Raw genomic sequence first — 57671 nt, forward strand, 5'->3', positions numbered from 1 at the left:
TCCGGGCGCAGCCCGGTACCCCTCCCAGCCGGTCCGGCGTTTGAGGACCGGGGTCCGGGCGGAGCCCGGGGAACGGTGGAAGGGCGGGTAGGGGAGCTTCGCCCCGCGCAGCGGCAAGGGGCGCGGTGGGGCTTCGGTCCGTGCAGGGTGTTGCGGCGGAGGTTGGGTCAGGCCGGCTGGTCGGCCGGGGGGTCGTGGGGGAACGGGTCGCTGCGGAGGCCGTGGGTGGTGACCGCCACCGTGAAGGCGGGGGGCGCCGATGGGGGGAGGGGGGCCGACAGGGACCCCTTGGGGGTGACGGTGGTGGGGAGGGGCGTGCCGTCCAGTTCGATCCGGGGATTGTCCCCGAAGCCGCCGCCCTCGACCGTCAGCAGGCCGTCCGTGACGGAGACGCCGGTGATCACCGGATTGCCCCGCACTGCCAACTTGTTCAGGAGATAGGCGCCGGCCGGCGCCCCCGTCAGCGCCCACATGTCGGAGGGCAGCTTCGGCAGCCCGCCGCCCACGTCCGACAGGAAGAACGTGATGACGTAGAGCATCGTGACCGCGCTCAGGGCCACGTACTGCAGGTCGACGAGGTCGGTCCGGCCGCCGTCGTTCGAGATCAGGTCGTGGAGCGGGCGCCGCTCCGTGCCCTTGGGTGCCGGTTTGGCCAGGGAGCCCCGCTCCACCCGCATGCCGACCACCGCCTTCGCCGCGATGAGGGCGGCGTACGGGCCCCCGAGCAGCGGGAGGTAGACGGTCGTCAGGGCGGAGAGGGGGCCTTCGGGGCCCTGGAACCAGTCGATGCCGCCGCCCGCGGTGAGTCCGTAGCCGAGGGTGGCCAGGAGCAGCCAGAGCAGGATCACGGTCCAGGCCAGGGCGAGCGTGGTCGAGGTGGAGAGGCGGCCGTCGCGGCCGGTGACGAAGCCGGGGTGGCGGATCAGGCGCAGGGTGACCGGGCCCGCCAGGGCGGCGAATAAGGCGAGTGCGAAGAGCGCGGACGTCATGTGTGGTCCCCCCGGAGTGCGGCGTCTCCGAAGAGGGTTACCGGTTCAGTCCGGGCATGACAAGTCGCCCTCGGCCCCCCTCAGCCCTCCCGCTGTTCCGGCAGGACCGGGAACCGCCGCGGCGCCACCAGCAGCAGCACCAGCGCCGACGCGGCCGCCGCCAGGGTCGCGCCGAGGAAGATGTGGTCCCCGGCGGCGGCCACCGCCCGGCGCAGGTACTCGGCGGCCTCGGGGGCGAGGAGGTCGGGGTGGGTCAGGGCCTTGGAGACCTCGTCCAGGTTCGAGGGGAGACCGGCCACCGGGGCCTGCGCCAGCCGGCCGGCGATGGTGGCGTTGGCCACGGCCCCCAGCAGCGCCGCTCCGACGCTCTGCCCGACGTTGCGGCAGAACAGCACCGAGGCCGTGGTGGTTCCGCGCTCCTCCCAGCCCACCGTGGACTGGACCCCGACGATCAGCGGGAGCTGGAAGAGGCCGAGGGCCCCGCCCAGCAGCAGCATGATCAGAACGGGCTGCCAGACCGGCGGGGGATAGGGGAGCAGGGTGAAGGCGCCGAGGACGGCGGCGGCCAGGGCGACCCCGGTGGCGGCGGTGTTGCGGAAGCCGATGCGCCGGTAGACGTGCTGGGCGAGGGCGGCGCTGATCGGCCAGCTCAGGGTCATCGCGGAGGTGACCAGGCCGGCGCCGGTCGGGCCGAGGCCCAGTACGGTCTGGGCGTACGTCGGCATGAACACCATCGGGGCGACCATCAGCAGGCCGAGCCCGGCCATGGCCAGGTTGACGGCGGCGATGGTGCGCCGGCGCCACACCCAGCCGGGCAGGATGGGCTGCTCGGCCCGGCGTTCGATCCAGACGACGAGCGCGCCCAGCGCGGCGCTCGCTCCCAGCAGGCCCAGCGAGGGCACCGACAGCCAGGGCCAGGCGACTCCGCCCTGCACCAGCGCGAAGAGCAGCAGCCCCCCGCAGACGAAGACGGCGACGGCTCCCTGCCAGTCGACCGGGCCGGTGCGGCCGGGGGGCCGGGTGGGCTCGACCAGGTGGCGGCTGATGATCAGCAGGGCGGCGGCGGCAAGCGGCAGGTTGAGCAGGAAGATCCAGCGCCAGTCGGTGTACGTGGCGATCAGCCCGCCGAGCGCGGGGCCGGCCAGTGCCGAGGTGGCCCAGACCGCGGACATCCGGGCCTGGATGCGCGGCCGTTCCTTGAGCGGGTAGAGATCGGCGGCCAGGGTCTGGACGGTGCCTTGCAGGGCGCCGCCGCCCAGGCCCTGGAGGATCCGGAAGGCGATGAGGGCGGCCATGTTCCAGGCGGCCGCGCACAGCAGCGAGCCGAGCAGGAAGAGGCTGATGCCGAGGAGCAGGACGGGCTTGCGGCCGTAGGTGTCGGAGAGCTTGCCGTAGAGGGGCAGGGTGACCGTTCCGGCCAGGACGTAGCCCGAGAAGATCCAGGAGAAGACGGCGAAGCCGCCGAGGTCGCCGACGATCTGCGGGACGGCGGTGGCGACGATGGCGGCGTCGAGGGCGACGAGGCTCATGGTCAGCATCAGGGCGGCGACGACGGCGGTACGGGGCCGCCCGGGCGGGGACTCCGCCCCCGGAGCCGGAGCCGGAGCCGGAGCCGGAGCCGGAGCCGGAGCCGGATCCGTCGCGGCGCCCGTCTTGGCACCTGTTTTGGCACCCGCCTCGTAGGAGGGACGGCTTCCGGGTGCGGCGGGGGCGCCCCCGGGTATGCCTCCGGCATTTTCGCCGGTGCTCGCGCCCGTGCTCTCCCCTGAGCCCATGGAAAACCCTTTCCCCCGTGCGTACCTGCGCGGACACCATCTCACTGCGGCATGACGGGGCGGTATCCCCTCAGGGCGCCTCGTCCCCATGGGCGAGATCCCCTAGGGGTTGGTCCTCACAAGGATCCAGGGGCGCTTCGTCCCAGGGGAGGAGGAGGAAAGGGCGCGGAGGTCCTTAACTGGTTTCTACAGGGCGGGAGTCCGGGGGGTAGGGCTAGCACCCCTATGGATACGGCGATTGGCACCAGCGCGCCGCGGAACCCCGCCCAGCAGACTTCGAATGAAGCGCGGCACAGCGCGCGAGTGACATCGAACCGACGACCGTACGCATCAGAAGAACGAGGGGAAACACCGTGACAACGGCTATGACCGAAACCAGGCACGGGGGTACTGGAGGGCATGAGGCCGTCGCGGCGCGGGCGCGGAAGGTCGTCAAGGCCTACGGCTCCGGCGAGACGCGGGTGGTTGCCCTCGACGCGGTGGACGTGGACATCCACCGCGGCCAGTTCACCGCGATCATGGGGCCCTCGGGCTCCGGCAAGTCCACGCTGATGCACTGCCTGGCCGGTCTGGACACGGTGACGAGCGGCCAGATCTTCCTGGACGACACCGAGATCACCGGGCTGAAGGACAAGAAGCTCACGCAGCTGCGCCGGGACCGGATCGGCTTCATCTTCCAGGCCTTCAACCTGCTGCCGACGCTCAACGCCCTGGAGAACATCACGCTCCCCATGGACATCGCCGGCCGCAAGGCCGACGCGGAGTGGCTGAACCGGGTCGTGGAGACCGTGGGCCTGGCGGGCCGCCTCAAGCACCGTCCGACCGAGCTCTCCGGCGGCCAGCAGCAGCGCGTGGCGGTCGCCCGCGCCCTGGCCTCCCGGCCCCAGATCATCTTCGGCGACGAGCCGACCGGAAACCTCGACTCCCGGGCCGGCGCGGAAGTCCTGGGCTTCCTGCGCCGTTCGGTGAACGAGCTGGGCCAGACCATCGTCATGGTCACCCACGACCCCGTCGCCGCCTCCTACGCGGACCGCGTCATCTTCCTCGCCGACGGCCGGATCGTGGACGAGATGCACCGGCCCACCGCCGACCAGGTCCTGGACCGCATGAAGGACTTCGACGCGCGTGGGCGGACGTCATGACCGTCATGAAGACCGCGCGGCGCAATTTCTTCGCGCACAAGGGGCGCATGGCGCTCTCCGCCGTGGCCGTCCTGCTGTCCGTCGCCTTCGTCTGCGGGACGCTGGTGTTCACGGACACCATGAACACGACCTTCGACAAGCTGTTCGCGGTCACCAACTCCAATGTCACGGTCACCCCGAAGGAGGCCGAGAACAGCGGGGAGACCCCCGACACCGGCAAGCCGCAGGCGCTGCCCGCCTCCGTCGTCGGGCAGGTGGGGAAGGCCGAGGGCGTGAAGTCCGTCGAGGGCGGCGTCTCCTCGATGGCGGTCACCGTCGTCAACTCCAAGAACGAGAACCTCGGCTCGACCACCGGAGCCCCGACCTTCGCGGGCAACTGGACCGAGAACGAACTGAAGTCGATGAAGATCATCGAGGGGCAGGCCCCGCGCGGCCCCACCGACGTGATGATCGACGGCGACACCGCGAAGAAGCACCACCTGAAGCTCGGTGACGACATCCGCACCATCGCCGTCACCGGCGACGTCCGCTCCAAGATCACCGGCATCGCCGCCTTCACCGTGACCAACCCGGGTGCGACCGTCGTCTACTTCGACACCGCCACCGCGCAGCAGAAGCTGCTCGGCGCCCCGGACGCCTTCACCCACCTGAACGTCACCGCCAAGGACGGGGTGAGCGACGCGCAGCTCAAGGCGAACGTCGCCGCCGCCCTCGGCGCCGACACCTACAAGTTGCAGACCGCGAAGGAAGCCGCGGACGCGAACAAGAAGAGCATGGACTTCCTCGGCATCATGAAGTGGGTGATGCTCGGCTTCGCCGCGATCGCCTTCCTCGTCGGGATCTTCCTGATCTTCAACACCTTCTCGATGCTGGTCGCCCAGCGCACCCGTGAGATCGGCCTGATGCGGGCCATCGGCGCCGACAGCGGCCAGGTGCTCAAGTCGGTGGTCATCGAGGCCCTGCTGCTCGGCGTGGTCGGCTCGATCCTCGGCGTCGCCGCCGGCGTCGGCCTGGCCGTCGGCCTGATGCAGCTCATGAGCCAGATGGGCATGAGCCTGTCCACCGAGGACCTGACCATCGCCTGGACCACGCCGGTCATCGGCATCGTCCTCGGTGTCGTCGTCACCGTCGTCTCCGCCTTCATACCGGCCCGCCGGGCCGGCAAGGTCTCCCCGATGGCGGCCCTGCGCGAGTCCGGCACCCCCGGTGACAAGAAGGCCGGCCGGATCCGCGCCGCCCTGGGCCTGGGCCTCACCGGCATCGGTGCCGCGGGCCTGTACCTCGCCGGGACCGCCGACACCGCCGGCACCGGAGCGCAGTGGCTGGGGCTGGGCGTCCTGTTCACCCTCATCGGCTTCATCGTGATCGGCCCGCTCCTCGCGGGCGTCGTGGTCCGGGCACTGTCCGCCCCGGTGCTGCGGCCCTTCGGCTCCATAGGCCGCCTCGCCGAGCGCAACGCGCTGCGCAACCCGCGCCGCACCGGCGCCACCGCCGCCGCGCTGATGATCGGCCTCGCGCTGGTCGCCTGCCTGTCGGTGGTCGGTTCCTCGATGGTGGCCTCGGCCACCGACGAGCTCGACAAGTCGGTCGGCGCGGACTTCATGGTGCAGTCCATGACGGGCCAGCCGGTCGTACCACAGGCCGAGGAGGCACTGCGGGCCACGCAGGGCCTGGACCACGTCACGGCCTACCGGGAGGTGGACGCCAAGATCACCACCCCCGACGGCACCACCGAGATCTACGGCCTCGGAGCCACGGACCCCACGTACGCGAAGGACATCCGCCGCAAGATGATCGCCGGCGAGCACGCGGCGGCGTACAAGCCGGGCTCGATGTCGGTGGGCTCCGAATTCGCCACCAAGCACCAGGTGAAGCTCGGTGACGAGCTGACGGTCGCCTTCACCGGCGGCAAGACCACCAAGCTCAAGGTCGCGGCGATCACCAGCGACGAGGGCAACCTCGACAAGGGCATGAAGTACATCAGCACCGCCGTCGCCGAGGCGAACCTGCCCGCCGACAAGATGCCCAGGCCCTTCATGCTGCTGGCCACCGCGAAGGACGGCCAGGACGCCGCCGCGTACAAGGCGGTCAAGGCTGATCTGGCCGAGTACCCGCAGTACCAGGTGCTCAACCAGACCGACTACAAGCAGGCACTGAAGGACCAGGTCGGCCAGTTGCTGAACGTGGTCTACGCCCTCCTCGCCCTCGCGATCATCGTCGCGGTCCTGGGCGTGGTGAACACCCTGGCCCTCTCGGTGGTCGAGCGGACCCGCGAGATCGGCCTGATGCGCGCCATCGGCCTCTCCCGCCGCCAGCTGCGCCGCATGATCCGCCTGGAGTCGGTGGTCATCGCCCTCTTCGGCGCCCTGCTCGGCCTCGGCCTGGGCATGGGCTGGGGCGCCACCGCCCACCAGCTCCTCGCACTGGAGGGCATGAAGATCCTCGAGATCCCGTGGCCCACCATCCTCGGCGTGTTCGCCGGCTCCGCCCTGGTCGGCCTGCTGGCCGCCCTGGTCCCGGCCTTCCGGGCGGGCCGGATGAACGTCCTGAACGCGATCGCCAGCGAGTAGTCGCCGGTCGGTCGTTCGGGGGAGCCCCGGCCCCGCCTCACCCTTTCGGGTGGGGCGGGGCCGGGGTCGTTCACACGCTCATGACGGGCACGTCGTAGAGCGGGATGTGCTTGTCCCGGGTGACGAGGGTGAGGCCCTCGGCCTGGGCCTGGGCGATCAGTATCCGGTCGAAGGGGTCCTTGTGGTGGGCGGGCAGCCGCCCCGCCCGGACGCCGTGTTCCGCGGTGATCGGCAGGGGGAGGAACTGCGTATCCCGCGCGCGCACCGCCAGGTCTTCCGGACTGTTCAGCTTTCCCGTGGCCTGCTTCACGGAGATCTCCCACGGGGTCACGGCGCTCATGTAGACGTACCGCTCGTGGGCCAGGAGATCCCGTGTTTCGTCGGACAGCTCGCCCCCCAGCCACCACAGGACGACGTGCGTGTCGAGCAGAATGCTCATGCGTCGGCCCCGAAGGCCTCGGCGAACCCGTCGGGGAGGTCGTCGAAGTCGTCGGCGATCTCCACCAGGCCGCGCAGCGCGCCGTAGTCTGTCCGCCGGACCTTCCCCGCGAGCGGGATCACCTTGGCGACCGGCTCGCCGGCCTTGCTGATGATCACCTCTTCGCCGGTGGCGACGGTCTCCAGGATCTTGGAGAAGTTCGTCTTCGCCTCGTGGACGTTGTACTGCCGGGCCGCTTCCATCGCGCACTCCAGGGCATGGGGCAGGGGTGGACTAACTGTCGGGCTAAGCGTAATCAGGTCGGCCCAGTCCGCGCCAGTTCCATCACCCCCACGGGGGACCCGGATCCCACGCGCGGGTGTCGGAGCCGCGTCGTAGGGTGGGATCCCCCGGCCCGTTCGACGTGTCGGGCCCTTCGCGTTGCCGCCTCGCGGGGACGTGCCGCACCTCACCGGACGGAAAGCCGCCTTCATGAGCCTGCACGGACTGCTCGACGCCGTCACCCGGGATCCCGCACTCGCCGAGGCGGTCACCGCGGCCGGCGACGGCAACCGCATGCACGTGGACCTCGTCGGCCCGGCCGCCGCGCGGCCCTTCGCCATCGCCGCGCTGGCCACCCGCACCCAGCGGACCGTGCTCGCGGTCACCGCCACCGGACGGGAGGCGGAGGACCTGGCCGCCGCGCTGCGTTCCCTGCTGCCCCCCGACGAGGTGGCGGAGTACCCCTCCTGGGAGACGCTGCCGCACGAACGGCTGAGCCCGCGCAGCGACACCGTGGGCCGCCGGATCGCCGTACTGCGCCGCCTCGCGCACCCGAGCAAGGACGACCCCGCCACCGGCCCGGTCTCCGTGGTCGTCGCGCCGATCCGCTCCGTGCTCCAGCCGCAGGTCAAGGGGCTCGGGGACCTGGTCCCGGTGAGCCTGCGCCAGGGCGAGAGCGTGGACCTCGGCGCGGTGACGGGGGCACTCGCCGCAGCCGCGTACGCCCGCGTGGAACTCGTCGAGAAGCGCGGCGAGTTCGCGGTGCGCGGCGGCATCCTCGACGTGTTCCCGCCCACCGAGGAGCACCCGCTGCGCGTGGAGTTCTGGGGCGACGAGGTCGAGGAGATCCGCTACTTCAAGGTCGCCGACCAGCGCTCCCTGGAGATCGCCGAGCACGGCCTGTGGGCCCCGCCCTGCCGCGAACTGCTGCTGACCGACGAGGTGCGCGGGCGCGCCGCGGCCCTCGCCGAACTCCACCCCGAGCTGGGCGAACTGCTCCACAAGATCGCCGAAGGCATCGCCGTCGAGGGCATGGAGTCCCTGGCGCCGGTCCTGGTCGACGACATGGAGCTGCTGATCGACGTCCTGCCGGCCGGGTCGATGGCCGTCGTGTGCGATCCGGAGCGGGTGCGGACGCGGGCCTCGGACCTGGTGGCGACCTCGCAGGAGTTCCTGATGGCCTCCTGGGCCGCCACCGCCGGCGGTGGCGAGGCCCCCATCGACGTGGGCGCGGCCTCGCTCCGCGGGATCGCCGACGTACGGGAGCACGCGCGCGAGCTCGGCATGATGTGGTGGTCGGTGTCCCCGTTCGCCGCCGACGAGACGTTGACGTATGCCGCTGACGCGGCGGGGGCGATCGGCCGCGACACCCTCTCCCTCGGCATGCACGCCCCCGAGGCCTACCGCGGCGACACCGCCCGCGCGCTCGCCGACACCAAGGCCTGGCTCGCCGACGGCTGGCGCACCGTCTTCCTGACCGAGGGCCACGGCCCGGCCGCCCGTACCGTCGAAGTGCTCGGCGGTGAGGGCATCGCGGCCCGCCTGGAGGCGGACGTCACCGAGCTGGAGCCCTCGCTGGTCCACGTCTCGTGCGGCTCCCTCGACAACGGCTTCGTCGACCCGGTCCTCAAACTCGCCGTCCTCACCGAGACCGACCTGACCGGTCAGCGCACCGCCAGCAAGGACCTCGGCCGGATGCCGACCCGGCGCCGCAAGACGATCGACCCCCTCACCCTGGAGGTCGGCGACTACATCGTCCACGAGCAGCACGGCGTCGGCCGCTACATCGAGATGGTGCAGCGCACCGTGCAGGGCGCCACCCGCGAGTACCTGCTCGTCGAGTACGCGCCGGCCAAGCGCGGCCAGCCCGGCGACCGCCTCTACATCCCCACCGACCAGCTGGAGCAGGTCACCAAGTACGTCGGCGGCGAGGCCCCGACCCTGCACCGGCTCGGCGGCGCCGACTGGACCAAGACCAAGGCGCGCGCGAAGAAGGCGGTCAAGGAGATCGCCGCCGACCTCATCAAGCTCTACAGCGCCCGCATGGCGGCCCCCGGCCACACCTTCGGCCCCGACACCCCCTGGCAGCGCGAGCTGGAGGACGCCTTCCCGTACGCGGAGACCCCCGACCAGCTCACCACCATCGCCGAGGTCAAGGAGGACATGGAGAAGTCGGTTCCCATGGACCGCCTGATCTGCGGGGACGTCGGCTACGGAAAGACCGAGATCGCGGTCCGCGCCGCCTTCAAGGCGGTCCAGGACGGCAAGCAGGTCGCCGTCCTCGTCCCGACCACGCTGCTGGTGCAGCAGCACTTCGGCACCTTCTCCGAGCGGTACGCGCAGTTCCCGGTCAAGGTGAAGGCGCTGTCCCGCTTCCAGAGCGACACCGAGTCCAAGGTGACGCTGGAGGGCCTGCGCGAGGGCTCCGTCGACATCGTCATCGGCACGCACCGGCTGTTCTCGCAGGAGACCAAGTTCAAGGACCTGGGCCTGGTCATCGTCGACGAGGAGCAGCGGTTCGGCGTCGAGCACAAGGAGCAGCTGAAGAAGCTGCGCGCCAACGTGGACGTGCTGACGATGTCCGCGACCCCCATCCCGCGCACCCTGGAGATGGCGGTCACCGGCATCCGCGAGATGTCCACGATCACCACCCCGCCCGAGGAGCGCCACCCGGTCCTGACCTTCGTCGGCCCCTACGAGGAGAAGCAGATCGGCGCCGCGATCCGCCGCGAGCTGCTCCGCGAGGGCCAGTGCTTCTACATCCACAACCGGGTCGAATCCATCGACCGGGCGGCCGCCAAACTGCGCGAGATCGTGCCCGAGGCGCGCATCGCGACGGCGCACGGCCAGATGTCCGAACAGGCCCTGGAACAGGTCGTGGTGGACTTCTGGGAGAAGAAGTTCGACGTCCTCGTCTCCACGACGATCGTCGAGTCCGGCATCGACATCTCCAACGCCAACACCCTCATCGTGGAGCGCGGCGACAACTTCGGCCTCTCCCAGCTGCACCAGTTGCGCGGCCGCGTGGGCCGTGGCCGCGAGCGCGGATACGCGTACTTCCTCTACCCGCCGGAGAAGCCGCTGACCGAGACCGCGCACGAGCGGCTCGCGACGATCGCCCAGCACACCGAGATGGGCGCCGGCATGTACGTGGCGATGAAGGACCTGGAGATCCGCGGCGCGGGCAACCTGCTCGGCGGCGAGCAGTCTGGCCACATCGCGGGCGTCGGCTTCGACCTCTACATCCGGATGGTCGGCGAGGCCGTGGCCGACTACCGGTCGGCCGTCGACGGAGCGGTCGAGGAGGAGCCGCCGCTGGAGGTCAAGATCGAGCTGCCGGTCGACGCGCACGTCCCGCACGACTACGCGCCGGGCGAGCGGCTGCGCCTCCAGGCGTACCGGTCCATCGCGGCGGCCAACTCCGAGGAGGACGTCAAGGCGGTCCGCGAGGAGCTCACCGACCGCTACGGCAAACTGCCGGAGCCGGTGGAGAACCTGCTGCTGGTGGCCGGACTGCGGATGCTCGCCCGCGCCTGCGGGGTCGGCGACATCACCCTCCAGGGCCCCAACATCCGCTTCGGGCCCGTGGAGTTGCGCGAATCGCAAGAGCTGCGGCTGAAGCGGCTCTACCCGGGTTCGGTGATCAAGCCGGCCGCCTCGCAGGTGCTGGTGCCGCGGCCGAAGACCGCCCGGGTGGGCGGGAAGCCGCTGGTCGGACGGGAACTGCTGGGCTGGACCGGGGAGTTCCTCGCCACGATCCTCGGTTCGTAGGCGCGGCGCCCCCGGGCGCGGCGCCCGTAGGTATGGCGCCCGTAGGTATGGCGCCCGTAGGTATGGCGCCCGTAGGTACGGCGCCCGTAGGTACGGCGACGGCCGCGGCGGGGACCTTCCGGTCCCGGTTCGCGGCCGATCGCGTTCCCGCGGAGGCTACTTGTTCGGGTCGTCGTCGATGCCGAGCTTCTCTTCCATCTGCTGCTGGGCCTTGTCGATCTGGTCGGCGTACTTGTTGCCGGTCTTCTCGTTGGCCTCTTGTTCGAGGTTGTCGGAGATGTCCTTGCCCTTGTCCTTGAACCTGTCGAAAATCCCCATGCTCGGGCTCCTTCCGTGATCCCGTTTGCGACGCTACGCCCGTTTGGGGTGGTTCGCCTTCCGGGGGGTCGGAACGTCCCGTAAAGGCAGGAACCCTTTCCTGCCGCCGTGCTTCTCCCGTGTCTTCTCGGCGGTGAAGCCGAGGTCTTCGATGGTTCCCCCTGGGTCGGGTCCTGGGCCGCCGCCGTTCGGGCCGGGCCCTGGACCACCCCCTGCATCAGGTCATGGGCCGCCCTTTGGGCCGGGCCCGGACCACTTCCCGCCTCAGGCCTTTGGTCAGCTCTTCTTCCAGTCCTGGCAGTCGACCGTCGTGAAGAAGCCGTCCCCGGCGGCGATCGTCACGACGGCCTGGCCCTCGGGGTTCTCGTTGGCGATGACCGTGTCGAGGCTGCCGGTCGCGTCCTTGGTGCGCTCCCAGTAGCAGCCGCTGCCGTCCTCGGTGGAGCCCGCGGACTTGTAGGTGCCCGGCGCGATGTCGACGCCGACCTTGAGCATGCCGCCCTTGCCGGAGATCTCGGCCTTCGGCGTGCCCTTGGCCTTCGGGTCCACGAGCTCCCAGCCCTTGCAGCCCTCGGTCTTGAAGATCTTGTCGGTGGCGCCGATGGCCACGTACGAGAGGCCCACGACGTTGGCGTTGTCGAAGATCGACTCCGGCTCGCCCTTGGAGTCCTTGGCGCGCTCCCAGTAGCAGTTGTCGTCGGCCTTGTTGCCCGCCGAGCGGTAGAGGCCGGGCTGGACGTCGGAGCCGACCTGGAAGGTGCCGCTGCCCTTGATGGCCGACTTCGCCTTGCCCGCGTCGGGGGCCGGGGCGCTGCTCTTCGCCGCCGGCTTCGAGGCGGCCGCGTCGGCGCCCTTGTCGGCGGGGGTGTCGGCGCCGCCGCATGCGGTGAGCGTCACGAGGGCGACGGCCGCGCCGCATCCCGCCAGGACCTTGGTGCGGGCGGCGCGGGCGATCCAACTGGTGCGCGTGGTCTGGGACATGTGTGTGGCTCCTGCCTGATCTGACGGCCTGTTCGGTGGGATCATCACAACAGAGCCTGTGAACCGAGTCAACGAGTTTCTGGGAGATTGTTAAATTCACACTGTGAAGGAGTCTCTCCGCTCTGCGGCTGTATGCTCGCGCACATGCCGGAGCAGAAGCCCCCCACCGAGGCCCCAGCCGCCCCCCGCGTCACCGCCCCCGAAGCCCCCGCCGAAGCCCCCGCCGAAGCGACCCCCGAAGCCGCCCCCGAAGTCACCGCCGCCGACATCGCCCGCCTCGCGGGAGTCGGCCGCGCCGCCGTGAGCAACTGGCGCCGCAGGCACACCGACTTCCCCCGCCCCGTCGGCGGCACCGAGACCAGCCCCTCCTTCGCGCTGGCCGAGGTCACCGACTGGCTCCGGGCCCAGGGCAAGCTGGCCGAGGTGCCGCTGCGCGAGCGCGTCTGGCAGTACGTCGCCGCCCACCCCGGCGGCTCCGTGGCCGCGCTCGTCAAGGCCGGGAGCGCGCTGCTCCTCGTACGCGACCGGCCCAGGGAGTGGCTGGAGGCCGCGGCCGTCTCCGACGAGCGGATGGCCACCCTGCTGGCGCCCGCCCTGGACCGGGTGCTCGCCCTGCGGTTCGGGCCCGTGCACCCGCTCGGAGCCACCGCCCCCCTGGCGCCCGCCTCCGTGCCCCTCCTGCGGGCCGCCGCCGAACTCGCCGCCGAACTCGGCACCAAGGGCGCCTTCGAGTTCCTGCTCGGCCGCCACCTCGAAGCCAACCCCCGCCAGTACACGCTCACTCCGGACGGCCTCGCCACCCTCATGGCCGCCCTCGCCGGGCCGTCGCCCAAGACCGTCCTGGACCCCGCCTGCGGCACCGGCACCCTGCTGCGGGCCGTCCCCGGGGCCATCACCCGCTACGCGCAGGACAGCTCGCCCGAACTCGCCTCCCTCGCCGCCCTGCGCCTCGCCCTCCAGTCGGACGCCCCGGTCCGCGCGGCCGCCGCCGACAGCCTGCGCGCCGACGCCTTCGCGCGCCCCGCCGCCGAACCGGTCGACGCCGTTCTCTGCCACCCGCCGTTCAACGAACGCAACTGGGGCCACGAGGAGCTGGCCTACGACCCGCGCTGGGAGTACGGGCTGCCCGCCCGCGCGGAATCCGAACTCGCCTGGGTCCAGCACGCCCTGGCCCACCTGCGCGAGGGCGGCACCGCCGTCCTGCTCATGCCGCCCGCCGCCGCCGCCCGCCGCTCCGGCCGCCGCATCCGCGCCGACCTGCTGCGCCGGGGCGCGCTGCGAGCCGTCGTGGCCCTCCCGGCCGGCGCCGCGCCGCCGTACGGGATCCCGCTGCACCTGTGGGTGCTGCGCAGGCCCGCCCCGCACGCCGCGGCCCCCTCCGGGCTGCTCCTCGTGGACACGGCCGCGCTCGCCGACGGTCCCGGACCGGGTCCGGGGCGGGCCGGGTGGGCCGCCGTGCACGGTGCGGTGGAGGAGGCCTGGACGGCGTACGAGCGCGGCGGCCCGGCCCCGGACGTCCCGGACCTCCCGGGCGTGCGCCGCGTGGTGCCCGTCGTGGAGCTGCTCGACGACGACGTGGACCTGACCCCGGCCCGCCACCTGCCGCCGCCCGCCGCGGGCGGCGGCGTGGCCGAGCTGACCGCCGTACGGGACCGGTTGGACTCGACGCTGACCCGCGCGGCCCGGCTCACCCCGCCGGCCCCGCCCGCCGCCTCCCCGGACGGTCCCGCCGCCGCGCCGGCCAGGCTGCCGCTGACCACCGTCGGCGAACTCGCCCGCGCCGGAGCCCTGCTCCTGTACACGGGCACCGGCGGCGGGGCGGGCCGGGCCCCCGTCCTGACCGAGTACGACGTGAGCGCCGGCACCGGCCCCTCCGGCACGCCGGCCGACGCCGCGGAGCAGCCGCTGCTGACCGCGCCCGGTGATGTGGTCGTCCCCCTCACCGGTGGCGCCGGCGTGGCCCGCGTGGTCGACGCGGCCACCGCCGGGGCCGCGCTCGGCCGGGGCCTACAGCTGCTGCGGCCCGACCCGGCCGCGCTGGACCCCTGGTTCCTGGCCGGCTTCCTGCGCGCCACCGCCAACAACCGGCGCGCCAGCAGCCACGCCTCCACCACGACCCGGCTCGACGTGCGCCGCCTCGAACTGCCCCGGCTGCCGCGGACCGAGCAGGAGGTCTACGGGGCGCGGTTCCGGGCGCTGGCCGAGTTCGAGGACGCCCTGAGGCTGGCCGCCCGGCTCGGGGAGCAGCTCGTACAAGGGCTGTACGACGGGCTGTCGGACGGCACGGTCCGGCCGGAATGACCCACCCGGCCGGGGCGACCGACCGCCCGGGGCTGCGACCGTACAACGGTTGAGCGCATCCCCTCACTCCCGGCCGGGAACGCTGTATACGCTCTGACCCGGAATCCCCCGCAGTTCTTCGTCCTTCCGCCCTTTCTCCGCACGGCCCGTCAGGAGCAGCGATGCACGGCCCAGGCACTCCGCCGCCCCACGGTCACCAGCCCAGCACCGGGGGCGTGGTGGCCCTGCGCGTGCTGTTCGCGCTGCTGCCCATCCTGAGCTGCGGGTTCCTCGCCTGGGGGACGATGCTGCGGCTCGCGCTGGTCACCCGCAAGTCCCGGGACTGGTGGCTGCTCGGGGTCTCCTGCGCGGTCGAGGTCGGGTCGCTGGCGCTGATCGGCGCGGACCCGACCGCCGACGCCAGCGGCTGGCAGGGCAACGCGGGGGCCTTCGGCACGCTGCTGAACGGCCTCGTGGTGTGCATCTACTACCTCGTGGCCGAGATCAGGCACTTCGAGGCGCTCAAGTCCGGCCCCGCCGCGGCCGGCTGGTACCCGCCGCCCGCCTCCTCCTACGTACCGCCCCAGCAGCAGGCCGGGCCCGCCTACGGCTACCCGCCGGCGGCCCAGCCCGCCCCGCAGCGGCACCAGCAGCAGCACCAGTCGCAGCACCAGCAGCCGCAGCACCAGTCGCAGCACCAGCAGCCCCACCAGACCGCCCCGCAGCAGACCCCCGAGTCCGCACCCTCCCCGACCCCGCCCCCGCGCATCGGGCAGGTCCGCGCCGAACTCGACGAGCTCAGCGAGCTCCTGCGCCGTCAGCAGCCGCCCCGCGACGAGGACCCCCGCCCGTGACGGACCGGCTCATCGGCGACCGCTACCAGCTCGCCACCATCCTGGGCCAGGGCGGCATGGGCCAGGTCTGGACGGCCTACGACCGGCGCCTGGACCGCCGCGTCGCGGTCAAACTGCTGCGCCCCGACAAGGTGGCCGGCCCCGGCTCCGTGGCCGAGGAGCTGCGCCGCCGCTTCGTGCGCGAATGCCGGGTCACGGCCCAGGTCGACCACCCCGGACTGGTCACCGTCCACGACGCGGGCAGCGACGGCGACGAGCTGTACCTCGTCATGGGGTACGTGGAGGGCGCCGACCTCGCCGACCACCTCGCCGAGCACGACCCCTACCCGTGGCCCTGGGCGGTCTCGGTGATCGCGCAGCTGTGCTCGGTGCTGTCGGCCGTGCACGCGGTGCCGATCGTCCACCGGGACCTGAAGCCGCGCAACGTCATGGTCCGACCCGACGGGACCGTGCTGGTCCTGGACCTCGGTGTCGCCTCCGTGATGGACACCGACACCACCCGCCTCACCAGCACCGGCTCGCCCATCGGCAGCCCCGCGTACATGGCCCCCGAGCAGGCCATGGGCGGAGCCGTGGGCCCGCACACCGACCTCTACGCGCTCGGCGTGGTCCTGTACGAGCTGCTCTCCGGCAACGTCCCCTTCGCCGGCTCCACGGCGCTCGGGGTGCTCCACCGGCACCTGTACGAACCCCCGCTGCCGGTCCGCCAGTTGCGCCCCGAGGTACCGCAGCAGCTGGAAGCCCTGCTGCTGAAGCTGCTGGCCAAGGACCCGCAGGACCGGCCCGCCTCCGCGCAGGCGGTGTACGCGGCCCTCGCGCCGCTGCTGCCCCACCACGGCTCGGGCGCCCCGACAGGCCCCCTCGACCCGACCCGCCCCTTCCTGCGCCCGCAGGCCCCCTGGCCCGACCGCGCCACCGTGATCCCGCCCCGGCCCGCCACCCCGCCCCCGCCGCCGAGGCCGGACGTCCCGGCGGCCGTGGAGGAGGCCAAGAAGCTCCTCGACCAGGGCAGGCTCACCCAGGCCGTGGACATCCTCGGCGGCATCCTCCCGGCGGCGGCCGAGCAGCACGGCGCACACTCGCCCGTGGTCCGCTCCCTGCGCAAGCAGTACGCGGCCACCCTGATGGACGACGGCCAGTACCGCCGCGCCCTGCCCGAACTGCGGCGGCTCGCGGAGGAGTTCCCGGCCGGCGACCCGCAGGCCCTGCGCTTCCGCTACGACGCGGCCCAGTGCCTGGAGCAGCTCGGCGAACCGGCGGCCGCCCTCGCCGAGTACCGCGCGCTGCTGCCGCTCTTCGAGAACCACTACGCGAACCCGGACCCGGGCCTCCCGCTGGAGGTCCGCCGCCGGATAGCGCACCTGCTGCTCTCCCTCGGCGACCGCCCGGCGGCCCACGACACCCTGGCCCGCCTCCTCTTCGACGCGGAACGCCTGCACGGCCCGAACCACCCCTTCACCGAGGAGGTCCGCCGCACCCTGCACTGGCTGGGTCAGGTCCGCTGACCTACCGGCCGGGTCGGCTGACCTACCGACCGGGTCGGCTGACCACCGGACGGGTCCGCTGATCGACCGGACGGGTCCGCTGACCGACCGGCCGGGTCGGCTGACGTACTGGCCGGGTCCGCCGCCGCAGGCCCAGCAGGACCGCCAGGACCAGCAGGGCCCCGGCCGCCACGGCCGCGCCCGGGACGAGGCCCGGCGGGCGGAAGGTACAGGTGAGGCTGGTGGTGCGGCCGTCCAGCGGGATCGCGACCAGGCCCAGCCGGGCCGAGGCCGGGCGCCCGTCGCAGCTCCAGCCCGCGATCGCGGGGACGGAGAGCACCGCCGTGCCCGTGCTGCCCGGCGGGAGCACCGCGTGGACGCCCGAGGAGCCGACCCGTACGGACACCGCCGCCGTGGCCCGCAGCCGGGCGACCGCCGCGGTCAGCAGGGAGCGGTCCAGGCAGGACAGCTGCCGGTGCGCCGGCGCCGCCCCCTCGAAGAGCAGCACCGAGGCCCGGCCGTGCGAGGGCCCCAGGGGCTGCAGGGCCGCCCTGTTGCGCGGCGGGTTGGCGTTCAGCCGGAAGGCCGGCCCGTCCGCGAGGCGGGCCGTCCCGTTGTACTCCGGGGCCCACAGGAAGGCCTCGGTCCCCGCCCGGCAGACCCCGGGGGAGAGCGGATCCTCGTACACCCGCGCACCCAGCAGGAGCTCCTGGTTGGCGAAGGGCGAGGCCCCGTACGCCGGTTCCGGTCCCTCCGGGCGGACCGTGACCAGCGGCGGCACCTCCGCCCGCGCGACCGTGCCGTCGGGCCGCAGCCGGGCGCCGACGGAGAACACGGCGTCCGTCACCGGGTTGTCGAGGCTCTGCACGTTGCGGCCGCGCGAGGTCCAGCCCGCCCCGAGGGCCACCATGGTCCGCGTGAACAGGTCCGGGGTGTGGCTGCTGTAGTACGCGCCGCCCTCCCCGCCCAGCAGCATCGGGTCGTTGCCGGTCAGCGCCGGCCGCCCGGCGTCCGTGCGGTACGCGGGCCAGCCCTCGGCGCCCTTCAGGGCATCGGCCCGCGCGGTGTGCGCCGCGCCCCACACCGGGTAGTCGTCCAGGCCCGCCAGCTTGCCCCGCTGCCCGTGGGCGGTGGTCGCCGCCGCCTGGGCCAGCAGCACCAGCGCCAGCACGGCCGCCGCCGGCAGGACCAGGCGCCGGTGGCGCAGCGCCCACCAGGCGGCCCCCGCCAGGACCAGGCCGCCGCCGAAGAGGGCGAGGCCCCAGGGGGTCGCCAGCCCGCTCCCGCTCGCCCCGAGCAGGACGCCCCCCAGCACCCCGGCGCCGCCCGCCAGCGCCCACGGCCCGGGCGGGCCGGCCGACAGCCCCGCCCAGGCGGCCATCGCCACGATCCCGGCCAGCACGAAGGTCTGCCGGTACGGGCTGCCGTTGGGCGTCGCGAAGAGGTGCCAGGCCAGGTGCGTCGGCATCCACTGGAAGGACAGCAGCACCAGCAGGACGAGCCCCGTCCACACCAGCCGCTCCCGCCCGGCCACGGCCCGGTGGAAGGGCAGGGCCGCCGCGAGCAGCAGGGCCCCGGTGCCGATGAACAGGGCGGGGGAGGAGAAGGAGTAGGTGGCGGGCAGCAGCCGGGCCAGCAGGTCCTCGGCCGGCACCGGGACGAAGGGCTTGAACCACCCCGGGTAGGCCTGCTTCGAGCTGAGGAAGAGGGGCACGAGCACCGGAGCCGACAGGGCGACGCCCAGCACGGTGGTCAGCGCCGCCCGCGCGAGGACCCGTAGCCGGTCCTTCACGCCCTCCCGGGTGAGGAGCAGCCGGACCAGAAGCACCAGGACCGCGCCCAGCGTCGCCATGTAGGCGGTGTAGAAGTTCGCCGTCCAGCAGAGCGCCACCACCACGACGGCCGCCACGGGCCGGCGCGCGCGCAGCGCCCACTCACCCGTCAGACACAGGAGCGGAAAGGCGATCAGCCCGTCCATCCACATCGGGTTGTACGAGGCCTCGATCACCGACCAGCCGCACAGCGCGTACGAGGCCCCGAGCAGCCCCGCCGCCCACGCCGGCCCGCGCCGCTGGGTGCGCAGCAGCCAGGCCATCGCCGCCGCCGCGGCCGCCGCCTTGAGCACGGTGACCACGTACACCGCGAGGTCGATGTCCTGGCGCGGGAACAGCCCCACCAGCACCGCGAACGGGCTGGTCAGATAGGTCCCGAAATCGGGCAGGAAGCTGCTCCCGTACCCGGACTGCCAGTTCAGCAGCAGTCCGCCCGCGGCGCGCCCGTGCAGCAGGTCCCACAGGTGCGCGTGGAACGGCACGAACTGATTGCCGAGGTCGTTGATGCTGCGATGGCGCGGCCCGTACGGGAAGACGCGCGCCACGGCGTCCCCGGCGACCACGGCCACCACCGTGACCAGGGCGGCGAGCGCCGAACCGAACAGGGACGGGCGGCGCGGGGAGCGGTGCGGTGTCGACATGGTGGGCCGACCGTGGCACTCCCGGTGGGCCGAAGGGTGGCCATTGAGGGACGCGAACCCCAACACCCCCGGAATCGTTGGTCGAACCAGTGGCTCTGATCACCCCGACTGCATAACATCGATCACCGCACGGCCCTTGTGCACCGAAGCACAATCTCCCGGCCCTGGAGGCTCCTTTGCACCGTCGCACAGCGCTCTCCGTTTCCGCCGCCCTGCTCCTGGCGGCCCCTCTGCTGTCCGCGTGCTCGGGCGAAGCCCGCCCCGGCACCGCGGCCGTGATCGGCGGCGAACGGATCACCACCTCCGCGCTCCAGGCCCAGGTGAACGACGTCCGCACCGCACAGAACAGCTCCGAACACGCGGCCGAGCTCATCGCGGCCGTCCCGCAGCTCGACCGGGTCAAGCTCAGCACGATGCTGCAGAGCCGGATCCTCGACCGGATGGCGAAGGACGCCGGGATCGCCGTCACCCCCAAGGAGCTCCAGGACGCCCGCAAGGCGTACGACGAGGGCAACCGCGGGGCCGCGGCCTTCGAGGAGGCGATCCTGCAGAAGGCCGCCGTCGCCCCCGACCAGATCGAGCGCTGGGTCCGCGACCAGGTGCTCTTCGAGAAGCTGAACGCCAAGTACGGCGAGGGCAAGCTCGCCGAGCCCGCCGCGAAGGCCGCGGCGGAGCTCGGCATCGAGGTCAACCCGCGCTACGGCGTCTGGGACGCCCAGCGCGTCACCCTCGGCGAGCACTCGACCCCGTGGATCACCCAGGTCACCCGTCCCGAGCAGCCCCCGGCCGGCGCCTAGGCCCTCGCCCGGGGGAGGTAGGTTCGGAGGGTGACTGACGACGTGTCCTCCGAGCCCACCGGCCGCATCGTGCTGCTGACCACCAGCCACCGGGTGGCCCCCGGCATGCTGTCCTGGCCCGCCTGGCAGACCCTGCACGCCGCGGACCGGGTGCTGTGCGCCGACCCGGGCCACGTCCAGCTCCCCTACCTGCGCGAAGCCGGCGTCGACGTCGCCCTGGAGGCACCCGACGCCCAGGCGCTGATCGAGGAGTGCGCCGGCGGGCACACCGTCGTCGTCCTGCTCAGCGGCGAGGGCGACCGGCGGCTCACCGACGGGCTGGCCCGCTTCGCCGGCTCGGGCCGGGTCGCCGTCCCGGACCTGGAGCTGCTGCCGGGCTCGTACGACCTGCCCGGCGCACGCCTGCTCGACCTCGTCCAGGTCATGGACCGGGTCCGGCGCGAATGCCCCTGGACCTCGGAGCAGACCCACCGGGGACTGGCGAAGTACGCCATCGAGGAGGCCTACGAGCTGGTCGAGGCCATCGAGGCCGGGGACCGCGAGGAACTGCGCGAGGAGCTCGGGGACGTCCTGCTCCAGGTGGTCTTCCACGCACGCATCGCTGAGGAGGGCGGTCCGGACGAAGAGGACGAGCCGTTCTCCATCGACGACGTGGCCGGGTCCCTCGTCGAGAAGCTGATCCACCGGCACCCGCACGTCTTCGGCGACGCGACGGCGCGGACCCCGCAGGACGTCAACGCGCACTGGCAGCGCACCAAGCAGGAGGAGAAGCAGCGGGACTCGGTGACCGACGGGATCCCGCTCGGCCAGCCCGGTCTCGCGCTCGCGGCCAAACTGGCGGGCCGCGCCCGTGCGGGGGCGGTGCCCGTGGAACTGCCCCGCGGCGAGGGCGTCGGGTACGAACTGCTGGAACTGGCGGCGCGCGCCGAGGCGGCGGGGACCGACCCCGAGACCGCGCTGCGCGCGGCGGCCCGGACCTACCGGGACGCGATCCGTACGGCCGAGGGCGTCGGCGAGTAGCCCTCAGCGGCGGGAGCCACCCCGCGACGGTGTCAGTACTCCCGGGGAGCGCGGCCGGACGGGTTGTGCCAGTGCGGGTCGGGGCGGTTCAGGAACCACTCGCCGAAGCCCATCGGGCGGCTTCCGTCCTCCTGGCTCCTGCCACTGGCGGGCACGGAGTCGTGGAAGATCCGGTCGGGGCGCGCGCCGAGCCCCTCCAGGAGGTACGAGGTCTCCCGGATGAACTGCGGCGGACCGCTCAGGTAGACGTCCTGGTCGGGCCAGAGCCCGCGGTTGCTGAGCGCGGTCGCCAGCCGGTCGGTGGCCTGGTTGCGGTGCCGGCCGGGGGCGGGGGTGATGTAGGTGACGCTCAGCCAGCCCAGGGAGTCGGCGTACGCGTCGATGAGCGGGCGGTCGTAGAGGTGCGGGGCGTCCCGTGCGACCACGAAGAGCCGCACGTCCTGATCGGGAGGGTGTTCCGCCAGGTCCTCCAGCATCGCGCGGACCGGGGCCCAGCCGGTGCCGGCGGCTATGAAGCTGACCGGGCGGTCCTCGCGGCGGAAGGTCATCTGCCCGCCGGCCGCGCCGAGCCGCAGCAGGTCCCCGGGCCGGGTCTCACGGATCAGGGCGGTGCTGAGGCGGCCGCCCTCGATCCGGCTGACGTGCAGGTCGAGCGTGCCGTCGGCGCGGGGCGCGTTGCCCAGGGAGTACGTGCGCCAGGTCGTCGGCACCCGGTCGCTGCTCACGCTCGCGTACTGGCCGGGGAGATGGGGGAAGTGCGCGTGCGGGCGGAGGGTCAGGACGCCGATGTCCTCCCCGTACAGCAGGTGGCGTACGACTTCCGCGTCCCACCAGGGCGGGTCCTCGCTGTCGGCGGCGCCGGCCATCATCGCTTCCGCGATCACCTGGTACGCCTCTGACCAGGCCTTCTCCGCCTGGGGGTGCCAGGCGGACCCGGAGGCCTCGGCGAGCGCGGCGATGAGGCTGGTGCCCACGGCCGCGTAGTGCTCGGGCCCCGCGAGGAACTTGCGGTGGTCGCGGCCGAGGTCGCGTAGATAGGGGACGAGCGTCTCGTTCTCCAGGTGGGCGATCACATGGGTGAGCGCGGCGAAGAGCCGGTCCCTTTGCCGTTCCATGTCTTCGGGGGAGGCCGGGAAGAGATCACGGACTCCGGGGTTGTGCCAGAAGAGGTGGGAGTAGAAGAACTTGACCGCGTGCTCGGCCCGTCTCTCCACCACCGCGAAGCTGCTTTTCAAGATCCTCACATCCACAAAACCGAAAGTAGGAACGCCGGGGAACGTGAGGTCAAGCCAGAGCCGATCTACGGACAGCCGCGATAAATAGCCCATATGGGGTGACGGGCGGCGGGCGGGATACGGTCTCCGGGTGCACGAGCAGACCCCCGCAGCCCCCGAAGAGCCCGCCGCCGACCAGTCCGTGGACGGACCCGCGCCCCTCTCCACCCCAGCCTCCACCCCAGTCTCCGCCTCGGTCTCCGCCTCACCTCCGACCCTGTTCGACTGGGAGTTCGCGACCGACCCGTACCCGGCGTACGCCTGGCTGCGCGAGCACGCCCCCGTGCACCGCACCACGCTCCCCAGCGGGGTCGAGGCCTGGCTCGTCACCCGGTACGCCGACGCCCGCCAGGCCCTCGCCGACCAGCGGCTCAGCAAGAACCCGGCCCACCACGAGGGCTCCGCACACGCCAAGGGCCGCACCGGGATCCCCGGGGAGCGCAAGGCGGAGCTGATGACCCACCTCCTCAACATCGACCCGCCGGACCACACCCGGCTGCGCCGGCTGGTGTCGAAGGCGTTCACCCCGCGCAGGGTCGCCGAGTTCATCCCGCGGGTGCAGGAACTGACCGACCACCTCATCGACCAGTTCTGCGAGAAGGGCGAAGCGGACCTCATCCACGAGTTCGCCTTCCCGCTCCCCATCTACGCCATCTGCGAGATGCTCGGCGTACCGCGAGAAGACCAGGACGACTTCCGCGACTGGGCGGGCATGATGATCCGGCATGCGGGTGGACCGCGCGGCGGCGTGGCTCGCGCGGTCAAGCAGATCCGCAGCTACCTCGTCGAACTGATCCGCCGCAAGCGCGACGACCTGGGCGACGACCTGATCTCCGGGCTGATCCGGGCGAGCGATCACGGCGAGCACCTCACCGAGAACGAGGCCGCCGCCATGTGCTTCGTGCTGCTTTTCGCCGGTTTTGAGACGACGATCAACCTCATCGGCAACGGAACCTACGCCCTGCTCCAGAACCCGGACCAGCGTGAACGTCTCCAGGCCTCCCTCGCTGCGGGAGAGACCGACCTGCTGGAAACCGGCATCGAAGAGCTGTTGCGCTACGACGGCCCCGTAGAAATGGCCACTTGGCGCTACGCGACGGAGCCGCTGACTCTCGGTGGCCAGGACATCCCGGTCGGAGACCCCGTCCTCGTCGTCCTCGCTGCTGCCGACCGCGACCCGGAGCGGTTTGACGAGCCGGACACGCTCGACCTCGCCAGGAGCGACAACCAGCATCTCGGGTACGGCCACGGCATCCACTACTGCGTGGGAGCCCCGCTGGCCCGCCTGGAAGGGCAAACAGCCCTCGCTGAGCTGCTGACCCGGCTGCCCGACCTGGAACTCGCCGTAGACCCGTCAGAACTGCGCTGGCGCGGTGGGCTCATCATGCGCGGCCTGCGCACCCTGCCGGTCCGCTTCACGCCCAGCCCTGCCCCGCAAACGCGGAAGGCTCTCTGACCGGCTCTTGCCGAGGCGGTGGTCGGCAGCGGCCCGGCGGGCATTGCGGCCCCGGGCGGGCGAAGCACCCGTTTTCCCCACGGGCACCTTCCGCGGCCCCTACGCTTTGGAAACGCCAAGACCCCGGAGCGTCCCGCTAAGAAGGCTCCAGGGTCTGACTTGCCAGTCGGGAAGGACTGACCGTGCGTGATTCAACCCTGCCCAAGAAGAGCAAAGCAAGTGGAGTCGGGGCCGGCAAGGCCAGGAACGGTGCCCTCCAGGTCGTCATCTACCTCCGGGTGTCGACGAAGGCGCAGATCATAAGGTCCGGACTCAAGCAGCAGGAGAAGGACTGCCGGTCGTGGCTCGAGAGCCGTCTGCGAGACACCCCCTACGAGATCGTGGGCGTCTTCGCGGACGACGGTGTCTCCGGAAAGCTCGATCAGCGTGAGGACAAGGCGCTCATCGAAGGTCTCGTCCGGGCCGGGAAGGTCGACCTGGCCATCGCGCAGAAGCTGGACCGGTACGGCCGTACTGCCCGGATCATCAGTGACTGGGTCCGGGAGATGGTCGACAAGGGCACCCGCGTAGTCACCTCGGACGGCCGGATCGACTCGGACGACGAGAACGAGTTCCAAGCCGCCATGCCGACACTGGCGCACCTCGCCGAGCTGGAACACGAGCTGATCTTCTCAAGGACCTGGAGCGGCAGGGAATGGAAGCTGCAGGCGGGTGGCTGGGCAGGTGGCCCACCGCCGTACGGCTTCGAGTTGTTGAACAAGGGACGGAGCGGATCGACCATCGTTCTGTGTGGGGAGGAGGTCCAGACTCTGGGGATGGCGGCGCACTGCCTGATCGATCTTGGGCTCAACTACACCGAGACCTGCGCACGCCTCAACGAAAACAACAGGTTCACCCGTAGCGGGCGTCCCTGGACGGTCGCCAACCTCATCAAGCGTCTCGGCAGTGAACCTGTCCTCGACCTCTGCGTCACCTACCGGCAGGAAGGCGGCAAGACAGCGGTTGGTGAGGACGGAAAGCGCAAGTACGGAGATGCCGTCAAGATCCCCATGCCGGAGGCCTTCGACGCGCCACGTCGCGCGCAGCTCCGTTCCGCCATGGAGGGACTCAGCCTCCCGTTTCGTCGTGAGAACTTCCTGTACCCCCTCTCCACGCGGATCAAGGGCAACTGCGGTGAGGTCTACACCGGCGGAGGGGGTCGAGGCCGTGAGGCGCGCCTGTACCGCTGCAAGGGGAACGCCCGAGGATGTGACGACGTATTCCTGAACGCAGACGAGGTCGAGAGCGAGGTCTGGGCCCAGCTCACCGAGTTCCTCGGTGAGGAGTGCTCCCAGGAGCGGCTTCTCGGTGCGCGGCTGCGCCCGGAGCCTCCCGGCTTGGAAGAGGAGGCGGAGCTGTTCAGCCTGTTCGACATCCAGGTCGAGGCGGAGAACCACCGCTTCAAGAAGAAGGCCGGTACACGCTGTCCGGTGACGCAATGGCATGTGGCCGCGAATCGGGACGTACCGGCTGATGTGACGGAGGAGGAGTGGGCCGGTGTGCGGAGCATCCTGGAGGCGATCTACCCGCCCGCTTCGTTCACCAAGACCAGGATCGACCTGCGGTTGGCGCTGAACGGCATGCTGCACCGGCTGCGTACGGGGATCACCTGGAAGGAGATCCCCGTCAAGTTCGGGTCGGCGCAGCGCATCCGTGAGCGGCAGCTGTCCTGGTGGCAGCGAGGGGCCTGGCCGCTGCTGGTGACGTGGCTGAACGAGCAGCGTGCGGGGACGCCCGTGTACGTCCGCCCGACCATTCCGCCGCTGCGAGTAACGGTGCGTGGCGCGGAGACAAAGCGGCTGCTCGCCCCCTCGCGACGCTGCTGACGCGGCTGCCCGATCTGGAACTGGCCGTGGACCCCGGGGAGCTGCGCTGGCGGGGTGGGCTCATCATGCGGGGGCTGCGGACGCTGCCGGTCCGCTTCCGTGCCGAATCGAGCGCCCAAAACACCTGAAAACGGCCTGACCTGAAGTCAGTTCACTGCCCAAACTTGTGACAGGCGTTCGAAGGCCGCTAGGTTCTGCCGTTACCCCGCCGTTATGCGAAAGGTGCAGCCTCATGCGTTCCGGGAACGGCCGCCACAGACGCCCCCGACAAGTGCCCGCACTTGTCGTCACCGCCGGAGTCACCGGCACCGCGCTCGCCCTGCCGCTGCTCGCCGCCACGGGCGCGAGCGCGGCGGAGACCTCCACATGGGACAAGGTCGCCGAGTGCGAGAGCGGCGGCACGTGGAGTGCCAACTTCGGCGGCGGCGCGTACGGCGGGCTGCAGTTCACCCAGGAGCAGTGGAAGCAGGCCGGCGGGCTCGACTTCGCCGAGCGCGCCGACCTGGCCAGCCGCTCCCAGCAGATCGCGGTCGCCGAACGGGTGCTGGCTTCCCAGGGCCCCCAGGCGTGGCCGCTGTGCGGAGTGCGGGCCGGTCTGACCCAGGACGGGCCCGCCGCCGTGGTGGACCCGGGCCTGCCCGGCGGTTCCGGATCCGTCACCCCGGCCCCGTCCCGTCCGGACGACACCGTGCCCCACACCGGCTCGGGCAAGCCGTCCACGGACTTCGGGGCCCCTACGCCGAAGACCCCGGCGCCCGAGGCCCCGTCGGCCTCGACGCAGCCCGGCTATCCGATCGGCGTGCCCGGCGAACTGCCCGTCATGCCCGCGCCGGACCTGGAGACGCCCCCGGGGCTCCCGGGCGACCCGACGCCTCCCACGAGCCCGACGCCTCCCACGGGCCCGGTGGACCCCACCGCCCCGGTGGGCCCGGTCAATCCCGTCGATCCGACCGCTCCGGTGGACCCGACGGCGCCGCCGTCCGCGGACCCCACCGCGCCGGTGGGCCCGACGGCTCCCGTCTCCCCGTCCAACCCGGGGGACGCCACGAACCCGGCGAACCCGACCAACCCGACCAACCCGGGGAATTCCGCGAACCCGGCAAATCCGGCCAACCCGATTGATCCCACGGCCCCGACGACTCCGGCCGCACCCGGCGCCTCCACCGCTCCGAGCGCGCCGGCGACCCCCGGCGCGACCCCCGGCGCGACCGAGGGCGGCGGCAAGCACCGCGGCCCGGCCGCGCTCGAGACGTCCGCCGCGCCTGATGCCGCGTCGGACCCCACGTACACCGTGAAGGCGGGCGACAGCCTCATCGCGATCGCGGACGCCAACGGAGTGAAGGGTGGCTGGAAGGGCCTCTACGAGGCCAACGAGCAGGTCATCGGCGGCGATGCGGACCTGATCAAGCCCGGTCAGAATCTGGATCTAACGCATCAATAAGGGCACTTAAGGCGCCCGGAACCAGCTGATTGTCCGTTTTCTGTAAGTGAGACATGTGTCTCTTCAGGTCAACTGGCGTGTCCGGCCCGGAGCGTTCCGCAAACCCCGCCCTCACCTGCGCAAACGCCCTTCCGGGGAGCGCAAGTAGGCACCGATTCCCCCCGATGTCCCTCGTTGAACATCGGGGGGAGACCTGTCTACCTTCTGAATCGCTCGCCACCGCGGGCTCCTTCGACCGCATCGCCGAATCCTGCCGGCGGACGGAGGGAACACTCGTCGCGTAAAGCGCCGAAGGCAGGAGCGGGGGAACCAAGGTAGGCGCCGGTCGCGGCCGTTGAGAGACGGTCACATCGCCGGCTAGGGGTTAAGCCAAGCGCTAGGTCGCTCGGCCGGGCACTCACTCGCCCGAACCCGACAGCTCACCTCGTAGGCGTCGGTGAGGAGAACTCCATGCTGCTTTCGGGCAAGGGCAAGCACCGTCGTGGCTCCAAGGCCGTCCGCATCGTCACGCTCGCCGGTGTCGCCGGTGTGGCCGTGGCCGCGCCGCTGATGGCCGCGGGCACCGCCTCCGCCGCGACCGGCGCCGAGTGGGACCGCGTCGCCTCGTGCGAGTCGGGCGGCAACTGGTCCATCAACACGGGCAACGGCTACTACGGCGGCCTGCAGTTCTCGTCGTCCACCTGGGCCGCGTTCGGTGGCAAGGCGTACGCCGCGCAGGCCAACCAGGCCTCCAAGTCGCAGCAGATAGCCATCGCCGAAAAGGTCCTCAAGGGCCAGGGCAAGGGCGCCTGGCCGTCCTGCGGCGTCGGCCTGTCGAACTCCTCCTACACCGGCGGCGGCTCGGGGACGACCACCCCCTCCAAGCCGAAGACCCAGCCGAAGCCGGCTGCGCCGAAGCCGAAGGCCGAGGCTCCGAAGAAGGAGACCAAGCGCGTCGAGGCTCCGACCACGCGCTCCGAGCGTCCGGCCGCCGCGCCGAAGACCGAAGCCCCCAAGACGGGCAACGGCTCTTACGAGGTCAAGTCCGGCGACACGCTGGGCGCGATCGCCGACGCGAACAAGGTGTCCGGCGGCTGGGAGAAGCTCTTCGACCTCAACAAGGAGATCCTGTCGGACGCCGACCTGATCTACCCGGGTCAGAAGCTGAACCTCAGCTGAAAACCGTGAGAACGCTCGCGGCCGCTTTCGCGACGCGCAGTAGTTCCACCGCGTAGTTCCACCAGAGATTCCACCGCCCGGCGCGCAACCCCCTTCGCGCCGGGCGGTGCTGTGTGCGGATGTTCTCCGCCTGACGGAGCCTCCGGAACGCAGATGATCAAGGGTCCTATGTCCTGTAAGAGGGGCATTCAGGCCCTTTTTCGTCCCAGCCCCCGGGCGGTCGGCTGGCCGAGTGCCCGGAGGCGGTTAGGCTCTAAGCGGCAAGGCCATCCCACGGCCTGACACGCCACCGCACACCCAGCGTCACATCCCAGAAGGAGATGCTCGTGCCGTCCATCGACGTCGTCGTAGCCCGGGAAATCCTGGACTCCCGAGGCAATCCCACGGTCGAGGTCGAGGTGGGCCTCGACGATGGCAGCACCGGCCGTGCTGCAGTCCCGTCCGGCGCCTCCACCGGAGCGTTCGAAGCCGTAGAGCTCCGCGACGGTGACCCCAACCGCTACATGGGCAAGGGCGTCGAGAAGGCCGTCCTCGCCGTCATCGAGCAGCTCGGCCCGGAGCTCGTCGGCTACGACGCCACCGAGCAGCGCCTGATCGACCAGGCGATGATCGACCTGGACGCCACCGAGAACAAGGCCTCCCTCGGCGCCAACGCCATCCTGGGCGTCTCCCTCGCCGTCGCGCACGCCGCGTCCGAGGCCTCGGACCTCCCGCTGTTCCGCTACCTCGGCGGTCCGAACGCGCACCTGCTGCCCGTTCCGATGATGAACATCCTGAACGGTGGGTCGCACGCCGACTCCAACGTCGACATCCAGGAATTCATGATCGCCCCGATCGGCGCGGAGTCCTTCTCCGAGGCCCTTCGCTGGGGTGCCGAGGTCTACCACACGCTCAAGAAGGTCCTGCACACCAAGGGCCTCTCCACCGGTCTTGGCGACGAGGGCGGCTTCGCGCCGAACCTGGAGTCGAACCGCGCCGCGCTGGACCTCATCGTCGAGGCCATCAAGCAGGCCGGCTACGTCCCGGGCACCCAGATCGCGCTCGCGCTCGACGTCGCCGCGTCCGAGTTCTACAAGGACGGCAACTACGAGTTCGAGGGCAAGTCCCGCTCGGCCGCCGAGATGACCGACTACTACGCCGAGCTCGTCGAGGCGTACCCGCTGGTCTCCATCGAGGACCCGCTGTTCGAGGACGACTGGGCCGGCTGGAAGACCCTCACCGACCGCCTGGGCTCCAAGGTCCAGATCGTCGGCGACGACCTCTTCGTCACCAACCCCGAGCGTCTCGCCCGCGGCATCGAAGAGGGCTCGGCGAACGCCCTGCTCGTCAAGGTGAACCAGATCGGTTCGCTGACCGAGACCCTGGACGCCGTCGAGATGGCCCAGCGCAACGGTTTCAAGTGCATGATGTCGCACCGTTCCGGTGAGACCGAGGACGTCACGATCGCCGACCTCGCGGTCGCCGTGAACTGCGGCCAGATCAAGACCGGCGCCCCGGCCCGCTCGGACCGCGTCGCCAAGTACAACCAGCTGCTGCGCATCGAGGAGATCCTCGACGACGCCGCGGTGTACGCGGGCCGCAGCGCCTTCCCGCGCTTCAAGGGCTGAACACCCTGATCGGTCCTTAGGGGCGCAAGCCTCCCTACGTCCCCGCACTCGGTCCCGTACCGTGTGCGGGGACGTAGTGCGTCGTGCGCATATAGGGGAGGCGGATCAATGGCCGGGAACCGGGACCGGTTCGCCACGTTCTCGACCGCGACCAGGCTCAAGCAGCTCGGTGAGCGGACCGCGGCACACGTGTACCGCTCGCAGTCCCGCCGACAGGTCCGCCGCAGCCGGCTCACGGGCCGGGCCGCCCTGCTCGTCCTCGTCCTCTGTACCCTGGTCGTCGCCCTCGCGTATCCGATGCGCCAGTACGTCTCCCAGCGCTCGGAGATCGCGAAGCAGCAGAAGGAGGCCGTCTCCGCGCGGGACCGGCTGGAACGGCTGCGCGACGAGAAGGCCCGCTGGCAGGACAACGCGTACGCCGAGCAGCAGGCGCGCAAGCACCTGCACTTCGTCCGGCCGGGCGAGGTCAGCTACATCATGACCGACCCCGGAGCCGCCGCGGCAGAGCAGCGCCGCGGCGGACAGGCCGCCACCGACCGGCCCTGGTACTCCAACGTCTGGGACGGCGTCGACAAGGCCGACCGCCCGGGCGACTGAGTCCCACCCATCCACGAGAACGAAAAGACTTCCTCCAGGCATGCAGACGCCCCCGCCCCAGACCGACCGGACCGAGCCGACCGCCGCCGACATCGAGGCGTTCGAACAGCAGCTCGGCCGCCCCCCGCGCGGGCTCCGAGCCATCGCGCACCGCTGCCCCTGCGGGCAGCCGGACGTGGTGGAGACCGCCCCGCGGCTCCCCGACGGCACCCCCTTCCCGACGCTGTACTACTTGACCTGCCCGCGGGCCGCCGGTGCGATCGGCACGCTGGAGGCCAACGGCGTGATGAAGGAGATGCAGGCCCGCCTCGCCGTGGATCCGGAGCTGGCCGCGGCCTACCGGGCCGCGCACGAGGACTACATCACCCGCCGCGACGCCATCGAGGTGCTCCAGGGCTTCCCGAGCGCCGGCGGCATGCCGGACCGGGTGAAGTGCCTGCACGTGCTGGTCGGCCACTCCCTGGCCGCGGGCCCGGGCGTGAACCCGTTCGGCGACGAGGCCCTGGCGATGCTGCCCGAGTGGTGGGCCAAGGGCGCCTGCGTCACCCCGTGCGGAGAGAAGAAGGCCGACGGGCGCGCGGAGAACGCCGCGGACGCGGAGGCGGGCGCGTGACCCGGGTCGCGGCCGTCGACTGCGGTACGAACTCCATCCGGCTCCTCGTCGCGGACCTCGACCGGGCCACCGGCGAGTTGACCGACCTGGACCGCCGGATGACCGTCGTCCGGCTCGGCCAGGGCGTCGACAAGACCGGCCGGCTGGCCCCGGAGGCGCTGGAGCGCACCTTCGCGGCGTGCCGCGACTACGCGGCGGTCATCAAGGAACTCGGCGCCGAGCGGGTGCGCTTCGTGGCGACCTCGGCCTCCCGGGACGCCGAGAACCGCGACGAGTTCGTCCGGGGCGTCCTGGACATCCTGGGCGTCGAGCCCGAGGTGATCAGCGGGGACCAGGAGGCCGAGTTCTCCTTCACCGGCGCCACCGGTGAGCTGGCCGGCCGCACCGATCTGGAGCGGCCCTTCCTGGTGGTGGACATCGGCGGCGGCTCCACGGAGTTCGTGGTCGGCGCCGAGCGCGTCCGGGCGGCCCGCTCCGTCGACGTGGGCTGTGTCCGGATGACCGAGCGCCACCTGACGGTGGACGGGGTCGTCACCGACCCGCCGACCGCGGAGCAGATCGCCGCGATACGGGCCGACATCGAGGCGGCCCTGGACCTGGCCGCCGAGACGGTCCCGCTGGCCGAGGCGCGCACCCTGGTGGGCCTGGCCGGTTCGGTGAACACGGTCGCCGCGATCGCGCTGGGCCTGGAGGCGTACGACTCGGCGCGGATCCACCACTCCCGGATCCCGTACGGGACGGTCCGCGAGATCAGCGAGCGGATGCTGACGCTGACGCACGCCGAGCGCGCGGCCATCCCGGTGATGCACCCGGGGCGGGTCGACGTGATCGGCGCGGGCGCCCTGGTCCTGCTGGCGATCATGGAGCGGATCGGCGCCACGGAGGTCGTCGTCTCGGAGCACGACATCCTCGACGGAATCGCCTGGTCCATCGCCTGACGGCCCGTTCGAAACGCACGCCACGGTGCCCCCGGCGGATCCCGCCGGGGGCACCGTCACGTCCGGGACGGCTACCCGTCCAGCCGGACCGGCATCAGGAGCGAGAAGGACTCCTCGTCGTCGGGGCGGCGGATCGCCACGGGGGCCTTGGGGGCGCCGAGCTCCAGGATCAGCCGGTCCCGGGCTCCGGCGGCGAGCGCGTCCAGCAGGAACGCGCGGTTCACGCCGACGTCGGCCGGGTCGTCGGCGGCGTCGTCGCCGTCACCGGCGAGGGACAGCGCTCCCTCGCCGGTCACCCTGAGCACGCTGAGCTCGCCGGTCGCGCCGTCCTGCTCGCGCACGGCCGGGCGGACGGGACCGTTCTCCAGCGTCTCGCGGAAGGCCGGTACGTCGACCAGGACCCGGCGCCCCGCGGGCAGGCTGACCAGACGGCGGTAATCGGGGAACTCGTGGCCCAGGCAGCGGCCGGCCGCCTGGCGGTCCGCCGCCCGCGTCTCCAGGGTCACGCGGTCGCCGTCCACGGTCAGCAGGACGGGGCCGTCCTCGCTCAGCAGCGCCCGCATCGCGTCCGCGAGCGGGGCGGGTACGAGGAGCCGCAGGCGGGGTCCGGTGTGTCCGGTGACCCCGGCGCGGGCGACGGCCAGCCGGTACCGGTCGGTGGCCACGACGCGCAGCGCCCCGTCCTCGATGTCGAAGAGGATGCCGCCGAGCACCGGCAGCTCGGCATCGGCGGAGACGGCGAACCGGACCGAGTCCAGTGCGGCGGCCAGCTCCGGCCCGGAGACGGTGAGCCGGGCGGTGGTGCCGGCGGCGGCGTGGGCGGTCGTGTGGCTGGTGGTGTGGGCGGTCGTGTTCACGGGGTTCTCCCTGCGGTCGAGTAGGGCGCGGATCGCGGAGAGCTCGGTGCGGGCATCGGACAGGCCCTCTTCGAGTCGGAGCAGGTGCGCCCGGAGCAGCCCGCGGACCAGATCGGTGTCCGCGCCGGCCCAGCCGGCCAGCACGAGCCGGATGTCCGCCAGGGGCATGCCGGTCCGCCGGAGCCGGGCCAGCAGCCGGGCCTCCTCGACCTGCTCGGGCCCGTACCAGCGGTACCCGCTCGCCGGATCCACCCGGACGGGAACCAGCACGCCGGCCCCGTCGTAGAACCGCAGGGCACTCACGCTCAGCCCGCTGTCGAGGGCCGTCTCGCCGATACTGCGCATCTCGTTCTCCACGCCCCGAACCCTGGTCCCTCGACCAGGTCGAGGGTCAACAGCAGGGGCGGCATCGGGTCGGCATCGGGGTCAACATCGGGGTCGCATCGGGGTCGACAGCGGTCCCGGGGGGCCGTTCGGAGGTCTTAGGTCCCGTCGTCCACATGAACTTCGTGAAGTTCTTCACAAGGAAAAGGTGCCTGTGAGGGCCCTGGAGGAGCCTTTTGGGTGAGTCCGGAGCCTCCTGGGCCTTCTTTTTGCTCGCGTTCGTGCGATTGCCGGACCTCGCGCACCTCTGGCGGTAGGTATCCACGAAGGCGGTGGTCTACTCCGCTTGAGGGCTTGGAGGCCAGTTCAGGACTGGTGTTCAACGACTCCCGTTACACCCTGGTTCCCGCTTCGCGCCATGACCTCGGTCACGTGGGCGGCGGAGTGTAGCAGAGGGTCCCAAGGTCCTTGTGAAGGGGCTCACGAGCGTCACCCCTGGGGGTGCTGGATACTCGTTCCATGAGCACCACGGAGCGTCCCAGGATCCTCGTTGTAGGAGGTGGGTACGTAGGCCTGTACGCAGCCAAGCGCATCATGAAGAAGATGCGTTACGGCGAGGCGACCGTCACGGTCGTCGACCCGCGCTCGTACATGACCTACCAGCCCTTCCTCCCCGAAGTGGCCGCAGGCAGCATCTCGCCTCGGCACGTCGTCGTACCGCTGCGACGCGTGCTTCCGAAGGCTGAGGTCCTCACCGGCCGGGTCACGAACATCGACCAGGACCGCAAGGTCGCCGTCGTCACGCCGCTGGTCGGCGAGGCGTACGAGCTGCCCTTCGACTACCTGGTGATCGCGCTCGGCGCCGTCTCCCGCACCTTCCCGATCCCCGGCCTCGCCGAACAGGGCATCGGCATGAAGGGCGTGGAAGAGGGCATCGGCCTGCGCAACCACGTACTCGAGCAGCTCGACAAGGCCGAGTCCACGACGGACGAGAACGTCCGCCGCAAGGCCCTCACCTTCGTCTTCGTCGGCGGCGGCTTCGCCGGTGCCGAGACGATCGGCGAGGTCGAGGACATGGCCCGCGACGCCGTGAAGTACTACTCCAGCATCAAGCGCGAGGACATGCGCTTCATCCTGGTCGACGCGGCCGACAAGATCCTTCCCGAGGTCGGGCCCAAGCTCGGCACCTGGGGCAAGGAGCACCTCGAGTCGCGCGGCATCGAGATCTACCTGAACACCTCCATGGACTCCTGCGTGGACGGCCACGTGGTGCTGAAGAACGGCCTCGAGGTCGACTCCAACACCCTCGTGTGGACCGCCGGCGTCAAGCCCAACCCGGTGCTGGCCCGCTACGGCCTGCCGCTGGGCCCCCGCGGCCACGTGGACGCCGAGCCGACCCTCCAGGTCAAGGGCACGGACTACATCTGGACCGCCGGCGACAACGCCCAGGTGCCCGACCTCGCCGCCCGCAAGGCCGGCGTGGAGAACGCCTGGTGCCCGCCGAACGCCCAGCACGCGCTGCGCCAGGCCAAGGTCCTCGGCGACAACGTCATCTCGGGCATGCGGGGCTTCCCGCAGGCCGAGTACTCGCACTCCAACAAGGGTGCGGTGGCGGGCCTCGGCCTCCACAAGGGCGTGGCGATGATCGTCATGGGCAAGATGAAGATCAAGCTCAAGGGCCGGCTCGCCTGGTACATGCACCGTGGCTACCACGGCATGGCCATGCCGACCTGGAACCGCAAGATCCGCGTCTTCGCCGACTGGACCCTCGCGATGTTCCTCAAGCGCGAGGTCGTCTCCCTCGGTGCCCTGGAGAGCCCCCGCGAGGAGTTCTACGAGGCCGCCAAGCCGGCGCCGGCTCCGGCCGCCGTCGTGGCCCCGGCCGAGAAGGCCAAGGCCTCCTGACCCCGTAGGGTCCCGGCAGCACCCGTACGACGAGTGCGACGGGTGCGACCAGCGCGACCAGTACGACCCAGCGTGTCCCGAAGGGGCCGCCCGCCATCCGTGGTGCGGGCGGCCCCTTCGGCATATTCGGGACCGGATCCGGGTATGCCGTGCGGTCGGAACTTGTCGAGCTCGCCGGTGCTTGTTGGAGGATCCCGCATGAACGACGCCGCGCCGCGGCTGGCCGCTTTAGCCGAAACCCTGATGGGAGCCCCGCTCCCCGTCCGGATCAGGGCCTGGGACGGCAGCGAGGCCGGTCCGCTCGGCGGTCCCATCCTGGTCCTGAACAACCGGCGCGCCCTGCGCCGGATCCTGTGGAAGCCCGGCGAGCTCGGCCTGGCCCGCGCCTGGGTGGCCGGGGACCTCACCGTCGACGGGGACCTGTTCGAGCTGCTGGACCGGGTCGGCGGGCTGCTCTGGGAACGGGACCGCGAGCCGGCTCCCGAGCCGGCCGCCGCCAAGGACACCGGGCCCGCCGCCCTGCTGCGCGATCCGCGCGCCCGGGCCGCCGTACGGAGCCTCGTGGCCCTGGCGCGGCCGTGGACCAAGCCGGCCCCGCCGCCCGAGGAGGCCGTCCGCCGTGGCGGCCCCCGGCACACGAAGGGCAGCGACCGGCGGGCCATCAGCCACCACTACGACGTGGGCAACACCTTCTACGAGCGGGTGCTCGGCCCGTCGATGGTGTACTCCTGCGCCTACTGGATCCCCGGCGGGAGCCTGGAGGACGCCCAGCGGGACAAGCTGGACCTGGTCTGCCGCAAGCTCGCCCTGGGCCCGGGGGACCGGCTCCTGGACGTCGGCTGCGGCTGGGGTTCGATGGCCCTGCACGCCGCCCGGGAGTACGGGGCCAAGGTCACCGGGATCACCCTCTCGCGCGAACAGGCCGCCTACGCCCGCAAGCGGGTCGCCGAGGAGGGCCTGGCGGACCTCGTCGAGATCCGGGTCCAGGACTACCGGGACGTCAAGGACGGCCCGTACGACGCCATCTCCTCCATCGGGATGGCCGAACACGTCGGCGCCCAGCGCTACCGCACGTACGCCCACACCCTGTACGGCTTGCTGCGGCCGGGCGGGAGGCTGCTGAACCACCAGATCGCGCGGCGTCCCGAACCGGACGAGGAGACCTACCGGATCGACGCGTTCATAGACGCCTACGTCTTCCCCGACGGCGAGCTGTCCCCGCTGGGCACCACCGTCGGCGAGCTGGAGCGGGCCGGCTTCGAGGTCCGCGACGTGGAGGCGCTGCGCGAGCACTACGCGCTCACCCTGCGGGCCTGGGTGGCCCGGCTGGAGGAGCACTGGGAGGAGGCGCAGCGGCTGACCTCGCCCGGGCGGGCCCGGGTCTGGCAGCTGTACATGGCCGCCTCGGCGCTCGCCTTCGAGCACAACCGGCTCGGTGTCAACCAGGTGCTCGCGGTGCGCACCGGGAGACGGTCGGCCTCCGGGATGCCGCTGCGCGCACGGGAGTGGCCCGCGTAGCCCGGTACGGGCGGCGGAACGGCCGCAGGGCCCCGCGACGGGATGTCGCGGGGCCCTGCGGCCGTGTGGCGGGTGCGGTGGTGCGGCCGCCGCGGCTACTCCGTCTTGATCGCGGTCAGCATGTTCAGCCGGGCCGCGCTGCGGGCGGGCCACATGGCCGCCAGGGCGCCGACGATGCCGGCCAGCAGCATGAAGATCGCGATCCGGTCGAAGGGGATCACCAGGGCGTAGTTCGGGATCGAGCTCTTGATGGTCTCGCCGACGGCCCAGGCGATGAAGGTGCCCAGCGCCACGCCGATGACCGCGCCGAAGAGCGAGATCACGATGGCTTCCAGCCGGATCATGTTCTTGACCCGGCCGCGGTCCAGGCCGATGGCCCGCAGCATGCCGATCTCCTGCGTCCGCTCGTACACGGACATGGCCAGGGTGTTGACGACGCCGAGGACCGAGATGATCAGCGCCATGGCGAGCAGGCCGTACATGATGTTCAGGGCGGTGTTGATCAGGCCGCCCATCTCGTTGCGGATGTCCTGCTGGGTGGCGAAGGTGATCGCCGGGTTCTTGCCGAGGGCGTCGACGAGGGCCTGCTCGGCCTTGTCGGAGGGGCCGCCGTCCATCTTGACGAGGACCTCGCGCAGGTGGGGCTCCTCGCTGTGCTGGTCGAGGATCCGGGAGTCGATCACGTAGGGGGAGAGCATGCCCTCCATGTCCTTGTAGACCGCGCCGACCTTCAGGTTCGCCTTCTTGTTGTCCGCGAAGGTGACCTTCAGGGTGGAGCCGACCGACAGGCCCGCCTCCTTCGCGGTCTTGTCGGCGACCGCCACCTCGCCCTTGGTGAGGCTCGTCAGCTGCCCGCTGACCACGTCGAAGTTGAGGAGCTGCCCGATGGTCGCCGGGTTGACCCCGGAGACGGAGCGGTAGGAGTCGCCGTCGCCGACCCGGAAGTCGCCGGCCTGCTGCGGGGAGACCGCCTTGACGCCCGGGGCCTTCTCCAGGGCCGGGATCACGGAGGCGTCCAGGCTGCCGAAGCTCTCGCCCATGGAGACCGTGTAGTCGGCCTTGAGGTTGTCCGTCGTCATCCGGTCGATGGCCTTGCCCATCGTGATGCCGAGCACGGACAGGGCGGTGACCAGGGTCAGGCCGATGGCCAGCGAAGCGGCGGTGACGGCGGTGCGGCGCGGGTTGCGGACCGCGTTCTGCGCGGCCAGCTTGCCGGCGACGCCGAAGGCCTTCTCCAGCAGCGGGCGGACCGCCGCGATGACCGGGCGGGAGAGGGCCGGCAGCAGGACGATGATGCCGATCATCGTGAAGAAGGCACCGGCGCCGATGAGCACCCTGCCGTCCTTGCCGGCGATCGCGCCGCCGAGGATGGCGAGCAGGCCGAGCAGGGTGACGGCGCCGCCGATGCTGTTGCGCAGCACCAGGGACTTCGAGGAGGCCGGCAGGTGGGCGCTGCCCATGGCGGCGACCGGGGAGATCTTGGCGGTGCGGCGCGCGGGCAGCCAGGCGGCGAGCATCGTGACGACGACGCCGATGACGATCGCGGCGAGGACGGTCACGGGGGCGACGACCAGCGGACCGGCCGGGATCTTCACGTCGAAGGCGCCCATCGCGGAGCGCATGCCGACGGCGAGCCCGACGCCGGCGATCAGGCCGATGGCGGAGGAGATCACGCCGACGACCAGGGCCTCGGCCAGGACCGAGCGCTTGACCTGGCCGCGGTTGGCGCCGACGGCGCGCAGCAGGGCCAGTTCCTTGGTGCGCTGGGCGACCAGCATGGTGAAGGTGTTGTAGATCAGGAAGATGCCGACGAAGAGCGAGATCAGCGCGAAGGTCAGCAGCATCTGGTTCATGCTGCCCATGCCGGCCTCGATGTCCTTGGCCTGCTTGGCGGCGAGCTCCGCGCCGGTCTCCGCGGTGACGTCCTTGCCGACCAGCGGCTTGATCTCGGTGAGCAGCTGGTCGGCGGAGGTGCCGGCCTTGGCGCTGACCGCGAGCTCGTCGTAGAAGCCGGGCTCCAGGTAGAGCTGCTGGGCGGTCGGGGTGTCGAACAGGACGAGCGAGCCGCCCGCGTTGACCGCGCCGTCCTCGGTGGTGAAGACGCCGGTGAGCGCGTACTCCTTGGCCGGGCCGTTGTCGGCCACCCGGACCTTGTCGCCCACCTTGTACGCGCCGCGCTTGGCCGTCTCCTTGTCGAGGGCGATCTCGCCGGCCTTGGCCGGGCCGTTGCCCTCGGTGAAGGCGTAGCGGGGGTCCTTGCCGTCCTTGAGGGGGACGAAGTTGGCGCCGGTGTTGGCCCAGCCGGTGCCGATCAGTTTGCCGTCCTGGTCGCCCACGGCGGCGAAGCCGCTCACGCGGCCGGAGGCGCTGTCGACGCCGCCGAGGGCCTTGACCTTGTCGAGGGTCTTCTGGCTGATGCCCGGCTCGCCCTCCTTGACGCCCTCGCCGTTGCGGGAGGCGCCGTGGGAGGTGACCGAGACGGCGACGCCGTCGAAGCTCTTGGCGGACTGGTTCGACATCGCCTTGCCGACGGTGTCGGTGAAGACGAGCGTGCCGGAGACGAAGGCGACGCCGAGGACGACGGCGAGCACCGTCATCAGCAGCCGGGCCTTGTGCGCGAGCACGTTGCGCAGGGCGGTACGGAACATGGTGGAGGAGTCCAGGTGTAAGGGGTCAGCGGGGGCGGACGGCTACGAGGGGGTGCGCGTCCCTCAGCTGGTGCGGCCCTTGGCGTCGAAGGCCTTCATGCGGTCGAGCACGCCGTCCGCGGTGGGCTGGATCATCTCGTCGACGATGCGGCCGTCGGCGAGGAAGATGACGCGGTCCGCGTAGGAGGCGGCGACCGGGTCGTGGGTGACCATGACGACGGTCTGGCCGAGCTCGCGCACCGAGTTGCGCAGGAAGCCGAGGACCTCGGCGCCGGAGCGCGAGTCGAGGTTTCCGGTGGGCTCGTCACCGAAGATGATCTCGGGGCGGGAGGCCAGGGCGCGGGCCACGGCCACGCGCTGCTGCTGGCCGCCGGAGAGCTGGGTGGGGCGGTGGGAGAGGCGGTCGGAGAGGCCGACCATGCTGATCACCGAGTCCAGCCACTGCTTGTCGGGCTTGCGGCCGGCGATGTCCATGGGGAGCGTGATGTTCTCCAGGGCCGTCAGGGTCGGCAGCAGGTTGAAGGCCTGGAAGATGAAGCCGATCTTGTCCCGGCGCAGCTGCGTCAGCTGCTTGTCCTTCAGGGTGGACAGCTCGGTCTCGCCGATGCGGACGGACCCGGCGGAGAAGGTGTCCAGGCCGGCGACGCAGTGCATCAGCGTGGACTTGCCGGAGCCGGAGGGGCCCATGATCGCGGTGAACTGGCCCTGCGCGAAGTCCACGGAGACGTTGTCCAGGGCGACCACCTGGGTCTCGCCCTGGCCGTACACCTTGGAGAGGCCGGTGGCGCGCGCGGCGACGGCCTGGGCGGTGTGCGGGGCGTAGTTCATGGTGGTCACGGGGGCGACTCCTCGGGGGGCGGACCGGGCTCACGGTCCGCGGTTGGCGGGACTCCTCCATCCTCGTGGCGCCCACCCCCGCTCCGGATCAGCCGTGATGCCCCTTCTCCGGTCCCCTGGAGACTGACCACGAAGGGTCGCGCCTCCTCCTTTGGTATGACAGCGGCCCGCTGGAGGCGCGGGGAGACCGCCGGTGCGGCGGAGCCGGCACCGGGAAACAGGAGCCGGGCGGCGGCGGGGCCGGAGCGGGGGCCGGGGGCGGAAACGGAGGCCGTACCGGGGGTGGGAACGGAGCCGGGGCCGGGGGTGGAAACGGACCGGGAAGGGGCCGGAAGCGGAGCCGGCCCGAGGGGGTGGCGGACGGGGTGGCGTGCGGGGTGGCGCGGGCCATCGAAATCCCGTCAATCCCGTGGCGGCCATGATCGACGCCCGGAACGTGCCGACCGCGCCTTCTGTCCCCTGACGGACCATCAATCACCAATAAAATCAGACAACATCGGCGAGATGCCCAGGTGGGGGCGCAAGTGTTCCGGATAGGCTCGGCGCAGCGTTCAAGGCTTTTCCTACGGGGCCGCTACGCCCTGCCCGGATGGTGGAATGCAGACACGGCGAGCTTAAACCTCGCTGACCCTCGGGTCGTGCCGGTTCAAGTCCGGCTTCGGGCACGATGATGTTGAGGACGTTCCGATTCAGGCCGGAACGCGCGGACGGCGGGGGCGCCACGGGTACCCCCGCCCGTCACGCGGAGCGGACCCGTACCGGCGGGGAAAGATCCTCCTCCAGCAGTAGGGCGATTTCTTTGCGTTCGCATTACTCTTGATTCCAAGGCCGCGCACGGTGGCCATGGAGGAGTGAGATGAGGAGCAGCAACCCGGTCTTCTCGCGACGGGGGTTCAGCCGCGACAACGGTGCTTATGCGGGCCTCGGCACGCAGCAGCCCCAGGCCCAGGCCGGGACCGCCACCAACCCGTACGCGACCAACCCCTACGCGACCGACCCGGCCACGGGTATGCCGCAGGCGCCGGTCCGCGGCAACGCGATGACCATCGACGACGTCGTGAGCCGTACGGCTCTGACGCTCGGCACGGTCATCCTGACGGCGGCGATCTCCTGGATCGTTCTTCCGGTCGACTCGGCCAACATCAACAAGTCGTACGGCATCGCCATCGGCGCCGCACTCATCGCGTTCGTCTTCGCGATGATCCAGTCGTTCAAGGCCAAGCCGGTCCCGGCGCTGATCCTGGCGTACGCCGCCTTCGAGGGCGTCTTCCTCGGTGTCATCAGCTCGGCCGTCAGCACCTACACCGGCCCGGGCACGGTCGTCCAGGCCGTCATGGGCACGATGTGCGTCTTCGCCGGCGTGCTGTTCGCGTACAAGATGCGCTGGATCAGGGTGAACCGGCGCTTCGTCGGCTTCGTGATGGCCGCCGCCGTGGGCTTCATGCTCCTGATGGTCGTCAACATGCTGTTCTCCGTCTTCGCGGGCGGCGACGGCCTCGGCTTCCGCAGCGGCCCCCTGGGCATCCTGTTCGGCGTCATCGGCATCCTCATCGGTGCCGCCTTCCTCGCCATGGACTTCAAGATGGTCGAGGACGGCGTGGCCTACGGCGCCCCCCGCGAGGAGTCCTGGCTGGCGGCCTTCGGCCTCACCATGACCCTGGTGTGGATCTACATGGAGATGCTGCGCCTGATCTCCATCCTCAAGGGCGACTAGTACCCAGCACCCCTGGCGGTACCGGCAGAGCCGAGGAAGGCCCCGCGAGCACGTGCTCGCGGGGCCTTCCCGCATGTCGGGGGTCAGCGGATCGGGTGATCGGGGGCGGACGGGAAGTCGGGGGCTGGGCTTCGGACTGGGGCAGGGGCCGGCTCAGCCGAACTTGCGGGCGGCCCTGCGCAGGTCGTACTCGTGGATGATCGCCTTGGCCTGGCCGTACGACAGCTCGTGCGCGCCGAGGAGCCAGCTGACCTTCTCTTCGAACCGGACGAGGGAGGGACCGTCGTCCTCGGTCCGGAGCCAGTCGGAGAGTTCACGACCGGTGGCCCGGGGGATTCTGTCGATCATGTTGCGGTGGGTCTGCTCGGAGAACTCGACGGACATGGGCGCCTCCGGAGGTATCGCCGTACTGCTCTCTTCACGCCACCGTGCCGGAGAGTTCGGCCGTTGGCAATGGCGCCGGGGCGGCGCGTAAGGTCGGCCGGGTGCTCGATACCTCACCCTTGACCGCTGCCGTGGAACGTTTCGCCGACCGGCTGCGGGCGGCACCGCAGAGTCGCCTCCAGCAGGGCGCCGCCGAGGTGGCGCTGGACCTGGCCCGGGAGCTCTCGCTGCGCGCGCAGCGGCTGGAGGCGGCCGCCGCGGGCGGCGGGGACGCCGGGGACGCCGGGGAGGCCGCGGGGGCGGCTCCGGCGCGGACGATGCCCGACGCCGGCATCTTCGTGGTGGGCGACCAGCTCGCCGTGGCCGGGCTGGACCTCGCGGAGGCCCTGTACGCCGCTGCGGCCGGCTCCGGGGGTTCCCCGGGAGCGACGGACGCACCGGGACCATCGGGCGCATCGGGCGCATCGGGCCGGGACGTGGTGAAGGCCCCGTCCGAGATGCTGGACGAGGCCGTTCGGCTGGTCGATCAGGCGGAAGCCGGTGCGCTGCGGTGACTCAGGGCGCTGCCGTGCCTCAGAGCGACGCGATGACGCGGTCGGCGAGGATGTAGACGTTGCTGTCCGGGTCCTCGGAGTCACCGCAGGAGAAGGTCAGGGCGTAGGCGCCGGAGATGCCCGAGCCGCCCAGCAGGACCGGTGCGCTGCCCGAGCGCAGGGCGTCGGCGAGCCGCTCGGCGGTCTCCCGGTGGCCCGGGGTCATGCAGAGCGTGGTGCCGTCGGTGAAGACGTACACGTCCAGGGTGCCCAGCGGGCCGGGGCGGACGTCCGCGAGGGCCGTACGGGCCTCCGCGAGCTCCTCCAGGCGGTTGACCGTGCGCTCGTGGTCGGCGCCGGGGTGCGAGGCCTGCACGGGGACGAAGTCCGGGTGCGAGGGGTGGCGCCGGCGGGCGGCGGCCAGCTCGGCCGAGTCCTCCGGGTAGCCCTGGTAGTCCTCGGCGTCGTCGCCCAGGAACGGCTCCAGGCCGACCATGTCCGCCTGCCGGGGCAGGAAGACGGGGCTCTCCTCGCCGAGGCCGGACAGGCCGCCCAGCAGCGAGGGGGCGTCGGCGGCGTCACGCGCCTCCTGAGCGGCCCAGAAGGCACGCGCCTCGGCGAGCTCGCGCTCGCGCTCCTCGGCCAGGGCCTCGGCGACGGCGGCTCGTATCTCGGCGGCGGGGGACTCCACGGCGGCGCGGGCGTGCGGGACGGTGGCACCACGGGGGTGCGACACCGCCAGCTCACCGCGCAGGGCCGCGACCTGCTTGCGCAGGCCGTGGACGGCGTGCAGCGCGGCAGCGCCCAAGGCCGTGGCAGCGGCCGTGGTCAGCAGTAGGGCAAGAGGCATGGCGCTCACTGTCTAACTCCTGATTGTTTTCGATCCCCCGACTTCCTACATCAGCTTGTCCTGTCCTGGGAATGGCTTGCAGTGCATTACGTCATGAATTGGACAGGTCTTTCGTCCCGGCGCCGCCGCCCAAATCTGCTCTGACCTGCGGAAATGCCGAACCCCCAGGACGTATGTCACATCCTGGGGGACATTTGGTCACAGAATGGCCGCGACAGGATTAGGTTCGGCGTCAGTACGACGCAGGGGATCAAGGTGGATCCCTTACGGCGTCTGGCCTCGGCTCTTGATCCCGACGGCCTGGTTCCTGCCGGACCTAGCTCAGCCGCTCGATCTCATGGTCGCGCTGAGCTTCGCCTCCGCTGCGGGCAGGTGCCGTCCTTCGTGCCTCAGGACGACCCCTACCCTCCGCTGCGGCTCAGCTCAGCCGCTCGATCTCATGGTCGCGCTGAGCTTCGCCTCCGCTGCGGGCAGGTGCCGTCCTTCGTGCCTCAGGACGACCCCTACCCTCCGCTGCGGCTCAGCTCAGCCGCTCGATGACCATGGCCATGCCCTGACCGCCGCCCACGCACATGGTTTCGAGGCCGAACTGCTTGTCGTGGAACTGCAGGCTGTTGATCAGCGTGCCGGTGATGCGCGCGCCGGTCATCCCGAAGGGGTGACCGATGGCGATGGCCCCGCCGTTGACGTTCAGCTTCTCCAGCGGGATCTCGAGGTCCCGGTACGAGGGGATCACCTGGGCCGCGAAGGCCTCGTTGATCTCGAACAGGTCGATGTCGCCGACGGTCAGGCCCGCCCGCTTCAGCGCCTGCTTGGAGGCCTCGACCGGGCCCAGGCCCATGATCTCGGGGGAGAGGCCGGTGACGCCGGTGGAGACGATCCGGGCCAGCGGGGTCAGGCCCAGCTCGCGCGCCTTGGTGTCGCTCATGACGACCAGCGCCGCGGCGCCGTCGTTCAGCGGGCAGCAGTTGCCGGCCGTGATCAGGCCGTCGGGGCGGAAGACGGGCTTGAGGCCCTGGACGGCCTCCAGGGTGACCCCGGCGCGCGGGCCGTCGTCCTGCGAGACGACCGTGCCGTCCGGGGTGGTGACCGGGGTGATCTCGCGGGCCCAGAAGCCGTTCTTGATGGCTTCCTCGGCCAGGTTCTGCGAGCGCACGCCGAACTCGTCCATGTCGGCGCGGGTCACGCCCTTGAGGCGGGCCAGGTTCTCCGCGGTCTGCCCCATGCCGATGTACGCGTCGGGGGTGCGGCCGTCCTCGCGCGGGTCGTGCCAGGAGGACCCGGTGGACTCGGCGACCTCCTTGGTACGGGCCTCGGACTCGGCGAAGAGCGGGTTGTGGGTGCCCGGGATGCCGTCGGAGGAGCCGTTCACGGACCGGGAGACCATCTCGACGCCCGCGGAGATGAAGACGTCGCCCTCGCCCGCCTTGATGGCGTGCAGCGCCATCCGCGAGGTCTGCAGCGAGGAGGCGCAGTAGCGGGTGATCGTGGTCGCGGGCAGGTGGTCCATGCCCATCTGCACCGCGACGATCCGGCCGAGGTTGTGGCCCTGCTCGCCGCCCGGGAGGCCGCAGCCCAGCATCAGGTCGTCGATCTCGCGCGGGTCCAGCCCGGGGACCTTGGCGAGGGCGGCCTGGATGACCGTGGCGGTCAGGTCGTCCGGGCGGACGTCCTTGAGGGATCCCTTGAAGGCGCGCCCGATCGGCGAACGGGCGGTGGAAACGATGACGGCTTCGGGCATCGGGGCTCCAAGGGAAGTGGTGTCGTACCGGGACCGCATGCGAAGTTACCGCCCCGTACCGTCGAGGTCACTGCCCTTGCGATGTGACTCCGGTCGCTCTGGGCGCATCCGCCGCACCGTCCTCCGGGGCGGCCGGCCCGCCGTCCGGGGCGGCGCCCGCGGTCTGCTCCGTCCGTCCGGTCTGCCCCGACTGATGCGTGAGGTCCTCGCCCGGCACCCGGCGCCTGCGCCGGTACTTGAGCAGGGCCCAGGCGCCACGGGCCCCGGTCACCTCCGTGCCGGCCTGTCCCGCCGCCGCCGAGGCGGCCTTGGCCAGCGGGAGCATGTCCTCGTTGCGTGACACGTCCAGCCGGTCCGACTCGGGCCAGACGCCCAGGGCCGCGCACAGGGTGGGCAGTATGGCCATCGCGGCGGTCGCGTACCCCTCCGCCGACGGGTGGTAGGAGTCCGGGCCGAACATCTCGCGGGGGTTCGCCGCGAACTCCGTGCCCATCAGGTCGCCGATCGAGACGGTACGGGCGCCCAGCGCGAGCACCCCGATCGTCTGGGCGGCCGCCAGCTGGCGCGAGACCCGGCGGGCCAGCCACCGCAGCGGCTGGTACACGGGCTCGATGGTGCCGAGGTCCGGGCAGGTGCCGACCACCACCTCGGAGCCCGCGAGCCGCAGCCGGCGTACGGCCGCGGTCAGCAGCCGCACCGACTGGGTGGGCGGCATCCGGCGGGTCACGTCATTGGCGCCGATCATGATCACGCACACGTCGGGGGGCGGGGCGTCCCCGTCCAGCAGCAGCCCCGTCTGGCGGTCGAGGTCGTCCGACATCGCACCCGAAAGGGCTACGTTGCGCAGCTCGACCGGCCGCTCGGCCACCGCCGCGAGCCCCGAGGCCAGCAGGGCGCCCGGAGTCTGCCGGGCCCGCCGCACCCCCAGCCCGGCGGCCGTGGAATCGCCCAGCACGCCGAACCGCAGCGGGCCCGGACTCAGCTCGGGGCCGCCGAACTCGCTCCCGTACAGCCCGTCCGCGCGCGGCGGATCCGGGAGGCCGGTGCCGACCGTCCGCTTCGCGAACTGCATCTCCGCGACCACCAGCCCGACCGCGGCGGCCCCGACGAGCCCGAGCCCGCCACCGCCGTACGCCGCCCCCGCCGCGATGCGGCGGGCCGTCCTCGCCCTGGACACCCTTCAAGCCACCTTCTCGGTCCCTTGGCCGGATCCCTGCGCCGTGCCTGCTCGACCCCGCCGTCCTGTTGACCTTCCTGCCCCGTACGGACGGTCGGCCAATCCCTTTCCGCATAGTCTGGCGGTGCCTCCCGGAGAACCCGTGGAGTCCCCTCCTTGGAGAACATGGTGCAATTCCACGACTCGATGATCAGCCTCGTCGGCAACACCCCGCTGGTGAAGCTCAACCGTGTGACCGAAGGCCTCCAGGCCACCGTCCTGGCCAAGGTCGAGTACTTCAATCCCGGCGGATCCGTGAAGGACCGGATCGCCGTGAGGATGATCGAGGCCGCCGAACAGAGCGGAGCACTCAAGCCCGGCGGCACCATCGTGGAGCCCACGAGCGGCAACACGGGTGTAGGACTCGCCATCGTGGCCCAGCAGAAGGGTTACAAGTGCATCTTCGTCTGCCCCGACAAGGTCTCGGCTGACAAGATCAACGTGATGCGCGCCTACGGCGCCGAGGTCGTGGTCTGCCCGACCGCCGTCGACCCCGAGCACCCGGACTCGTACTACAACGTGTCCGACCGCCTCGTGCGCGAGACCCCGGGCGCCTGGAAGCCCGACCAGTACAGCAACCCGAACAACTCGCGCTCGCACTACGAGACCACCGGTCCCGAGCTCTGGGAGCAGACCGCCGGGAAGATCACCCACTTCGTCGCCGGCGTCGGCACGGGCGGCACGATCTCGGGCACCGGCCGGTACCTCAAGGAGGCCTCCGACGGCCGCGTGAAGGTCATCGGCGCGGACCCCGAGGGCTCGGTCTACTCCGGCGGCTCGGGCCGCCCGTACCTCGTCGAGGGCGTCGGCGAGGACTTCTGGCCCACGGCCTACGACCCGAACGTGACCGACGAGATCATCGCGGTGTCCGACAAGGACTCCTTCCAGATGACCCGCCGCCTCGCGAAGGAGGAGGGCCTGCTCGTCGGCGGCTCCTGCGGCATGGCGGTCGTCGCCGCGCTGCGGGCGGCCGAGGGCCTCGGCCCGGACGACGTGGTCGTCGTCCTGCTCCCGGACAGCGGGCGCGGCTACATCAGCAAGATCTTCAACGACGAGTGGATGGCCGGACACGGCTTCCTGGAGGATGCGGGCCCCTCCGCCCGCATCCGGGACGTGCTCGCGGACAAGTCGGGCGGCATCCCCTCGCTGGTCCACATGCACCCCGAGGAGACCGTCGGCGAGGCCATCGAGGTGCTGCGCGAGTACGGCGTCTCGCAGATGCCGATCGTCAAGCCGGGCGCCGGCCACCCCGACGTGATGGCGGCCGAGGTCATCGGCTCCGTGGTCGAGAAGGAGCTGCTGGCGGCGCTGTTCGCGGGCGGCGCCTCGCTGGGCGACCCGCTGGAGAAGCACATGAGCTCGCCGCTGCCGCAGGTCGGCTCGGGCGAGCCGGTCGCCGAGCTGATGGCGGTGCTCGGCGAGGCCGACGCGGCGATCGTGCTGGTCGAGGGCAAGCCGACCGGTGTGGTGAGCCGTCAGGACCTGCTGGCGTTCCTGGCCAAGGGCGCGAAGTAGCCCGTACGAATCGGTGTGCGGGCCCGTGTACGAATCCGTGTGCGGGCCCGCACACGCGTGCGTGGACGCGTGCGCGTACGGGGCCGCGCGCGGGCGACGCGCAAACGGTACGGGCCCGACACGTGACGGCAGCACCGGCTTAACACGGCTCCGGCACAGTGGTGGTTGTCGGCAGGGAAGCCCGGGAAACCGGGACCCGGCCGGCACCACGAACGGCGTCGGCGCACTTCCGGAGCGGCTCCCGGACCGCGTTGGACGCCACGGACGCGCGGACGGCCCTGACCCGGCCCGTGTCCTGCGCGGGGACCGCCGTCGTCCCGCCCCCGGGAAACCGGGGTGCGGCGGTCCCCGCGCATAAACCTGTGCGCGGGCCGCCCGTCACCACCCTGCCGCCCGGCCGTCAGTTCAGCTGATCGGTACCGCGCCCGCCCCGGTGGAGGTGGCGGGAGAACTTCGCCGCGTGGGCGTAGTTGACGCCCAGGATGCCGAGCCAGACCACGACCAGGCCGCTGAGATGTGCCTGGGCGGCGCCGATCGCCGAGAGCGGGATCGCCAGCACCAGGGTGATGATCGCGAAGCCGAAGCGCTCGCCGAAGTTGCCGTCCGGGGAGTCCGCCGCACCGGGCCGGGTGCCGCGGGCCGCGGCGAGCCGCTCCTCCGCGAGGCGCCGGCGGACCTGTGTGTCCACCTTCTCCACGAACGAGTCGACCAGCTCGGCCTCGTACTCCGCCCCCAGCTCCCGACGGGCGTCGAGCGTGGCGGAGAGTTCCTTCTTCAGCTCTTGGGACTCCATCCCGCCACCCTAGGATCCGCCGTTCTCGCCGGCACTGGGGCTAACCCCCCTATCGCGTCGCACGAGCCCCCGGACGGGGCGGACGAGGAGGAGGGCGAGGGCGCAGCCGAGGCTGATCGCGGCGCCGGCCAGCAGCAGCGGGCGGATGCCGAAGAGGCCGCTCGCCGGGCCCGAGAGGGCCTGGCCGAGGGGGATGGCGAGGATCGAACCGCCCACCTCGTACGCGGTCACCCGGTTGAGCCGGTCCTCGGGTATCTGGGTCTGCATCGTGGTGGACCACTGGACGCCCCAGAAGGCCCAGCCCACGCCGCTGATCGCGTAGCCGAGCATGAGCAGCGGCAGGGCCGGGACCAGGGCCGCCGCCAGCGGCATCATCGGGAACAGGAACATCGCGACGCCGCCGCCGAGCAGCGGACGGACCGGGCGGACCCGGAGCGCGACGAGGCCGCCGAGGACGCAGCCGGCCCCGAAGGCGCCCTCCGCGTACCCGAAGGCGGCCTTGCCGTGCTCGGCGATGATCGAGGCCGCGCCGAGCGGGGTGAGCGGGCCCCAGACGAAGACGCCGAGCACCCACCAGATGAGGATCACGGCCCACAGCCAGGACCTGGAGCGGAACTCCTGCCAGCCCTCCCGCAGGTTCGTGAGCATGGACTGCGAGCGGTCGGGTGCGAGGCGGGGGAGCCGCAGCGCGAGCAGGCAGAGCCCGCTGATGGCGAAGGTGGCGGCGTCGATCACGAACACCCAGGCCGTGGAGGTGGCGGCGACGAGGACGCCGGCGAGCGCCGGCCCGGCCATCGTGGCCATCCCCTGGCTCACCCGCAGCACCCCGTTGGCCTGGGTGGGGTCGGTGGAGACCTGGGGGACGAGGCTTGCGGTGCCCGGCTGGAACATCGCGGTCGCGATGCCGCCGAGGACCGATCCGCCGATGACGAACCACAGGCTGGGGTGGCCGAGCCAGAGGTAGACGGCGAAGGAGCCCTGCGCCGCGCAGCGGACCGCGTCGGCGCCGATCATCTGCGGGAGGGGGTGGAAGCGGTCCGCGATCACCCCGCCGAAGACGATGAAGAGGGCGAAGGACCCCATCCAGGCACCCAGCGCGTACCCGATGCCGCTGACCCCGTAACCGAGCGAGAGCACGGCGACGGCCAGGGCGACCGGCATCATCGTGTCGCCCAGCATCGAGACGATGCGGGCGGTGAAGAACAGACCGAAGTTCTTGGTCCAGAGGCGGGTTCCGGGCAGGGGCGGGGCGGAGACGGACGAAGACACCATGGGGGCCAATTCACTTGAATGCGGTGGGGGGTTGGCCGGTGGATCCGGGCGGCCGGGCCTTGAGGATCAAGGGCCGGACGCGGGTCGGTCAAGGGAATTGATCCGGGTCCGGGGCGGCGCCCGGAGGGTTGCCGGGAGGGGTGCCGGGAGGTCTCGGATCGCGGGATCGGGTTGCCGTCCTGCATAGCCGCATGCAAAGTGCTCGGTGACTGAATATCCCGTCGGCGGCCGCCCGGCCGCCCGGCGGACGGGACGGAGGGGAACGGGATGAGCGAGAGCCCTGCGGCCCGGCTGCAGAAGCTGTTCGAGGGGCACCGGCTGACGCCCACGCAGCGGCGCATCGCGCACTGCATGGTGCGCGGGGCGGCCGAGGTGCCGTTCCTGTCGAGCGTGGAGCTCGCCGAGCTGGCCGGGGTCAGCCAGCCGTCGGTGACCCGGTTCGCGGTGGCGCTGGGCTTCGACGGCTATCCCGCGCTGCGCCGGCACCTGCGGGAAGTGGCCCCCGCCGAGCGGGCCGGCGGCGGGGAGCAGGACACGTACAACGAGTACCAGCAGGCCGTCCAGGGAGAGATCGAGAACCTGCGGCAGCTCTCCGCGATGCTCGCCGACCCGGAGCCGGTGCGCGAGGCGGGCCGGCTGCTGGCCGGGTCGAGTCCGCTGCCCGTCCTGGGGCTGCGGGCGGCGTCCTCGCAGGCGCGGGGGTTCGCGTACTTCGCCGCGAAGGTCCATCCGGACGTACGGCTGTTCGACGAGGGCGGCTCGATGCTCGCCGACCGGATCGACGCGGCCGCGGGCGCCGGGGCCTCGGCCCTGCTGTGCTTCGCGCTGCCCCGCCATCCGAAGGAGGTCGCGGAGGCCCTGGAGCACGCGCGGGGGGCCGGGCTGACCGTGGTCACGGTCGCCGACTCGGCCTTCGCGCCGGTGGCCCGCCACTCCGACCTGCTGATCCCGGCGCCCGTCGGCACGGGCCTGGCCTTCGACACGGCGTGCGCGCCGATGCTGCTGGGGCGGGTGCTGCTGGAGGCGATGGCGGACGCGTTGCCGGACGCGCAGGCTCGGCTGGAGGCGTTTGACGCGCGGGCCGCGGCGCGGGGGCTGTTCGTGGAGTAGGTCTCGTCGAGTGCCGGGACGCGTCCCGGCGGCGGGAGCAGGGCGCCCCCCGGGCGGGGGGTCAGAGGAGGGCGTCCGGGGCGGCCGCGCCCGCTTCCGCGGTGATCGCGGACAGGGGCTGTGCCGCGCGGGCCAGGGTGAAGCGGACCTTCCCCGAGGGGGTCACGGCGAAGCCGTGGATCGCCGGGCGGGGCAGGCTGTTGTAGCCGTAGTGCGCGGTGAAGGCGTACGCCCCCGTGTCGGGCACGCAGACCAGGTCCCCCGGGGCCAGCGGCGGCAGCTCCCGCGCGGCGGCGAGGAGGTCGCCCGCGAAGCACGCCGGCCCGGCGATGTCCTGGGCGACGGGCGGCCCCGTCAGCGGAGCCCCCTTCGCGGAGTAGGGGAGGATGCGCAGCGGCCAGGCCGCCGGGGCGTACACCGTACGGGTGGCCAGCTGGACCCCCGCGTGCGTGAGCGCGATCGGCCGCCCGCCGGTGGTCTTCGTGTACTCGACGCGGGTCAGTACCAGCCCGTGTTTGGCCGTGAGGGACCGGCCGAACTCCGTGACCAGCCCGTACGCCCCCGAGAAGAGCCCGGGGACGGCCTCGCGCAGTGTGCTCGCGTACTCCGCGTAGGTGGGGGTGGCGGTGTCCGAGGTGAAGTTCACCGGGAGCCCGCCGCCGATGTCCAGGGTGTCGACCTGTCGCCGCCCGGCCGCCGCGTTGATCTCCTCGGCCAGGGTGTGGAGCTCCCGTACGCCTTCGGCGATCAGCGGGAGCGGAACTCCCTGGGAGCCCGAGTGGGTGTGCAGCCGGGTGAGCCACGGCCGGTCCAGGTACGCCCGTACGAGCCACTCGCGCGCGCCCGGGTCGCGCAGCGCGATGCCGAACTTCGAGGTGGCCGTGGCGGTGGAGAGGGCGTCGATGCTGCCCGCGCCGGTCTGCGGGTTGATCCGTACGCCGATCGGGGACGTGGTGGCCGCCCGGGCGACGAGGGCGTCGAGGCGTTCCAGCTCCTGGCGGTTGTCGGCGTTCACCGCGACGCCCAGGGCGAGGGCCTCCCGCAGCTCGGCGGCCGTTTTCGCGGGGGAGTCGAGGACGATGCGCTCCGGCGCGACCCCGGCCGCGCGCGCCAGCGCCAGCTCGCCGGGGCTGGCCACCTCGCAGCCCAGTCCGGCGTCGGCGAGCAGCCGCAGTACGGGGACGAGCGGGGCCGCCTTGACGGCGAAGGCGTGCAGGACGGGGGTGCCGGGGGCGAGGGCCCGGGCGAAGGCACCGGTCAGGGCGGCTGCGGAGGCGCGGATGCCGGCCGTGTCGAGCAGGCAGAGGAGGGGGGAGTCCTCCTCGATCAGGCCCTGCTCCACGGCGGCCCGTACGGCCAGGTCCCGTCGGCGGACGGCCTCACGGGTGGAGTCCTCGGCGGAGTCCCGGGTGGAGTCCCCGGTGGCGTGCGCGTGTGCGTCGGCTGCCATGTCCGCCATCCCATCATCCGGCGCGTCCGCCCGCAGCTGTTGACTGAATCTATTCAGGGGGTAAAGATGTGAATGGATTGACCAACAACGGAGGAGGCACCGCCATGTCAGGACCCCGCCCCGTACGTGCCGCGCGAGGTACCGAGCTGAGCACCCTGGGATGGCAGCAGGAGGCCGCGCTGCGGATGCTCCAGAACAACCTTGACCCCGAGGTCGCCGAGCACCCCGACAAGCTCGTCGTCTACGGCGGCACCGGCAAGGCCGCCCGCGACTGGCGCTCGTACGACGCGATGGTCCGCACCCTCCAGACCCTCAAGCAGGACGAGACGATGCTCGTCCAGTCCGGCCGCCCGGTCGGCGTCATGCAGACGCACGAGTGGGCGCCGCGCGTGCTCCTCGCGAACTCCAACCTGGTCGGCGACTGGGCCAACTGGGAGGAGTTCCGCCGCCTGGAGAACCTGGGCCTGACCATGTACGGGCAGATGACGGCCGGTTCGTGGATCTACATCGGCACCCAGGGCATCCTGCAGGGGACCTACGAGACCTTCGCGGCCGTCGCTACAAAGAAGTTCAACGGGACCCTGGCCGGCACCATCACCCTCACCGCCGGCCTCGGCGGCATGGGCGGCGCCCAGCCGCTGGCCGTGACGATGAACGACGGCGTCGCCATCTGCATCGACGTGGACCCGCGCGCCATCGACCGCCGCATCGAGCACCGCTACCTCGACGTCAAGGCGAACGACCTGCGGCACGCGCTGCAGCTCGCCGTCGAGGCCCGCGACGCCCGCAAGCCGCTCTCCATCGGCCTGCTCGGCAACGCCGCCGAGCTGCTCCCGCAGATGCTCGCCGAGGGCGCGCCGATCGACATCGTGACCGACCAGACCTCGGCCCACGACCCGCTCGCCTACCTGCCGGTCGGCGTCGACTTCGACGACATGGCCGACTACGCGGCCAAGGACCCGGCCGGGTTCACCACTCGCGCCCGCGAGTCCATGGCCACGCACGTCGAGGCCATGGTCGGCTTCATGGACGCGGGCGCAGAGGTCTTCGACTACGGCAACTCCATCCGCGGCGAGGCCCAGCTGGCCGGCTACGACCGCGCCTTCGCCTTCCCCGGCTTCGTCCCCGCCTACATCCGCCCGCTGTTCTGCGAGGGCAAGGGCCCCTTCCGCTGGGCGGCGCTGTCCGGCGAGGCCTCGGACATCCACAAGACCGACAAGGCGATGCTGGAGCTCTTCCCGGAGAACGAATCCCTGCACCGCTGGATCAAGATGGCCGGCGAGCGCGTCCACTTCCAGGGACTGCCCGCCCGCATCTGCTGGCTCGGCTACGGCGAGCGCGACAAGGCCGGCGAGCGCTTCAACGAGATGGTCGCCGACGGCACCCTCGCCGCGCCCCTGGTGATCGGCCGCGACCACCTGGACTGCGGCTCGGTGGCCTCCCCGTACCGCGAGACCGAGGCCATGCTCGACGGCTCCGACGCGATCGCCGACTGGCCGCTGCTCAACGCCATGGTCAACGTGGCCTCCGGCGCCTCCTGGGTCTCCATCCACCACGGCGGCGGCGTGGGCATGGGCCGCTCCATCCACGCGGGCCAGGTCACGGTCGCCGACGGCACGAAGCTCGCGGGCGAGAAGATCCGCCGCGTCCTGACCAACGACCCGGGCATGGGCGTCATCCGCCACGTCGACGCCGGCTACGACATCGCCGAGACCGTCGCGGACGAGCGCGGCGTCCGCATCCCGATGCGCGAGGGCGACGACGCGTGAGCGGCGAGGACGCCGCCGGAGCCTCGTTCCACTCCATGTGGGCCGAGCTCCGGCCCATCGGCCGGCACGCGGAGTCCGGCGGGTACCGCCGCTCCGCGTGGACCGGAGCCGACGCCGACTGCCGTACCTGGTTCCAGGCGCAGGCCGAGGCGCGCGGGCTCGCGTACGAGACCGACCGCAACGGCAACCAGTGGGCCTGGCTCGGTGACCCCCTCGCCGGGGACGCCGTCGTCACCGGCTCCCACCTGGACTCCGTCCCCGACGGCGGGGCCTTCGACGGCCCCCTCGGGGTGGTGTCCTCCTTCGCGGCCCTGGACGAACTCCGCAGGAGGGGAGCGGATTTCTCCAGGCCCCTGGCCATCACCAACTTCGGCGACGAGGAAGGGGCCCGCTTCGGGCTGGCCTGCGTCGGCTCCCGGCTCGCCGCCGGACAGCTGACCAAGGAGAAGGCGTACGCGCTGCGCGACGCGGACGGCGTCCGCCTGCCGGCCGCCATGGAGGCGGCCGGGTACGACCCCTCCGCCATCGGCGCCGACCCCGAACGGCTCGCCCGCATCGGAGCCTTCGTCGAACTGCACGTGGAACAGGGCCGGGCCCTGGACCTCTCCGGGGACCGGGTCGGCATCGCCTCCGCGATCTGGCCGCACGGCCGCTGGCGCTTCGACTTCCGCGGCGAGGCCAACCACGCCGGCACCACCCGGCTGGCCGACCGCCGCGACCCGATGCTCACCTACGCGCAGACCGTGCTCGCGGCCCGCGCCGAGGCGGCCCTCGCCGGGGCCGTGGCCACCTTCGGGAAGATCGCCGTCGAGCCCAACGGGGTCAACGCGATCCCCTCGCTCGTGCGCGGCTGGCTCGACTCCCGCGCCGCCGACCAGGCCACCCTCGACACGGTCGTGACCGCGATCGAGAAGGCCGCCCGCGAGCGCGCGGACGCGGAGGGGATCGACCTGGACGTGGTCCGGGAGTCCTTCACCCCGGTCGTCGAGTTCGAGCACGCCCTGCGCGAGGAGATGAACCGGATCCTCGGCGGAGCCGTCCCCGTGCTCGGCACGGGCGCGGGACACGACGCCGGAATCCTCTCGGCGGCCGTCCCGACCGCCATGCTGTTCGTGCGCAACCCCACCGGGGTCTCGCACTCCCCGCGGGAGTTCGCCGCCGAGGACGACTGCGTGGCAGGCGTCCTCGCCCTCGCCGACGTACTGGAAGGCCTCGCATGCAGGTGAAGGGGCACGTGCTGAAGACGTACTGGCTGGAGCACGCCTGGCTCGGCACCCATGTCGAGCCGGGCGTCGCCCTGGACGTGGCAACGGACGACGGGCGGATCTCCGCCCTGCGGACCGGGGCCGAGACCCCGCCCCCGGGGGCGGAGGTCCTGCGCGGCCTGACGGTCCCGGGCCTGGCCAACGCGCACAGCCACGCCTTCCACCGGGCCCTGCGCTCGACCGTGCAGGTCGGCTCGGGCACCTTCTGGACCTGGCGCGACTTCATGTACAAGGTCGCCCAGAACCTCACCCCCGACAGCTACTTCGCGCTCGCCCGCGCCGTCTACGCCGAGATGGCGCTGGCCGGCATCACCGCGGTGGGCGAGTTCCACTACGTCCACCACGCCCCCGGCGGGGTCCCGTACGCCGACCCCAACGCCATGGGCGAGGCCCTGATCGCGGCCGCCGCCGAGGCCGGCATCCGGATCACGCTCCTCGACACGGCGTACCTGTCGGCGGGCTTCGGAGAGGCACCCAACCCCCACCAGCTGCGCTTCTCCGACGGCACCGCGGACGCCTGGGCCGAGCGGGTCTCGGCCCTCAAGTCCCGCGAGCACGCCCTGATCGGCGCCGCGATCCACTCCGTGCGCGCGGTACCGGCGGCCCAACTGGCTACCGTGGCCCGCTGGGCCGGGGAGCGGCGGGCCCCGCTCCACGTCCACCTCTCGGAGCAGACCGCCGAGAACGACGCCTGCCTCGCGGCCCACGGCCGCACCCCGACCCAACTGCTCGCCGACCACGGGGTGCTCGGCCCGCGCACCACCGGGGTGCACAACACGCACCTCACCGACGCGGACATCGCGCTCCTGGGCTCCACCACCACCGGCACCTGCATGTGCCCCACCACGGAACGCGACCTCGCGGACGGCATCGGTCCGGCCGTACGCCTCCAGCGCGCGGGCAGTCCGCTCTCGCTGGGCAGCGACAGCCATGCGGTGATCGACCTGTTCGAAGAGGCGCGGGCGATGGAACTGAACGAGCGCCTGAGCAGCCGTACGCGCGGCCACTGGACGGCGAACGCGCTGCTCACCGCCGCCACGGAGGACGGGCACGCCGCCCTCGGCTGGTCGGAAGCGGGCCGCCTGGAGGCGGGCGCGCTGGCCGACTTCACCACCATCACCCTGGACTCCGTCCGCACGGCGGGGGCCCTTCCCCGGCTCGGGGCGGAGACGGCCGTCTTCGCCGCCTCGGCCGCCGACGTCCGCCACACGGTGGTGGGCGGCCGCCACATCGTCCGCGACGGCGCCCACACCCAAGTCGCGGACGTCCCGTCCGCCCTGGCCGCCACGATCGCCGCCCTCCGCGGCTGACACCTCCGCCTGCTGCGGGCCTTCCCCCGCCCCTTCCCGGAACCGGGGCGGAGCCCCGGTTCCGGGAAGGGGCGGGGCGGGGGAACGAAACCACTCGACGACCCCGAGGGATCATGACCACCACAGCCATCACCAACATCGGCAGCCTCGTCACCAACGACCCCGCCCTGGGCGACGGCACCCCCCTCGGCCTGATCGAGAACGCCGCGGTAGTCATCGAGAACGACACCATCGCCTGGGTCGGCCCCGCCGACAAGGCCCCGGCCACGGACACGGCGTACGACGCCGAGGGCCGCGCCGTCATCCCCGGCTTCGTCGACTCCCACTCCCACCTCGTCTTCGCGGGCGACCGCACCGCGGAGTTCAACGCCCGCATGTCCGGCCGCGCCTACTCCGCCGGAGGCATCCGCACCACCGTCGCCGCCACCCGCGCCGCCTCCGACGCCGCGCTCGAAGCGAACCTGGTGCGCCACCTCCACGAGGCCCGCCGCCAGGGCACCACCACCTTCGAGACCAAGTCCGGCTACGGCCTCACGGTCCAGGACGAGGCCCGAGCC

At 71.9% G+C, this 57671-nt stretch carries 44 protein-coding genes, 1 tRNA gene, 1 pseudogene and 1 riboswitch (1 of these 47 running past the window's edge); of the genes and pseudogenes, 28 read left to right on the plus strand and 18 right to left on the minus strand.

Annotation, left to right across the window (positions count from 1 at the left end; genetic code table 11):
- Positions 1-167 precede the first annotated feature (167 nt).
- Both ACIQV3_RS33050 and ACIQV3_RS33055 read right to left on the minus strand, forming a co-directional pair.
- Positions 168-989, minus strand: coding sequence for a hypothetical protein (locus ACIQV3_RS33050; protein WP_403718850.1), 822 nt, complete (start codon positions 987-989; stop codon positions 168-170).
- Positions 990-1069: 80 nt separating this feature from the next.
- Positions 1070-2764 (minus strand): MFS transporter, encoded by a 1695-nt coding sequence (locus ACIQV3_RS33055; RefSeq protein ID WP_403718853.1) that lies wholly within the window; start codon positions 2762-2764, stop codon positions 1070-1072.
- 365 nt (positions 2765-3129) lie between these two features.
- On the opposite strand from ACIQV3_RS33055, the gene ACIQV3_RS33060 reads away from it, so the two are divergent.
- Both ACIQV3_RS33060 and ACIQV3_RS33065 read left to right on the plus strand, forming a co-directional pair.
- Positions 3130-3906 (plus strand): ABC transporter ATP-binding protein, encoded by a 777-nt coding sequence (locus ACIQV3_RS33060; protein WP_403718857.1) that lies wholly within the window; start codon positions 3130-3132, stop codon positions 3904-3906.
- Complete coding sequence (locus tag ACIQV3_RS33065) at positions 3903-6476, plus strand: ABC transporter permease (RefSeq protein WP_403718858.1); 2574 nt, start codon at positions 3903-3905, stop codon at positions 6474-6476. Before ACIQV3_RS33060 ends, ACIQV3_RS33065 begins: the two co-directional genes overlap by 4 nt.
- Before the next feature lie 70 nt (positions 6477-6546).
- Here ACIQV3_RS33065 and ACIQV3_RS33070 read toward each other — a convergent pair whose 3' ends face one another.
- Positions 6547-6915 (minus strand): type II toxin-antitoxin system VapC family toxin, encoded by a 369-nt coding sequence (locus ACIQV3_RS33070; RefSeq protein WP_403718860.1) that lies wholly within the window; start codon positions 6913-6915, stop codon positions 6547-6549.
- Entirely contained in the window at positions 6912-7157 is a 246-nt protein-coding gene (locus ACIQV3_RS33075; RefSeq protein ID WP_403718863.1) for a type II toxin-antitoxin system Phd/YefM family antitoxin, read from the minus strand. Before ACIQV3_RS33075 ends, ACIQV3_RS33070 begins: the two co-directional genes overlap by 4 nt.
- A 229-nt stretch (positions 7158-7386) precedes the next feature.
- Between ACIQV3_RS33075 and mfd the strand changes: the two genes are divergently transcribed.
- Positions 7387-10947 carry a transcription-repair coupling factor gene (gene mfd, locus ACIQV3_RS33080; protein ID WP_403718866.1) on the plus strand — a complete coding sequence of 1187 codons (3561 nt, stop codon included), beginning with the start codon at positions 7387-7389 and terminating at the stop codon, positions 10945-10947.
- A gap of 156 nt (positions 10948-11103) precedes the next feature.
- On the opposite strand, the gene ACIQV3_RS33085 is transcribed toward mfd, so the two are convergent.
- Together ACIQV3_RS33085 and ACIQV3_RS33090 are read right to left on the minus strand one after the other, a co-directional pair.
- Positions 11104-11265: an Rv0909 family putative TA system antitoxin gene (locus ACIQV3_RS33085; RefSeq protein ID WP_327253092.1), complete on the minus strand. Its 162-nt coding sequence runs from the start codon at positions 11263-11265 to the stop codon at positions 11104-11106.
- 276 nt (positions 11266-11541) lie between these two features.
- Positions 11542-12246: a hypothetical protein gene (locus ACIQV3_RS33090; protein ID WP_403718869.1), complete on the minus strand. Its 705-nt coding sequence runs from the start codon at positions 12244-12246 to the stop codon at positions 11542-11544.
- 144 nt (positions 12247-12390) lie between these two features.
- Here ACIQV3_RS33090 and ACIQV3_RS33095 point away from each other — a divergent pair, with 144 nt between their 5' ends.
- The 3 genes from ACIQV3_RS33095 (at position 12391) to ACIQV3_RS33105 (ending at position 16885) form a co-directional block, all read left to right on the plus strand.
- Positions 12391-14547, plus strand: coding sequence for an N-6 DNA methylase (locus ACIQV3_RS33095; protein ID WP_403718872.1), 2157 nt, complete (start codon positions 12391-12393; stop codon positions 14545-14547).
- Between the two features lie 161 nt (positions 14548-14708).
- Positions 14709-15380 (plus strand): hypothetical protein, encoded by a 672-nt coding sequence (locus ACIQV3_RS33100; RefSeq protein WP_403718876.1) that lies wholly within the window; start codon positions 14709-14711, stop codon positions 15378-15380.
- On the plus strand, positions 15377-16885 hold the full coding sequence (locus ACIQV3_RS33105; protein WP_403718879.1) for a protein kinase: 1509 nt from the start codon (positions 15377-15379) through the stop codon (positions 16883-16885). The genes ACIQV3_RS33100 and ACIQV3_RS33105 overlap by 4 nt, the downstream gene beginning before the upstream one ends.
- Before the next feature lie 22 nt (positions 16886-16907).
- Here ACIQV3_RS33105 and ACIQV3_RS33110 read toward each other — a convergent pair whose 3' ends face one another.
- On the minus strand, positions 16908-19337 hold the full coding sequence (locus tag ACIQV3_RS33110) for a YfhO family protein (protein WP_403718882.1): 2430 nt from the start codon (positions 19335-19337) through the stop codon (positions 16908-16910).
- Between the two features lie 176 nt (positions 19338-19513).
- Here ACIQV3_RS33110 and ACIQV3_RS33115 point away from each other — a divergent pair, with 176 nt between their 5' ends.
- Positions 19514-20134 (plus strand): SurA N-terminal domain-containing protein, encoded by a 621-nt coding sequence (locus tag ACIQV3_RS33115; protein ID WP_403718885.1) that lies wholly within the window; start codon positions 19514-19516, stop codon positions 20132-20134.
- Between the two features lie 30 nt (positions 20135-20164).
- Positions 20165-21154, plus strand: coding sequence for a nucleoside triphosphate pyrophosphohydrolase (locus ACIQV3_RS33120; protein ID WP_403718886.1), 990 nt, complete (start codon positions 20165-20167; stop codon positions 21152-21154).
- 32 nt (positions 21155-21186) lie between these two features.
- Here ACIQV3_RS33120 and ACIQV3_RS33125 read toward each other — a convergent pair whose 3' ends face one another.
- Entirely contained in the window at positions 21187-22371 is a 1185-nt protein-coding gene (locus tag ACIQV3_RS33125) for a globin domain-containing protein (protein ID WP_403718889.1), read from the minus strand.
- Positions 22372-22519: 148 nt separating this feature from the next.
- Between ACIQV3_RS33125 and ACIQV3_RS33130 the strand changes: the two genes are divergently transcribed.
- The 9 genes and pseudogenes from ACIQV3_RS33130 to ACIQV3_RS33170 all read left to right on the plus strand — a co-directional run bounded on the left by ACIQV3_RS33130 (position 22520) and on the right by ACIQV3_RS33170 (position 32103).
- Positions 22520-23884, plus strand: a complete 1365-nt coding sequence (locus ACIQV3_RS33130) for a cytochrome P450 (RefSeq protein WP_403718892.1) — start codon at positions 22520-22522, stop codon at positions 23882-23884.
- Between the two features lie 182 nt (positions 23885-24066).
- On the plus strand, positions 24067-25749 hold the full coding sequence (locus ACIQV3_RS33135) for a recombinase family protein (RefSeq protein ID WP_403718895.1): 1683 nt from the start codon (positions 24067-24069) through the stop codon (positions 25747-25749).
- Positions 25734-25877, plus strand: a pseudogene (locus tag ACIQV3_RS33140) (cytochrome P450); the annotation flags it as partial. The gene ACIQV3_RS33135 and the pseudogene ACIQV3_RS33140, both read left to right, overlap by 16 nt.
- A gap of 143 nt (positions 25878-26020) precedes the next feature.
- Positions 26021-27190, plus strand: coding sequence for a transglycosylase family protein (locus ACIQV3_RS33145; RefSeq protein ID WP_403718898.1), 1170 nt, complete (start codon positions 26021-26023; stop codon positions 27188-27190).
- A gap of 276 nt (positions 27191-27466) precedes the next feature.
- Positions 27467-27638: riboswitch (cyclic di-AMP (ydaO/yuaA leader) on the plus strand.
- 2 nt (positions 27639-27640) lie between these two features.
- Complete coding sequence (locus ACIQV3_RS33150; RefSeq protein WP_403718902.1) at positions 27641-28348, plus strand: transglycosylase family protein; 708 nt, start codon at positions 27641-27643, stop codon at positions 28346-28348.
- Positions 28349-28668: 320 nt separating this feature from the next.
- The gene (eno, locus tag ACIQV3_RS33155) at positions 28669-29955 is read left to right on the plus strand and encodes a phosphopyruvate hydratase (protein ID WP_403718904.1); all 1287 of its coding nucleotides are present in this window, start codon (positions 28669-28671) and stop codon (positions 29953-29955) included.
- 108 nt (positions 29956-30063) lie between these two features.
- Entirely contained in the window at positions 30064-30552 is a 489-nt protein-coding gene (locus ACIQV3_RS33160) for a septum formation initiator family protein (RefSeq protein ID WP_403718905.1), read from the plus strand.
- A 40-nt stretch (positions 30553-30592) separates the two neighbouring features.
- Positions 30593-31165 carry a DUF501 domain-containing protein gene (locus tag ACIQV3_RS33165; RefSeq protein WP_403718907.1) on the plus strand — a complete coding sequence of 191 codons (573 nt, stop codon included), beginning with the start codon at positions 30593-30595 and terminating at the stop codon, positions 31163-31165.
- Positions 31162-32103, plus strand: a complete 942-nt coding sequence (locus ACIQV3_RS33170) for an exopolyphosphatase (RefSeq protein WP_403718909.1) — start codon at positions 31162-31164, stop codon at positions 32101-32103. The genes ACIQV3_RS33165 and ACIQV3_RS33170 overlap by 4 nt, the downstream gene beginning before the upstream one ends.
- 71 nt (positions 32104-32174) lie before the next feature.
- On the opposite strand, the gene ACIQV3_RS33175 is transcribed toward ACIQV3_RS33170, so the two are convergent.
- On the minus strand, positions 32175-33305 hold the full coding sequence (locus ACIQV3_RS33175) for a MerR family transcriptional regulator (RefSeq protein ID WP_403718911.1): 1131 nt from the start codon (positions 33303-33305) through the stop codon (positions 32175-32177).
- A gap of 498 nt (positions 33306-33803) precedes the next feature.
- Between ACIQV3_RS33175 and ACIQV3_RS33180 the strand changes: the two genes are divergently transcribed.
- Both ACIQV3_RS33180 and ACIQV3_RS33185 read left to right on the plus strand, forming a co-directional pair.
- Positions 33804-35189, plus strand: coding sequence for an NAD(P)/FAD-dependent oxidoreductase (locus ACIQV3_RS33180; RefSeq protein WP_403718913.1), 1386 nt, complete (start codon positions 33804-33806; stop codon positions 35187-35189).
- Positions 35190-35387: 198 nt separating this feature from the next.
- Entirely contained in the window at positions 35388-36707 is a 1320-nt protein-coding gene (locus ACIQV3_RS33185) for a class I SAM-dependent methyltransferase (RefSeq protein ID WP_403718915.1), read from the plus strand.
- A 95-nt stretch (positions 36708-36802) separates the two neighbouring features.
- Here the strand turns inward: ACIQV3_RS33185 and ACIQV3_RS33190 are convergent, their stop codons facing one another.
- A complete protein-coding gene (locus ACIQV3_RS33190; protein WP_403718918.1) occupies positions 36803-39355 on the minus strand; it encodes an ABC transporter permease in 2553 nt (850 codons plus the stop codon).
- A gap of 63 nt (positions 39356-39418) precedes the next feature.
- The gene (locus ACIQV3_RS33195; RefSeq protein WP_403719071.1) at positions 39419-40183 is read right to left on the minus strand and encodes an ABC transporter ATP-binding protein; all 765 of its coding nucleotides are present in this window, start codon (positions 40181-40183) and stop codon (positions 39419-39421) included.
- 592 nt (positions 40184-40775) lie between these two features.
- Between ACIQV3_RS33195 and ACIQV3_RS33200 the strand changes: the two genes are divergently transcribed.
- Positions 40776-40857: transfer RNA gene (locus ACIQV3_RS33200), tRNA-Leu, on the plus strand.
- A 191-nt stretch (positions 40858-41048) separates the two neighbouring features.
- On the plus strand, positions 41049-41906 hold the full coding sequence (locus ACIQV3_RS33205; protein ID WP_403718922.1) for a Bax inhibitor-1/YccA family protein: 858 nt from the start codon (positions 41049-41051) through the stop codon (positions 41904-41906).
- A gap of 153 nt (positions 41907-42059) precedes the next feature.
- On the opposite strand, the gene ACIQV3_RS33210 is transcribed toward ACIQV3_RS33205, so the two are convergent.
- Complete coding sequence (locus ACIQV3_RS33210) at positions 42060-42290, minus strand: DUF4287 domain-containing protein (RefSeq protein ID WP_403718925.1); 231 nt, start codon at positions 42288-42290, stop codon at positions 42060-42062.
- A 101-nt stretch (positions 42291-42391) separates the two neighbouring features.
- On the opposite strand from ACIQV3_RS33210, the gene ACIQV3_RS33215 reads away from it, so the two are divergent.
- Entirely contained in the window at positions 42392-42844 is a 453-nt protein-coding gene (locus tag ACIQV3_RS33215; protein WP_403718929.1) for a hypothetical protein, read from the plus strand.
- A gap of 19 nt (positions 42845-42863) precedes the next feature.
- Here the strand turns inward: ACIQV3_RS33215 and ACIQV3_RS33220 are convergent, their stop codons facing one another.
- From ACIQV3_RS33220 to ACIQV3_RS33230, 3 genes are all read right to left on the minus strand, one after another.
- The gene (locus ACIQV3_RS33220; protein WP_403718932.1) at positions 42864-43673 is read right to left on the minus strand and encodes a hypothetical protein; all 810 of its coding nucleotides are present in this window, start codon (positions 43671-43673) and stop codon (positions 42864-42866) included.
- Positions 43674-44193: 520 nt separating this feature from the next.
- Entirely contained in the window at positions 44194-45414 is a 1221-nt protein-coding gene (locus ACIQV3_RS33225) for an acetyl-CoA C-acetyltransferase (protein WP_403718934.1), read from the minus strand.
- Between the two features lie 67 nt (positions 45415-45481).
- Positions 45482-46591 carry an SGNH/GDSL hydrolase family protein gene (locus ACIQV3_RS33230; RefSeq protein WP_403718936.1) on the minus strand — a complete coding sequence of 370 codons (1110 nt, stop codon included), beginning with the start codon at positions 46589-46591 and terminating at the stop codon, positions 45482-45484.
- 168 nt (positions 46592-46759) lie between these two features.
- Here ACIQV3_RS33230 and ACIQV3_RS33235 point away from each other — a divergent pair, with 168 nt between their 5' ends.
- Positions 46760-48145: a cystathionine beta-synthase gene (locus tag ACIQV3_RS33235; protein WP_403719073.1), complete on the plus strand. Its 1386-nt coding sequence runs from the start codon at positions 46760-46762 to the stop codon at positions 48143-48145.
- Positions 48146-48545: 400 nt separating this feature from the next.
- Here ACIQV3_RS33235 and ACIQV3_RS33240 read toward each other — a convergent pair whose 3' ends face one another.
- Together ACIQV3_RS33240 and ACIQV3_RS33245 are read right to left on the minus strand one after the other, a co-directional pair.
- Entirely contained in the window at positions 48546-48938 is a 393-nt protein-coding gene (locus ACIQV3_RS33240) for a hypothetical protein (RefSeq protein WP_403718938.1), read from the minus strand.
- Positions 48939-48947: 9 nt separating this feature from the next.
- The gene (locus ACIQV3_RS33245) at positions 48948-50210 is read right to left on the minus strand and encodes an MFS transporter (protein ID WP_403718940.1); all 1263 of its coding nucleotides are present in this window, start codon (positions 50208-50210) and stop codon (positions 48948-48950) included.
- A 267-nt stretch (positions 50211-50477) separates the two neighbouring features.
- On the opposite strand from ACIQV3_RS33245, the gene ACIQV3_RS33250 reads away from it, so the two are divergent.
- Complete coding sequence (locus ACIQV3_RS33250; protein ID WP_403718941.1) at positions 50478-51320, plus strand: MurR/RpiR family transcriptional regulator; 843 nt, start codon at positions 50478-50480, stop codon at positions 51318-51320.
- A gap of 61 nt (positions 51321-51381) precedes the next feature.
- Here the strand turns inward: ACIQV3_RS33250 and ACIQV3_RS33255 are convergent, their stop codons facing one another.
- The gene (locus ACIQV3_RS33255; protein WP_403718942.1) at positions 51382-52770 is read right to left on the minus strand and encodes a diaminopimelate decarboxylase; all 1389 of its coding nucleotides are present in this window, start codon (positions 52768-52770) and stop codon (positions 51382-51384) included.
- Between the two features lie 104 nt (positions 52771-52874).
- Between ACIQV3_RS33255 and hutU the strand changes: the two genes are divergently transcribed.
- The 4 genes from hutU to hutI all read left to right on the plus strand — a co-directional run.
- The gene (hutU, locus tag ACIQV3_RS33260; protein WP_403718943.1) at positions 52875-54539 is read left to right on the plus strand and encodes a urocanate hydratase; all 1665 of its coding nucleotides are present in this window, start codon (positions 52875-52877) and stop codon (positions 54537-54539) included.
- Between the two features lie 35 nt (positions 54540-54574).
- Complete coding sequence (locus tag ACIQV3_RS33265; RefSeq protein ID WP_403719075.1) at positions 54575-55765, plus strand: allantoate amidohydrolase; 1191 nt, start codon at positions 54575-54577, stop codon at positions 55763-55765.
- The gene (locus tag ACIQV3_RS33270; RefSeq protein WP_403718945.1) at positions 55756-57114 is read left to right on the plus strand and encodes a formimidoylglutamate deiminase; all 1359 of its coding nucleotides are present in this window, start codon (positions 55756-55758) and stop codon (positions 57112-57114) included. Before ACIQV3_RS33265 ends, ACIQV3_RS33270 begins: the two co-directional genes overlap by 10 nt.
- Positions 57115-57227: 113 nt before the next feature.
- Positions 57228-57671, plus strand: the 5' portion of a protein-coding gene (hutI, locus tag ACIQV3_RS33275; RefSeq protein ID WP_403718948.1) for an imidazolonepropionase. The gene runs 735 nt beyond the window's last position; the window shows 444 of its 1179 coding nt (coding positions 1-444); its start codon is at positions 57228-57230; its stop codon lies beyond the right edge, outside the window.

Source organism: Streptomyces sp. NPDC099050 (assembly GCF_044759865.1).
Lineage (GTDB): Bacteria > Actinomycetota > Actinomycetes > Streptomycetales > Streptomycetaceae > Streptomyces.

Excerpts from the sequence above, each read along its gene's own strand:
- ACIQV3_RS33175 (WP_403718911.1), bottom strand. The coding sequence starts at position 33,305 with ATGCGCAGTATCGGCGAGACGGCCCTCGACAGCGGGCTGAGCGTGAGT.
- ACIQV3_RS33065 (WP_403718858.1), top strand. The coding sequence starts at position 3,903 with ATGACCGTCATGAAGACCGCGCGGCGCAATTTCTTCGCGCACAAGGGG.
- ACIQV3_RS33225 (WP_403718934.1), bottom strand. The coding sequence starts at position 45,414 with ATGCCCGAAGCCGTCATCGTTTCCACCGCCCGTTCGCCGATCGGGCGC.
- ACIQV3_RS33180 (WP_403718913.1), top strand. The coding sequence starts at position 33,804 with ATGAGCACCACGGAGCGTCCCAGGATCCTCGTTGTAGGAGGTGGGTAC.
- ACIQV3_RS33240 (WP_403718938.1), bottom strand. The coding sequence starts at position 48,938 with ATGGAGTCCCAAGAGCTGAAGAAGGAACTCTCCGCCACGCTCGACGCC.
- ACIQV3_RS33250 (WP_403718941.1), top strand. The coding sequence starts at position 50,478 with ATGAGCGAGAGCCCTGCGGCCCGGCTGCAGAAGCTGTTCGAGGGGCAC.
- ACIQV3_RS33185 (WP_403718915.1), top strand. The coding sequence starts at position 35,388 with ATGAACGACGCCGCGCCGCGGCTGGCCGCTTTAGCCGAAACCCTGATG.
- ACIQV3_RS33060 (WP_403718857.1), top strand. The coding sequence starts at position 3,130 with ATGACCGAAACCAGGCACGGGGGTACTGGAGGGCATGAGGCCGTCGCG.
- ACIQV3_RS33245 (WP_403718940.1), bottom strand. The coding sequence starts at position 50,210 with ATGGTGTCTTCGTCCGTCTCCGCCCCGCCCCTGCCCGGAACCCGCCTC.
- hutU (WP_403718943.1), top strand. The coding sequence starts at position 52,875 with ATGTCAGGACCCCGCCCCGTACGTGCCGCGCGAGGTACCGAGCTGAGC.
- ACIQV3_RS33210 (WP_403718925.1), bottom strand. The coding sequence starts at position 42,290 with ATGTCCGTCGAGTTCTCCGAGCAGACCCACCGCAACATGATCGACAGA.
- ACIQV3_RS33100 (WP_403718876.1), top strand. The coding sequence starts at position 14,709 with ATGCACGGCCCAGGCACTCCGCCGCCCCACGGTCACCAGCCCAGCACC.
- ACIQV3_RS33165 (WP_403718907.1), top strand. The coding sequence starts at position 30,593 with ATGCAGACGCCCCCGCCCCAGACCGACCGGACCGAGCCGACCGCCGCC.
- ACIQV3_RS33050 (WP_403718850.1), bottom strand. The coding sequence starts at position 989 with ATGACGTCCGCGCTCTTCGCACTCGCCTTATTCGCCGCCCTGGCGGGC.
- eno (WP_403718904.1), top strand. The coding sequence starts at position 28,669 with ATGCTCGTGCCGTCCATCGACGTCGTCGTAGCCCGGGAAATCCTGGAC.
- ACIQV3_RS33255 (WP_403718942.1), bottom strand. The coding sequence starts at position 52,770 with ATGGCAGCCGACGCACACGCGCACGCCACCGGGGACTCCACCCGGGAC.
- ACIQV3_RS33265 (WP_403719075.1), top strand. The coding sequence starts at position 54,575 with ATGTGGGCCGAGCTCCGGCCCATCGGCCGGCACGCGGAGTCCGGCGGG.
- ACIQV3_RS33270 (WP_403718945.1), top strand. The coding sequence starts at position 55,756 with ATGCAGGTGAAGGGGCACGTGCTGAAGACGTACTGGCTGGAGCACGCC.
- ACIQV3_RS33095 (WP_403718872.1), top strand. The coding sequence starts at position 12,391 with ATGCCGGAGCAGAAGCCCCCCACCGAGGCCCCAGCCGCCCCCCGCGTC.
- ACIQV3_RS33190 (WP_403718918.1), bottom strand. The coding sequence starts at position 39,355 with ATGTTCCGTACCGCCCTGCGCAACGTGCTCGCGCACAAGGCCCGGCTG.
- ACIQV3_RS33220 (WP_403718932.1), bottom strand. The coding sequence starts at position 43,673 with ATGCCTCTTGCCCTACTGCTGACCACGGCCGCTGCCACGGCCTTGGGC.
- ACIQV3_RS33055 (WP_403718853.1), bottom strand. The coding sequence starts at position 2,764 with ATGGGCTCAGGGGAGAGCACGGGCGCGAGCACCGGCGAAAATGCCGGA.
- ACIQV3_RS33110 (WP_403718882.1), bottom strand. The coding sequence starts at position 19,337 with ATGTCGACACCGCACCGCTCCCCGCGCCGCCCGTCCCTGTTCGGTTCG.
- ACIQV3_RS33160 (WP_403718905.1), top strand. The coding sequence starts at position 30,064 with ATGGCCGGGAACCGGGACCGGTTCGCCACGTTCTCGACCGCGACCAGG.
- ACIQV3_RS33205 (WP_403718922.1), top strand. The coding sequence starts at position 41,049 with ATGAGGAGCAGCAACCCGGTCTTCTCGCGACGGGGGTTCAGCCGCGAC.
- ACIQV3_RS33085 (WP_327253092.1), bottom strand. The coding sequence starts at position 11,265 with ATGGGGATTTTCGACAGGTTCAAGGACAAGGGCAAGGACATCTCCGAC.
- ACIQV3_RS33150 (WP_403718902.1), top strand. The coding sequence starts at position 27,641 with ATGCTGCTTTCGGGCAAGGGCAAGCACCGTCGTGGCTCCAAGGCCGTC.
- ACIQV3_RS33075 (WP_403718863.1), bottom strand. The coding sequence starts at position 7,157 with ATGGAAGCGGCCCGGCAGTACAACGTCCACGAGGCGAAGACGAACTTC.
- mfd (WP_403718866.1), top strand. The coding sequence starts at position 7,387 with ATGAGCCTGCACGGACTGCTCGACGCCGTCACCCGGGATCCCGCACTC.
- ACIQV3_RS33195 (WP_403719071.1), bottom strand. The coding sequence starts at position 40,183 with ATGAACTACGCCCCGCACACCGCCCAGGCCGTCGCCGCGCGCGCCACC.
- ACIQV3_RS33070 (WP_403718860.1), bottom strand. The coding sequence starts at position 6,915 with ATGAGCATTCTGCTCGACACGCACGTCGTCCTGTGGTGGCTGGGGGGC.
- ACIQV3_RS33090 (WP_403718869.1), bottom strand. The coding sequence starts at position 12,246 with ATGTCCCAGACCACGCGCACCAGTTGGATCGCCCGCGCCGCCCGCACC.